General features: G+C 58.9%; 48 protein-coding genes (2 of these 48 cut by a window edge). 37 read left to right on the forward strand and 11 right to left on the reverse strand.

What is annotated here, in order from left to right:
* Together AC1DF8_RS28605 and AC1DF8_RS28610 are read right to left on the reverse strand one after the other, a co-directional pair.
* Positions 1–475: the 5' portion of a glycosyltransferase family 2 protein gene (locus AC1DF8_RS28605; protein ID WP_478155877.1), read on the reverse strand. It extends 845 nt beyond the left edge of the window; 475 of the gene's 1,320 nt are visible here — the first part of the coding sequence; the start codon lies at positions 473–475; the stop codon falls past the left edge of the window.
* Between the two features lie 3 nt (positions 476–478).
* Entirely contained in the window at positions 479–1,405 is a 927-nt protein-coding gene (locus tag AC1DF8_RS28610; protein ID WP_112971530.1) for a lysylphosphatidylglycerol synthase transmembrane domain-containing protein, read from the reverse strand.
* Between the two features lie 470 nt (positions 1,406–1,875).
* On the opposite strand from AC1DF8_RS28610, the gene AC1DF8_RS28615 reads away from it, so the two are divergent.
* The 16 genes from AC1DF8_RS28615 to AC1DF8_RS28690 are packed head-to-tail and all read left to right on the forward strand — an operon-like array spanning position 1,876 to position 17,696.
* Entirely contained in the window at positions 1,876–2,856 is a 981-nt protein-coding gene (locus tag AC1DF8_RS28615) for a GDP-L-fucose synthase family protein (protein ID WP_112971579.1), read from the forward strand.
* Positions 2,857–3,975, forward strand: a complete 1,119-nt coding sequence (gene gmd / locus AC1DF8_RS28620; protein ID WP_478155880.1) for a GDP-mannose 4,6-dehydratase — start codon at positions 2,857–2,859, stop codon at positions 3,973–3,975.
* 32 nt (positions 3,976–4,007) lie between these two features.
* Positions 4,008–5,072 (forward strand): Gfo/Idh/MocA family protein, encoded by a 1,065-nt coding sequence (locus tag AC1DF8_RS28625; RefSeq protein ID WP_478155882.1) that lies wholly within the window; start codon positions 4,008–4,010, stop codon positions 5,070–5,072.
* Positions 5,069–5,560, forward strand: coding sequence for an acyltransferase (locus tag AC1DF8_RS28630; protein WP_478155884.1), 492 nt, complete (start codon positions 5,069–5,071; stop codon positions 5,558–5,560). Before AC1DF8_RS28625 ends, AC1DF8_RS28630 begins: the two co-directional genes overlap by 4 nt.
* Before the next feature lie 47 nt (positions 5,561–5,607).
* The gene (locus AC1DF8_RS28635) at positions 5,608–6,711 is read left to right on the forward strand and encodes a DegT/DnrJ/EryC1/StrS family aminotransferase (RefSeq protein WP_478155886.1); all 1,104 of its coding nucleotides are present in this window, start codon (positions 5,608–5,610) and stop codon (positions 6,709–6,711) included.
* Positions 6,708–8,306 (forward strand): lipopolysaccharide biosynthesis protein, encoded by a 1,599-nt coding sequence (locus tag AC1DF8_RS28640; RefSeq protein WP_478155888.1) that lies wholly within the window; start codon positions 6,708–6,710, stop codon positions 8,304–8,306. The genes AC1DF8_RS28635 and AC1DF8_RS28640 overlap by 4 nt, the downstream gene beginning before the upstream one ends.
* The gene (gene hisH, locus AC1DF8_RS28645; protein WP_112971535.1) at positions 8,307–8,918 is read left to right on the forward strand and encodes an imidazole glycerol phosphate synthase subunit HisH; all 612 of its coding nucleotides are present in this window, start codon (positions 8,307–8,309) and stop codon (positions 8,916–8,918) included. It abuts the gene before it with no gap.
* On the forward strand, positions 8,918–9,676 hold the full coding sequence (locus AC1DF8_RS28650) for a HisA/HisF-related TIM barrel protein (RefSeq protein WP_478155890.1): 759 nt from the start codon (positions 8,918–8,920) through the stop codon (positions 9,674–9,676). The genes hisH and AC1DF8_RS28650 overlap by 1 nt, the downstream gene beginning before the upstream one ends.
* Complete coding sequence (locus tag AC1DF8_RS28655) at positions 9,669–10,832, forward strand: N-acetyl sugar amidotransferase (RefSeq protein WP_478155968.1); 1,164 nt, start codon at positions 9,669–9,671, stop codon at positions 10,830–10,832. The genes AC1DF8_RS28650 and AC1DF8_RS28655 overlap by 8 nt, the downstream gene beginning before the upstream one ends.
* Before the next feature lie 58 nt (positions 10,833–10,890).
* On the forward strand, positions 10,891–12,183 hold the full coding sequence (locus AC1DF8_RS28660) for an O-antigen polymerase (protein WP_478155892.1): 1,293 nt from the start codon (positions 10,891–10,893) through the stop codon (positions 12,181–12,183).
* A gap of 6 nt (positions 12,184–12,189) precedes the next feature.
* Positions 12,190–13,281, forward strand: a complete 1,092-nt coding sequence (locus tag AC1DF8_RS28665) for a glycosyltransferase family protein (protein ID WP_478155894.1) — start codon at positions 12,190–12,192, stop codon at positions 13,279–13,281.
* Complete coding sequence (locus tag AC1DF8_RS28670; RefSeq protein WP_478155896.1) at positions 13,278–13,859, forward strand: acyltransferase; 582 nt, start codon at positions 13,278–13,280, stop codon at positions 13,857–13,859. Before AC1DF8_RS28665 ends, AC1DF8_RS28670 begins: the two co-directional genes overlap by 4 nt.
* A gap of 8 nt (positions 13,860–13,867) precedes the next feature.
* Complete coding sequence (locus AC1DF8_RS28675; RefSeq protein WP_113147222.1) at positions 13,868–14,722, forward strand: class I SAM-dependent methyltransferase; 855 nt, start codon at positions 13,868–13,870, stop codon at positions 14,720–14,722.
* A 6-nt stretch (positions 14,723–14,728) separates the two neighbouring features.
* Entirely contained in the window at positions 14,729–15,679 is a 951-nt protein-coding gene (locus tag AC1DF8_RS28680) for an SDR family oxidoreductase (protein WP_113147223.1), read from the forward strand.
* Complete coding sequence (locus tag AC1DF8_RS28685; protein ID WP_478155899.1) at positions 15,676–16,848, forward strand: glycosyltransferase family 4 protein; 1,173 nt, start codon at positions 15,676–15,678, stop codon at positions 16,846–16,848. The genes AC1DF8_RS28680 and AC1DF8_RS28685 overlap by 4 nt, the downstream gene beginning before the upstream one ends.
* A 53-nt stretch (positions 16,849–16,901) precedes the next feature.
* The gene (locus AC1DF8_RS28690) at positions 16,902–17,696 is read left to right on the forward strand and encodes a glycosyltransferase family 2 protein (RefSeq protein WP_113147225.1); all 795 of its coding nucleotides are present in this window, start codon (positions 16,902–16,904) and stop codon (positions 17,694–17,696) included.
* Positions 17,697–17,719: 23 nt separating this feature from the next.
* Here AC1DF8_RS28690 and AC1DF8_RS28695 read toward each other — a convergent pair whose 3' ends face one another.
* The 3 genes from AC1DF8_RS28695 to msrA all read right to left on the reverse strand — a co-directional run bounded on the left by AC1DF8_RS28695 (position 17,720) and on the right by msrA (position 20,136).
* Positions 17,720–18,550, reverse strand: a complete 831-nt coding sequence (locus tag AC1DF8_RS28695) for a Wzz/FepE/Etk N-terminal domain-containing protein (RefSeq protein WP_478155901.1) — start codon at positions 18,548–18,550, stop codon at positions 17,720–17,722.
* Between the two features lie 208 nt (positions 18,551–18,758).
* Complete coding sequence (locus AC1DF8_RS28700) at positions 18,759–19,199, reverse strand: response regulator (RefSeq protein ID WP_478155903.1); 441 nt, start codon at positions 19,197–19,199, stop codon at positions 18,759–18,761.
* Between the two features lie 226 nt (positions 19,200–19,425).
* Positions 19,426–20,136: a peptide-methionine (S)-S-oxide reductase MsrA gene (gene msrA, locus AC1DF8_RS28705; RefSeq protein ID WP_478155905.1), complete on the reverse strand. Its 711-nt coding sequence runs from the start codon at positions 20,134–20,136 to the stop codon at positions 19,426–19,428.
* Between the two features lie 202 nt (positions 20,137–20,338).
* On the opposite strand from msrA, the gene AC1DF8_RS28710 reads away from it, so the two are divergent.
* From AC1DF8_RS28710 to cueR, 5 genes are all read left to right on the forward strand, one after another.
* Complete coding sequence (locus AC1DF8_RS28710; RefSeq protein WP_478155907.1) at positions 20,339–25,819, forward strand: alpha-2-macroglobulin family protein; 5,481 nt, start codon at positions 20,339–20,341, stop codon at positions 25,817–25,819.
* A complete protein-coding gene (pbpC, locus tag AC1DF8_RS28715) occupies positions 25,816–27,897 on the forward strand; it encodes a penicillin-binding protein 1C (protein WP_478155909.1) in 2,082 nt (693 codons plus the stop codon). The genes AC1DF8_RS28710 and pbpC overlap by 4 nt, the downstream gene beginning before the upstream one ends.
* A 62-nt stretch (positions 27,898–27,959) precedes the next feature.
* Positions 27,960–30,569, forward strand: coding sequence for a malto-oligosyltrehalose synthase (treY, locus tag AC1DF8_RS28720; RefSeq protein ID WP_478155911.1), 2,610 nt, complete (start codon positions 27,960–27,962; stop codon positions 30,567–30,569).
* A gap of 109 nt (positions 30,570–30,678) precedes the next feature.
* Positions 30,679–33,225 carry a heavy metal translocating P-type ATPase gene (locus tag AC1DF8_RS28725; protein WP_478155913.1) on the forward strand — a complete coding sequence of 849 codons (2,547 nt, stop codon included), beginning with the start codon at positions 30,679–30,681 and terminating at the stop codon, positions 33,223–33,225.
* Between the two features lie 11 nt (positions 33,226–33,236).
* A complete protein-coding gene (cueR, locus tag AC1DF8_RS28730) occupies positions 33,237–33,629 on the forward strand; it encodes a Cu(I)-responsive transcriptional regulator (protein ID WP_112541353.1) in 393 nt (130 codons plus the stop codon).
* A 47-nt stretch (positions 33,630–33,676) separates the two neighbouring features.
* Here cueR and AC1DF8_RS28735 read toward each other — a convergent pair whose 3' ends face one another.
* Together AC1DF8_RS28735 and AC1DF8_RS28740 are read right to left on the reverse strand one after the other, a co-directional pair.
* Positions 33,677–33,982, reverse strand: a complete 306-nt coding sequence (locus AC1DF8_RS28735; protein WP_018114125.1) for a hypothetical protein — start codon at positions 33,980–33,982, stop codon at positions 33,677–33,679.
* Positions 33,983–34,174: 192 nt separating this feature from the next.
* The gene (locus AC1DF8_RS28740; protein WP_112541352.1) at positions 34,175–34,648 is read right to left on the reverse strand and encodes a DUF992 domain-containing protein; all 474 of its coding nucleotides are present in this window, start codon (positions 34,646–34,648) and stop codon (positions 34,175–34,177) included.
* Positions 34,649–35,168: 520 nt separating this feature from the next.
* Between AC1DF8_RS28740 and AC1DF8_RS28745 the strand changes: the two genes are divergently transcribed.
* From AC1DF8_RS28745 to AC1DF8_RS28785, 9 genes are all read left to right on the forward strand, one after another.
* The gene (locus tag AC1DF8_RS28745; protein ID WP_112971552.1) at positions 35,169–36,002 is read left to right on the forward strand and encodes a formate/nitrite transporter family protein; all 834 of its coding nucleotides are present in this window, start codon (positions 35,169–35,171) and stop codon (positions 36,000–36,002) included.
* 8 nt (positions 36,003–36,010) lie between these two features.
* Positions 36,011–37,162 carry an HlyD family secretion protein gene (locus AC1DF8_RS28750; protein WP_478155916.1) on the forward strand — a complete coding sequence of 384 codons (1,152 nt, stop codon included), beginning with the start codon at positions 36,011–36,013 and terminating at the stop codon, positions 37,160–37,162.
* Positions 37,159–38,775, forward strand: coding sequence for an MFS transporter (locus AC1DF8_RS28755; protein WP_478155918.1), 1,617 nt, complete (start codon positions 37,159–37,161; stop codon positions 38,773–38,775). The genes AC1DF8_RS28750 and AC1DF8_RS28755 overlap by 4 nt, the downstream gene beginning before the upstream one ends.
* A gap of 341 nt (positions 38,776–39,116) precedes the next feature.
* Positions 39,117–40,304 (forward strand): efflux RND transporter periplasmic adaptor subunit, encoded by a 1,188-nt coding sequence (locus AC1DF8_RS28760; RefSeq protein WP_478155920.1) that lies wholly within the window; start codon positions 39,117–39,119, stop codon positions 40,302–40,304.
* A 3-nt stretch (positions 40,305–40,307) separates the two neighbouring features.
* Positions 40,308–43,424: an efflux RND transporter permease subunit gene (locus AC1DF8_RS28765; protein WP_478155922.1), complete on the forward strand. Its 3,117-nt coding sequence runs from the start codon at positions 40,308–40,310 to the stop codon at positions 43,422–43,424.
* A gap of 29 nt (positions 43,425–43,453) precedes the next feature.
* Complete coding sequence (locus AC1DF8_RS28770) at positions 43,454–44,731, forward strand: oxalate decarboxylase family bicupin (protein ID WP_112541347.1); 1,278 nt, start codon at positions 43,454–43,456, stop codon at positions 44,729–44,731.
* A gap of 180 nt (positions 44,732–44,911) precedes the next feature.
* A complete protein-coding gene (locus AC1DF8_RS28775; RefSeq protein WP_478155925.1) occupies positions 44,912–45,451 on the forward strand; it encodes a sigma-70 family RNA polymerase sigma factor in 540 nt (179 codons plus the stop codon).
* Positions 45,438–46,205 (forward strand): anti-sigma factor family protein, encoded by a 768-nt coding sequence (locus AC1DF8_RS28780; protein WP_112971558.1) that lies wholly within the window; start codon positions 45,438–45,440, stop codon positions 46,203–46,205. The genes AC1DF8_RS28775 and AC1DF8_RS28780 overlap by 14 nt, the downstream gene beginning before the upstream one ends.
* A gap of 20 nt (positions 46,206–46,225) precedes the next feature.
* Entirely contained in the window at positions 46,226–46,942 is a 717-nt protein-coding gene (locus tag AC1DF8_RS28785; RefSeq protein WP_112541345.1) for a Bax inhibitor-1/YccA family protein, read from the forward strand.
* 152 nt (positions 46,943–47,094) lie between these two features.
* Here the strand turns inward: AC1DF8_RS28785 and AC1DF8_RS28790 are convergent, their stop codons facing one another.
* The 3 genes from AC1DF8_RS28790 to repA all read right to left on the reverse strand — a co-directional run bounded on the left by AC1DF8_RS28790 (position 47,095) and on the right by repA (position 50,604).
* On the reverse strand, positions 47,095–48,225 hold the full coding sequence (locus AC1DF8_RS28790; protein ID WP_478155927.1) for an RHE_PE00001 family protein: 1,131 nt from the start codon (positions 48,223–48,225) through the stop codon (positions 47,095–47,097).
* Positions 48,226–48,421: 196 nt separating this feature from the next.
* Positions 48,422–49,411: a plasmid partitioning protein RepB gene (gene repB, locus AC1DF8_RS28795; protein ID WP_478155929.1), complete on the reverse strand. Its 990-nt coding sequence runs from the start codon at positions 49,409–49,411 to the stop codon at positions 48,422–48,424.
* Positions 49,408–50,604, reverse strand: coding sequence for a plasmid partitioning protein RepA (gene repA, locus AC1DF8_RS28800; protein WP_112971561.1), 1,197 nt, complete (start codon positions 50,602–50,604; stop codon positions 49,408–49,410). Before repA ends, repB begins: the two co-directional genes overlap by 4 nt.
* Before the next feature lie 200 nt (positions 50,605–50,804).
* Between repA and cobF the strand changes: the two genes are divergently transcribed.
* The 5 genes from cobF to AC1DF8_RS28825 all read left to right on the forward strand — a co-directional run bounded on the left by cobF (position 50,805) and on the right by AC1DF8_RS28825 (position 55,126).
* A complete protein-coding gene (gene cobF, locus AC1DF8_RS28805) occupies positions 50,805–51,569 on the forward strand; it encodes a precorrin-6A synthase (deacetylating) (RefSeq protein WP_478155932.1) in 765 nt (254 codons plus the stop codon).
* A 77-nt stretch (positions 51,570–51,646) separates the two neighbouring features.
* The gene (gene cobG, locus AC1DF8_RS28810; RefSeq protein ID WP_478155934.1) at positions 51,647–53,008 is read left to right on the forward strand and encodes a precorrin-3B synthase; all 1,362 of its coding nucleotides are present in this window, start codon (positions 51,647–51,649) and stop codon (positions 53,006–53,008) included.
* A 2-nt stretch (positions 53,009–53,010) separates the two neighbouring features.
* Positions 53,011–53,643, forward strand: a complete 633-nt coding sequence (locus AC1DF8_RS28815) for a precorrin-8X methylmutase (RefSeq protein WP_112541339.1) — start codon at positions 53,011–53,013, stop codon at positions 53,641–53,643.
* Positions 53,640–54,365, forward strand: coding sequence for a precorrin-2 C(20)-methyltransferase (locus AC1DF8_RS28820; protein ID WP_113203053.1), 726 nt, complete (start codon positions 53,640–53,642; stop codon positions 54,363–54,365). The genes AC1DF8_RS28815 and AC1DF8_RS28820 overlap by 4 nt, the downstream gene beginning before the upstream one ends.
* Positions 54,362–55,126: a precorrin-3B C(17)-methyltransferase gene (locus AC1DF8_RS28825; RefSeq protein WP_478155936.1), complete on the forward strand. Its 765-nt coding sequence runs from the start codon at positions 54,362–54,364 to the stop codon at positions 55,124–55,126. Before AC1DF8_RS28820 ends, AC1DF8_RS28825 begins: the two co-directional genes overlap by 4 nt.
* Here the strand turns inward: AC1DF8_RS28825 and AC1DF8_RS28830 are convergent.
* On the reverse strand, positions 55,090–55,860 hold the full coding sequence (locus tag AC1DF8_RS28830; protein WP_478155938.1) for a cobalt-precorrin-6A reductase: 771 nt from the start codon (positions 55,858–55,860) through the stop codon (positions 55,090–55,092). The two genes, AC1DF8_RS28825 and AC1DF8_RS28830, sit on opposite strands and share 37 nt — an antisense overlap.
* Between AC1DF8_RS28830 and cbiE the strand changes: the two genes are divergently transcribed.
* On the forward strand, positions 55,859–57,088 hold the full coding sequence (gene cbiE, locus AC1DF8_RS28835; RefSeq protein WP_478155940.1) for a precorrin-6y C5,15-methyltransferase (decarboxylating) subunit CbiE: 1,230 nt from the start codon (positions 55,859–55,861) through the stop codon (positions 57,086–57,088). The genes AC1DF8_RS28830 and cbiE overlap by 2 nt on opposite strands.
* A 4-nt stretch (positions 57,089–57,092) precedes the next feature.
* Positions 57,093–57,671, forward strand: partial view of a precorrin-4 C(11)-methyltransferase gene (cobM, locus tag AC1DF8_RS28840; protein ID WP_478155942.1) — the 5' portion only. Its footprint extends 180 nt past the window's final position; 579 of the gene's 759 nt are visible here — the first part of the coding sequence; the start codon lies at positions 57,093–57,095; its stop codon lies beyond the right edge, outside the window.

The following is a 57,671-nucleotide window of genomic DNA, read 5'->3' on the forward strand; positions in this document are numbered from 1 at the left end:
ACGGGACTAGAATACGCTGATCTAAGCGGATCAGTTCAAAATCCTCAAGGTCAAGAAGATTGTGAATATCTTCATGCGCCAACCAATTGGCCTCGGGAAGCTTACCTCGCAAGTTGAACCTTGATGCAAGCGCCGCAAAAGGCCGCCACAAGCTACTGTAATATGTCACTATCAGCCTTGTATCAGGCCTGCAAAGCTGCCTCACAGCGGCAAAAAGCGCTTGGATGTCTCGTTCATAGTGGATTAGTCCACTTACAACCAGGAAGTCGGGCGGGTTCCTCCCCACTTCCTCGATTGAAAGAGCATCGGCACCATCAAAACCCTCTTCATGACGCCCATTGCGAAAGGCGATTTTTCCTTGCGGAAAACTCCCAATCAATTGAGGATTGGCAGGATCTATCTCCACAACAGAATTCTGTGGCAGGACAAACAGGGAAACGTATCGCCTCAGAAGGTGATAGAAATACTTTTTCATCTTCTACTCAGTCACTAAACGCCCGAGCCGCCACTGGCAACCAATCACCAGCGCGGGAACTGCGTAAATCACCAGGAACAGGAAATGGATCGCGGTTGCCAATACAATTCCCTCGGAAGAAGATCTTCCAAGCAATATGAATGCAGAGACAACCGAAGCATGGTATGTCCCGACACCTGAAGGAGCGGCGGGTATCATCAAACCTAACGACCCGGCGAACAACACGACAAGCGATTCATCGTAGGATAGGGATATGCCTACAATTCGGCCGACCAATATGTACGCCCAAGAGTACAACAGCACCCACATCAACAAGGTCAATAAACTCGGCAGTGCAACAGCGGAGACTGAAAGACCACGCGCCAAATCCAAGAGCACACGCTCCACCCCCTTCTCGGCGACTGAGGTGAGCTTTAAGAGACGGAGCACTCTGCCGGCAACAGCCGACAATTGTTTTGAAGAAAAGCGCAAACCGATTGCAACCAACAACGCCCCAGCCAACCCAACCGCAGAGAAATAGAGAATGTAACCGTTAGAAAACAAGGTGCGATTTAATACCGCCGCCAGCAAACCAACGAGAAAAATCGTAAGAAAATCCACAAATTTTTCGACAACGAGCCGACTAAAAACTCCTGCATAGGGAATCTCTGCTCGCTGGCCGCTATAATATACCCTTAGCAAATCTCCCCCACGCGCGGGGAGCAGCATATTGCCGCCGAGGCCGATTATCGACGCAGTGAACGAAGCCATCATACCAAGCTCAAAATCGAGAAGAAGTTGCCAGCGCAGGGCATAGACAAATGCTATTGCGCCTGTGAGCAGCAGAAAAAGCGCAAGCCTCTCCGGTGAGATACCAAATTCCATCACCCGAAATGCATCTCGCCATTCAATATGATTGGCCAAAACGAAGATGAAAATTAAACTCACCATCCCTGCAGCGGTCGCTCGGAGAATCTTAGAGTTTCGGATGTAAGGTCGCCTTTCAGTTCGTTTTCAAGCACAGCGTTGCCATCGGGAGTCCTTGGAACTTCCGATGGCGTTTCACTACTAGCAGAATAACCAAATGCTGCAACCACGAGATTATTATCCACAGGGCTATTCGGTCGACCACACTCGTCGCAACTGGGCTACAGCCGTTTCTTCAAAGCGTGAAAATGCCTTTTCCGCATGGGCCGTCCGGCAACCAACGACGGAGTGCTGCGAGGCTCAATCTAAGCACCTGCGCCAGTTGAGGTATAACGGAGGACTCGCGGACGGCCGGCTTCAGTCGGTCGATCAAGATTGACTTTTACAATCGGAACCCGCAATCAGGCGCAAGGTAACAGTCCGCAAGATGCCAAATCTGCGGCATGAGAGGCGATGCGTACTCCAAGGAAGGCTTAACCATCCGCGAGCAAACCATGCGTAAATTTTCGAAAATATTCGTGGCGGGACATAGAGGCATGGTCGGCTCAGCTATTATGCGGCACCTGCTAGCCAGCGGCTGCCCTGCGGATCGGATCGTCACGGCGCCGCATCGAGAGCTAAACCTCATTGAGCAAGCCGACGTTCGCCACTTCTTTGAAAGGGAGCGACCTGATGAGGTCTATCTTGCTGCAGCAAAGGTTGGCGGCATCTACGCAAACAACACTTATCCGGCAGACTTTATTTATAACAATTTGATGATCGAGCTAAATGTCGTCGAGGCAGCGTTCCGAAGTGGCGTAAAAAAGCTAATGCTCCTAGGCTCGAGCTGCATTTATCCAAAGCTTGCTGATCAACCGATCAAAGAAAATGCGCTTTTGACGGGGCCGCTCGAGCCGACCAATGAGCCCTATGCCATTGCAAAGATTGCCGGGATAAAACTTTGCGAGAGTTACAACCGGCAGTATGGCGCCAGCCATCAGGTCGATTACCGGGCCGTAATGCCAAGCAATCTCTACGGGGTCGGCGATTCCTATCACCCACAGAATTCCCATGTCATTCCCGCGTTGATACGACGCTTCCACGAGGCCAAAGTCGAGGGGGCATCAAGCGTAACGCTGTGGGGCAGCGGTACGCCGCTACGTGAGTTCCTCTATGTGGACGACATGGCTGCGGCGAGTGTGCACATCATGAATCTGCCCTATGAAGACTACAAAAGCCTGATGCCTCAAGCTCAGAGCCATATCAATGTGGGATATGGGAGTGATGTCACGATCCTTGAGGTTGCGACCATGATCGGCAAGATTGTCGGCTTCACTGGCGCCATTGAATTCGATAAAACCAAGCCGGATGGCACTCCTCGAAAACTGATGAACAGCGAGGTTGCTAGAAATCTTGGCTGGTCGCCAATCGTTGACCTCGAGCAGGGCCTCAAACTGGCCTACGCAGATTTCCTATCCCGAGAGAAAGTCGCATAAATGAGCAAAGTCGCTTTAATCACCGGCGTAACAGGCCAGGACGGTTCCTACCTCGCGGAATTCCTTCTTGCGAAGGGATACGAAGTGCACGGGATCAAGCGGCGCATGAGTTCGTTCAACACGCAGCGTATCGATCACATCTACGAAGATCCGCATAGCGAGAACACGCGGTTCCAACTGCATTACGGCGACCTGACGGATACGAGCAATCTGATTCGTATCATTCAGGAGACTCAACCAGATGAGATCTACAATCTTGGTGCTCAGAGCCATGTGGCCGTGAGCTTCGAGAGCCCCGAATACACTGGCGATACCGACGCCTTGGGTACGTTGCGGCTTTTGGAAGCGATCAGAATACTCGGCCTCGAAAAGAAGACGCGCTTTTATCAGGCCAGCAGCAGCGAACTCTACGGATTGGTCCAGGAAACGCCGCAGAAAGAGACCACCCCTTTTTACCCACGCAGTCCTTATGCGGTGGCAAAGCTGTATGCCTATTGGATTACGGTCAACTATCGTGAATCCTACGGCATGTATGCATGCAACGGCATCCTGTTCAATCATGAAAGCCCCCGTCGCGGTGAGACATTCGTGACGAGGAAGATTACCCGCGGCATGGCGAACATAGCTCAAGGGCTCGAGAAATGCCTTTACATGGGCAACCTTGACGCATTGCGCGACTGGGGACATGCGAAAGATTACGTGAGGATGCAGTGGTTGATGCTTCAGCAGGAGCGTCCTCAGGATTTTGTCATTGCAACCGGCAAACAGTACAGCGTACGGCAGTTTATCGAATGGGCCGCGCAAGATCTGGGCATCAAGCTCAGATTCGAAGGGAGTGGCTTGAATGAGCGGGGCATCGTAGAATCTGTCTCCGGAGAGCGAGCACCCGTGCTCAAGCCAGGCGATGTCATCGTTAAGATTGATCCACGTTATTTCCGCCCAGCTGAGGTCGAGACTCTCCTGGGAGATCCCAGCAAGGCCCGCGAAGTTTTGGGATGGGTCCCCGAAATTTCCGCCAGAGAAATGTGCTCGGAAATGGTTGGGCACGATCTGGTAGAAGCCCAAAGGCATGCCCTGCTCAGGAAGCATGGGTTTGACGTCAGGGTCAGCGCTGAATAACAACCGACGACAAGGCTGTTGAGGAACTACTCGTGATAAATTTTGCTATTGTCGGTTGCGGACGAATTGCGAAGAGACATTCAGAGCTGCTTGGCCTTTCTCAGATTAAAGGAGCAAGATTGGCCGCAGTTTGTGATGTCGTCCTCGAAAAGGCGAAAGAATTTGGCGAACGCTTCGGCGTTCCGTATCATCAGTCATTTGACGAGATGATGCAGAACGAGCAGATCGACGTTGTTTCCGTGCTGACTCCGAGTGGCATGCACGCAGAACACGTGATCGCGTTGGCCAAGTATAAGCGACATATCGTCGTCGAAAAACCAATGGCACTCACGCTGACGGATGCGGAGGCGATGATTAAGGCATGCGATGACAATGGGGTTCGCCTTTTTGTCGTCAAGCAGAACCGCTTTAACGTCCCCGTTGTAAAAGCGCGCGAGGCACTGGATGCAGGTCGTTTTGGCAAACTCGTCCTTGGCACGGTCCGGGTCCGGTGGTGCCGTGATCAAAGTTATTACGATCAAGACAGCTGGCGCGGTACCTGGGCTTATGACGGAGGCGTCCTGGCCAATCAGGCGAGCCATCACATAGATATGTTGACCTGGTTCATGGGCGAAGTCGAAAGCGTACACGCCCGCGCCACCACAGCACTCGTCAACATCGAGGCTGAAGATACGGCTGTTGCCACCCTAAAATTCCGCAATGGTGCACTTGGGATCATTGAGGCGACGTCTGCAACACGCCCGAAGGATATCGAGGGTTCGATCTCGATCCTCGGTGCCGGAGGCTCGGTCGAAATTGCAGGTTTTGCAGTCAACAAGATTCGGACCTGGCAATTCAGCGACAATCATGTCGCCGACGCCGAGGTCATGGATAAGTATTCGGTCAATCCGCCGAATGTGTACGGCTTCGGTCATCAAGCTTACTATGAACATGTCGTCGATTGCCTAGCGAATAACAGCAAGGCCCTTGTCGACGGGCACGAGGGCCGACAGAGCCTGGAACTCATTATGGCGCTCTATGAATCCATCGCATCCCAGAAAGAGGTCTCCCTGCCCCTGGAGGTCAAATACTCCAAATTGGGAAGTCGATCCTCGTGACGGATCGTTCGCCGACACTCTGGAAGGCGCAAATCCGGGATGTAGTCTGCGGCGATCGCGTGAAGATCGTGGAGCCCGCGAACGTCTATGAATGTACCCTGTCCGATGACTGTTTCGTCGGCCCTTTCGTCGAGATCCAGAAGGGTGTTCAGATCGGCGCCCGCACGAAGGTACAGTCGCATAGTTTCATTTGCGAGCTCGTTGAGATCGGCCAGGATTGTTTCATCGGCCACGGTGTGATGTTCATCAACGACCTTTTCTCCAGCGGCGGGCCGGCGAGAGGAAACCGGACACTCTGGAAGGAGACACGCATCGGAAATCGAGTATCCATCGGGTCGAATGCCACAATCCTGCCAGTAAACATCTGTGACGACGTGGTTATTGGCGCCGGGACGGTAGTGACCCGTGATATCGACGTTTCGGGCGTCTATGCCGGAAATCCGGCGCGGTTTATGCGCCCCTTGAATACCGACCCTGCTCAGAATTGAAACAACGCGAACGCGTCAACATCAATAGAAGTGTCGAGAGCAACATCATGAAAGTCCCCTTTGCCGATCTTCATCTGCAATATCTGTCGATAAAAGATGAGATCGATGCGGCTATTGCCGCGGTCATCAAATCCTCAGCTTTCATTCGAGGGCCATTCGTTCAGAAGTTCGAGGACGAATTTGCGGCCGCGGTTGGCGCGCCCTATTGTGTTTCCTGCGCAAATGGGACGGACTCACTTTACATCGCCATGCATGCGCTCGACGTAAAGCCCGGCGACGAAATCATCACGACCGCACATTCCTGGATCTCCACCAGCGAGACCATTAGCCAGGCTGGTGGCAAGGTCGTCTTTTGTGACACGGATGCCGCGACCTTCACGATCGATGCCAGCAAGCTCGAAGAAAAGATTACCTCGCGCACCGTCGGTATCATTCCTGTCCACCTCTATGGGCAGCCTGCCGACATGAATGCGATAATGGCCATCGCTCGCAAGCACGGCCTTTGGGTAATCGAAGATTGCGCCCAAGCGCATCTGGCACAGGTCGACGGGCAGATGATCGGCAGCTTCGGGGATGCCGCCTCCTATTCATTTTATCCGGGAAAAAACCTTGGCGCCATGGGCGATGCCGGTGCCATCACCTGCAAGGACAAATCGCTTGCCGACAAAATGGCGATGTTTGCCCGTCACGGCGGCCTCACAAAAGGTGATCATCGGATCGAGGGGATCAACAGCCGGCTCGACGGGCTGCAGGCTGCCATTCTGTCGGTCAAGCTTCCCCGCCTCGCCGAATGGACCGCAAAACGGCAGAAGGTTGCAGCGCGCTATGCCGCGGCCCTCGGCAATGTCGGCGGACTGGAACTGCCTGAAACAGCACCCGGCAGGACGCATGTCTACCACCTTTTCGTCGTCAAGCACGAGCGCCGCGACGCTCTTGCCACTCACTTGAATGAACATGGCATACAGACAGTCATAAACTATCCGGTTGCGCTGCCCTTTCTCGCCGCTTACGAACATCTGGGCCATGGTTCGGAAGACTTCCCCAATGCCTTCCACAATCAATCCCGAATCCTCTCAATCCCGTTATTCCCCGAAATGACCGAAGATCAGCTTGCCTACGTGGCTGATGCGATCAGGGGATTTGCTGCGTGACCAAGTCGCAAGCCGGTGGCCGGGGAGAGGCACGCTCGAGCCTCCTCGGCAACTCCGGCTGGAATATGGCGGCCTTCGTATTCACGCTTATCGCGAATTTGGCCACGGTCCCTTTTGTCGTTCGCTGGATTGGATTGCATGATTTTGGCAATGCGGGCATCGTCATTGCGGTTACCGCGCCGCTCACCCTTATCGGCACGGTCCTTGGCCAAGCAACTGTCCGCGAGACTTCCACCAGGACCGGACGCGGAGACTATAGCGCCGCATTTCACGTTGCAGCCATTGCATTGAAGGTCTGTCTGATCGCTTCGGCGATCGGATGTGCTGCTCTCGTGCTGATCGGCCCGTGGATCATGAGAAGCCTTACAAGCGACGAGGCTTCGAACTCCCACAATTTGGCAATTCCATTCCTGATCGCCGCAACCGGTATTTTTGCCCAGCAGTTTTCGCTCGTGCTCCAAGCCATTTCCGTTGGACGGCAAAATTTCAAAAATGTCGCCAAGGCGTCTGCCTGGAGTTCGTTTGTAACGATTTTTGTCACCTTGGGATGCACCTGGTATTTGCCGACGCTGAACGGCTATCTATCCGGTTTCTCCGGAAGCCTTGTTCTGTCTGCAGTCGGATGGCTCCTCGTCACACGTCAGATCCTGCGCCGCCACGAACACCCGGGCCTGAGGGCCGGAGACGAGCTGAACGCTTTGCTGCATTTCGGAAAATGGCAGGGGCTATCGCAACTGGCAGGTATTTTCGGCAATCAGATGGACAGATATGTGCTTGCCTCTCTAGCTCCGGCTGCCTTGGTCGGACAGTACAATATCTGCAACCGCGTTCAGGAGGCCGGCTACATTGCAACAATACGGGCGTGCGAGGTGCTTTTTCCGCGCTTCGGCAGCATGTCCGCGAGCAGTGAATCCGAACGATTTGATTTCTTCCTAAGCTCTTCATGGGTTAATGCAGCGTTCGGCGCAATCATGCTGTCGCCGATTGCAATTCTCTCACGACCCCTGCTCACTCTTTGGGTCGGCAAGGAAACGGCAGAGGCTGCTGGTTATCTGTTGCAGATCCTCATTCTTGGAGGCTTGATCGGCTGTAGCTACAACGTGTTTTTTTACTATGCTGCAAGCATGGGAAAAAATGCCGTCGTGACTTTGGTATCGCTGGCATATTCCATAATGACGGTCATCTTTTCGATTGTTTTCATAGGATATTTCGGCCCTATCGCGGCGGGTAGCGGCCTGCTTGCGGCAACCATCATTCGCTCCGGTCTTACGCTGGCGGTAATCCGCTACCGCTTCTTCACCGCGTTCAATGCCGAGCAGATGTTTGCAAGTACCATTGGACCGACCGCTGTTGGTGCCCTGCTTTCAGTCGCCTTCTATCAGATGAAGTTCCAGTGGATCGACAACTGGTTCTTGCTTGCCCTCGCCTATATCCTGTTCTTCGGCATCGTAGGAATGGCGATTGTGCTTACCGCCATGTCGTCAAAAACCGGACGTATTATCTTGTGGAGGATTTGCAGGTCCGTTAGAAGCACAATCATAGATCGGCATTTGCCTCGGTTGCATGGCCTTACAAAGCACAAGAGAGGGCTTTGAGTGATCACTGTAGTGGACTACGGTGTCGGCAATATTGGTGCGATCATCAATATGGCGGACTATCTCGGGATCGATGCCGAAGCAAGCGGCGATCCGGAAAAGATCAGGAATGCCTCCAAGCTCATTCTTCCAGGCGTCGGCGCGTTCGACAAAGCCATGTTGACCCTGCAAAACAGGGGACTTATCGACCCGCTTAATGAAGCAGCATTGAAGCGACAAATTCCCGTTCTTGGCATTTGCCTTGGGATGCAACTGCTGGCTCGTCGAAGCGATGAAGGTGTTCAGTCCGGCCTAGGATGGATCGCGGCCGATGTGCTCCGGATCACCTTGCCGCCAGAATCCCCTCTCAAGGTGCCCCATATAGGCTGGCTTGAGGTGAAGCCGGCCCGCATGAGCGCTCTTTTCGATCCAGCAGTGCATAACGAGCGCTTCTATTTTGATCATGGCTACTACGTACAATGCGACAGCCCTCAGGACGTTGCGGCCACGATTGACTACGGTGTCGAACTCTGCTGTGCGGTCAACTCTGGAAACGTAAGCGGCGTACAGTTTCATCCGGAAAAGAGCCACCGCTTCGGCATGCGCGTGCTTGAGGCTTTCGGAAAGATCTGATGAGAAAAAGGCTGATACCTGTTCTGCTGGTCGATGAAAAGCATCGGCTCGTCAAAACTGAAGAGTTCGGGGAGCGGACCTACATTGGCGATCCCTTCAATGTTGTGCGGCTTTTCAACGAGAAAGAGGTCGACGAGATATGCATTCTCGATATCGATGCCTCCAGGCAGGGTCGCGGGCCAGATATCGGTTTCATGCGCGAATTGGCAACCGAATGTTTCATGCCGCTGGCCTACGGCGGTGGCATCAGCCAGCTACAAGAATGTGAAGAACTTAATCGCTTCGGCGTTGAAAAATTCGTCATTGGAAGCAGAGCCGCCAATCCGCAATTATTGAAGGCGATTGCCGCGGATATGGGCAGTCAGGCACTGGTTGCCTGCGTCGATGTCAAAGGCCGAGGTTCGGCAGCAAGATGCGTGCAGCCGAACTCCGAGGCACCGCGGGATCCGGTAGAGTTCTGCCTCCGGCTTCAGGATGTGGGCGTCGGTGAAATTATCCTTCAATCCGTCACACTCGACGGAAAACGATCAGGTTATGATCTCGAACTTATAAACTTGGTTACAAGCAGATTGAGTGTCCCAGTCGTCGCGCTCGGCGGTGCAGGGAATTATGATCACCTGGCCGAAGGTTTGCGGGCGGGCGCTTCGGCAGCTGCATCTGGAAGCACCTTCACCTTTGTTGGCCGGTTGCGTGCGGTTCTGGTAAATTATCCCGATCCAGAAATGCTTGAAGGAATGGAGCGTGACGCCCATGCGTAAAGCGCAAAGGATATGTTCTTTCTGTATTATGGATGACTCCAATCCTGCGATCGAGTTCGACACCAACGGACAATGCAATTGCTGTCGTGATGCCGTGGCCAGAAAATCGCACGAATGGTGGCCCGGACCCGAGGGCGAAGTACGAATGCAGCGACTTGTCGCCATGCTGAAGCAGGAAGGCAAAGATAAGCCCTATGATGCAATGGTGGGGCTTAGCGGCGGCATCGATAGTGCCTTCCTCGCACACCTTGCGGGCCGGAAGCACGGCCTGCGCTTGCTCGCTGTTCATGTCGATGGAGGTTGGAATTCCGAGCCTGCGGTCCACAACATAGAAAGACTGGTGCGGAAACTCGATCTCGACCTTTATACCTATGTTGTCGAGTGGCAGGAGATGCGGGACCTTCAAGTTTCATTCCTGAAAGCGTCCGTACTCAATCAGGACATCCCGCAGGATCACGCGTTTTTTTCGACACTCTACAGAACCGCTGCAAAATTCGGCATTCGGCATTTCCTAAGCGGCGTCAACTTCGCTTCTGAATCTGTTGTTCCTCCCGGCTTCGGCTATCCATCCATCGATGGAACACATGCGCGCGCGATCCACAACCGTTTCGGCTCCATAGCCCTATCGACCTATCCATTTATGAGCTTTCCGGAATACATCTGGATGACGCGGCTACGGAAACAGCTGACGATTCACCGCCCGCTGAATTATTTCGACTATGATAAGGAGCAGGCCCAGGAGGACCTAAGACGAGAATATGGCTGGCGCGATTACGGCGGCAAACATAGCGAGTCTCGTTTCACAAAATTTTATCAGGACATTTATCTGCCTGCGAAGTTTAACTTCGATAAGAGGAGGCTTCACCTTTCGAGCCTGATCGTAGCTGGACAGATGACTCGCGATGATGCCCTGGCAGAGATTTCAAAGCCGATAATTCTCGAAAGAGATGCACGTAGAGAGACGAGGTTCGTAGCCAAAAAGCTAAAGTTGACCGAACAACAACTTCAGTCCTACATCATAGCGCCACCGGTCCCTCATGCCAATTATCCCAACGGCATGATGCTACATAAGATACTCATGCGGTTGCGTAGCGTTGCCAGAAAGCTGGCGCCAGTCAGCCGTCGCGCGATCGCAAAGGTAGCCAATGTGGACTAGCCTCGTCTTTTCGATAGCGATCCTCCTCACGACGGTATTCTACCTCCGGCGCATCGGAGTGAATTTTACCCTCTCCTCCTTGTTACTGGGTCTGATGCTCGTTCTGCACGGGCCGCTTTATCTTTATTACACGCGCGTGTGGGGGCCAAAGACCAAATTTTTCGAAAAGATACTCTCAGCGGCTCCTTACGAGGACGTCATAGCAACTCTGGATCTCGCTCTCGCGCTATCGTTCTGTTGTGTATGTGTTGGAATAGCGCTCTCTGATAGAGTTTTTGGTATCAATTACCGGCAAATGCGCGACGCAGTTGGCAATTGGAGCCGTCAACCTGTAAGGGTGTCAACGGGCTTTTCCGAGAGACTAGAGATTATAGCGGCGATTGGCGTTGTAGTTCTGGCGTTTTTCGTCTTCGTTGAGAACAATATACCGCATGTTATGACTTACTTCTTGTCGGACGCGGGTGAGGTCGAGAAGATAGCGATGCGCCGTGAATATGGGGGCAGCCGCTTTTATCTTTTGAACCTCTTTAATTCCAACCTGTTCCCGTTTATCGCGTTTTGCTGTTTCATCGCATTGAGAGAGCGATCCATCAGGCTCCGACCGGTCGCGTTCGCTTTCATTGCGGTCGTGCTTTTCGAAAAAGCTGCAACATTGAGCAAGGCGCCTTTGGCGATATTTATCTTGCAGCTGATAGTGGTCGAGTACCTCCGCCGGTCACTCCAAGTGCGTTTCGGCATGGCTATAAGTTTTATCGCCATTTGCGTTGTGTTGTTCGGAGCGATGACGGCCATCGCCGTGCGAGAAGTCAGCGGCGTGGGCGAAACACTCGATTTCCTCTTCTACCGCATCTTCATGATCGTCAATGAAAGTCTTCTGGAATATTTCGCAGCAATTCCAAGCGTGCTTCCGCATAGCTGGGGTAGCCAGTTCAGTTGGTTGGTTAACTTCCTGCAATCGGAGCCGTCCCCACCCACTTATCTGCTCGTTGGTGCAGTTCACCGTGGAGTGATGGGCTCGACCTCAACCGCGATGTTCGTTGCCGACGCCTGGGCCGATTTTTCTTGGGCCGGCGTCCTGATCTTCTCGGTTCTTGCGGGCTTTCTCGTGCGGTGGCTCGACATCGAGCTGATAGTTAAGCGGGGCAAAACGGCGGCCGCGATTGCTGGTTTAGCACTCGGCCATTATAGCGTCTTCATCATGCTTTCTACCGCATTGCAGACAGGAATGGTCACAGGTGGATTGGTCTTGGTCGTCCCATTGACTGTAGGAATGTCCTGCGCCTTCAAATGGCGGCCTATCGACGGACGTCACGGCAACATACACAACGTAGCTCGTCTGGAGCAGGTGTAAGACGAAATGCGCATTTTCCAGAACTCCGGGGTCTATGCATCCTATCTGCCTCGACTCAATCGCCTTGCCAATCAAGAAACGCAGTTCCTGAAGCGATTGCAGGTCTTCGTTGACGACTCCTATGGGGCATGCCACATCCTCAAGCCCCCGGCTGAGGTGGCGTCTGATATCTTTTTCACGAACGGCGACGATGAAAAGCTTCAAAAATATTGGGCAGCCGAGAATGGTCTTCCAAGCTCGGCCAGCATGGAAGAGATCCTACTTAGTCAGATAGAACATCACCGAACCGAGATCTTTTACAACATGGATCCGATGCGGTACGGCAACGAGTTTTTACAAAAACTGCCGGGCAGTGTTCGTAAATCCATCATGTGGAGGGCGGCTCCATCTGGTAGCGTTGATTTCGGAGCCTATGATCTTATCGTTTGCAACTTTCCACTCATTTTAGAAAGTTACCGCAAGCACGGGTGGCACGCAGAGTATTTTGCGCCGGCACATGATCCCGCAATGGATGACTACGCCGCCAACGGCAACCGGACGGTAGATGTCTTGTTTGTTGGAGGTTACAGCCGCCATCATCGCAAGCGCGCCGAAATCCTTGAGGCGGTCTCTGAGCTTGGCAAGGAATTTCGGGTTGTATATCACCTCGACCGGTCCCGCCTCACCCGCCTTGCGGAAAGCCCGATAGGCTGGTTCCTGCCTCTGCGTCAGCACAAACGGCCGAAGAGCATTCGAGCAGTTTCCCAGCCAGCTGTTTTTGGACGCGACCTGTACAGCGCGATCTCGCAGGCAAAAATCGTGTTGAACGGTGCCGTCGACATGGCCGGTCCAGACCGGGGTAATATGCGCTGCTGGGAAGCACTTGGTTGTGGCGCGGCTATGGTATCCGACGCCGGCAACTACCCACAGGGCATGGTGGATGGCGAAAACATGTTAACCTATGATAGTGCTCAAGCTGCGGTGTCAATCATACGCGACTTGCTCGCTGACCGACATCACCTGCAAGCAATTGCAGCCAAGGGCCACGGTATGATCAGGACCCTCTACAACAAAGATGCTCAATGGCAGCAGTTCAATCGACTGGTCGAGATCGCATGAGGCTCAATCCATCGGCAATAGTTAATATGCTGGTCAGTATTCTGGTGCGGAACAGAAGTCGGTTCGTCGTGGGGCCGCGGAGCAAGGTTCGCTGGCTGGCCTTGCGTTCCATTCGAGGTGGTACCGTCCAGATTGGTCAAGACTGCATTATAAACTGCATTGTCAGTTTCGACGATCCCAATGGACGCGTTTCGATTGGCGATCGATGTTACGTGGGATCAAGTCACCTAGTTTGCCATTCAGGCATCGAAATTGGAAATGATACCATCATCTCCTGGGGGGTAACGATAGTAGACCACGACTCCCACTCGCTGGACTGGAACCTTCGAAAAAACGATGTTCGCGATTGGGGTATAGGTCGCAAGGACTGGTCTGGAGTCGCGATTAAGCCAGTTGTGATCCAAGATAAGGTGTGGATCGGCTTCGGCGCCAGTATCTTGAAGGGCGTGACAGTTGGCGAAGGCGCGGTTATTGGTGCCCAAGCCGTTGTAACGCGTGATGTAGAACCCTATACGGTTGTCGCAGGTAACCCGGCTCGGATTGTTCGCCACATAGCGCCGGAAGCAGCCGTAACTTAGGATTGGTGATGACATCGCAGCATCTCGATACATGGGAGCAAGCCGTTCAATGGCTTCGGGAACAACCCGACCAGCAGAAGCTTGTTGTCGATGCCTACTACGACGACCCTCTTTCGAAAGCTGCCGACCGCTATTGGCGGAGCGACGAGTGGGGCGCCATTCGCAAGTTTCTTCCTGATCAGCGAAGCTGTGCAGTCGATATCGGCGCAGGGAGAGGTATCGCGAGCTATGCTCTGGCTAAGGAAGGCTTCAAGGTTACCGCTCTTGAGCCCGACAAGAGCAACCTCGTAGGATCGGGAGCGATCAAACATCTTGCAGAGGAGACGAAGCTGCCGATTCAGGCGGTGGAAGAGTTCTCTGAAAAATTGCCGTTCCCTGACCAGGCGTTTGACGTCGTGTTTGCAAGAGCTGTCTTGCACCATACATCGGATTTGGCCGCCGCCTGCCGGGAATTCTTTCGTGTTTTGAAGCCCGGCGGTCGCCTCATTGCCGTACGAGAGCATGTAATTTCCTCGCAACGCGATCTCCCAGTGTTTCTAGATCAACATCCTCTTCATAAATTGTATGGCGGAGAGAATGCGTTCCTTTTGAAGGACTACGAAAACGCGATCGTTTCCGCCGGCTTCGGTATGGACAGGGTCCTGGCACCCCTTGAAAGCGAGATTAATTTTGCGCCCTACAGCAGGAATGAACTAAAAGAAGAGATGGCAGCACGCCTCGGTGCTAAACTACCATTCGTCGGAGGAGTCGCTTCCGTAGCCTTGCGTTTCGGCCCGATCTGGGGCGTTCTCTCGCGGATCGCACAGGCATTCGACAACCGACCCGGACGGCTATACTCCTTCATTGCCACGAGGCCTAGATAACGAAGAATGGCTCGAATACTCATCACCGGCGCCCACGGTTTTATCGGGAGATATCTGGCGCGGCATCTCTCGGAGAACGGGCATGTCGTGCTTGGTCTTGGCCATGGTATCTGGCCTCCTTTGCACGCGGAACGGTGGGGACTGACACTGTGGCAGAATGGTGAAATTGATGGCCCCAATCTTCGACTGATCCAACGACAGGCCGGCACTCCGGACATCGTGTATCATCTTGGGGGCGGTTCGTCGGTCGGCGTCGCGATTGCAAATCCCCGCGAAGATTTTCACCGCACCGTCAATTCGACAGCGGAACTTCTTGAGTGGCTACGGCTGGAAGCACCGGACTGCCGACTGGTGGCTATTTCAAGCGCCGCTGTTTATGGCGCCAATCACGAAGGCCCGATCGCGGAAACGACGATCAAAAATCCGTTTTCTCCCTATGGTCATCACAAAAGCATAATGGAATCTCTATGTCAGTCCTATTGCGATACTTATGGACTGAAGATCGCGATTGCCCGTCTGTTTTCGGTTTACGGACAAGGTCTGCGAAAGCAATTGCTGTGGGATGTGTGCTCACAGCTTGAGAGAAATCCGGATCGCCTCAATCTTGGGGGCGGGGGCGCCGAACTTAGAGACTGGATCGAAGTCGCGGACGTCGTGCGCGCGCTATCGTTGATTGAAGCGCAAGCGGACTCGTCTCTCCGGGTCGTCAATGTCGGCACCGGCACTGGCACAAACGTTCGCTCTATTGTCGAAATGGTTGTGGAGGCATGGTTCGAGAAGGCGTCCTCGCGCCCCAATATCACTTTTTCCGGTGAGGCGAGGAAGGGCGACCCCCAGAGCCTGGTCGCGGATTCGACACAGCTCAAATCCCTTGGCTTTGAATTGCGCAGCGATCTAAAGGACGGGCTTTCCGCGTATATTAGCTGGTTTCGGTCGGAAGCTGGCACGGCAAGATGATCAATATCGGCTTCACCATGATCAGCGGTCGCGATTGGACCGGCGGCTACAATTATTTGCTGAACCTCGTCACGCTTTTAGCCCGTTATCGGAAAGACGAGATTTGTCCCATCGTTTTCTTCGGAACCGATGTTGAGGAAGGCGAGGTAGCGCCATTTGCGAGCCTGGATGGCGTAAGGGTTGTACGCCATCCACTGTTCAACAGATCCCGAAGCTTTCGGTCGTTATTGCTTAGTGTTGCAACCGGCGCGGACAGAAGCATCCGCGCGGTGTTTAATAAACACCAGATCGATGTCGTTTTTGAAGTGGCGCAATTTTTTGGCTTCAGGCTCGGCTTACCTGCCATTGCGTGGTTTCCGGATTTCCAACATCGCTACCTGGACCATCTCTTCAGCAGGTTTGGCTACTGGAAACGCGACATTGGATTTCGGCTTCAGATTGCAGCTCGTCGCTCGATCATGCTGAGTAGCGAAGATTCGAGACGGTCTTGCGAACAATTCTATCCGGCAGCTCGAGGGCGCACCCATGTCGTTCGCTTTGCCGTGCCGCCGAAGGGCAAGATTGAATACAGCGAAGCGCGAGCCGTAGCAGACAAGTACCTGCTACCCGAGCACTACGTCTTCCTGCCCAATCAATTCTGGAAGCACAAGAACCACCTCCTCGTGCTTGAGGCGCTGAAAATCCTGCGCGAACGGGGCGTCGAGCTGACGATCGCGGCGAGTGGGAATCAATCCGATCCACGCGATCCGACATATTTTCCGAGTGTGAAGGCAGCGATCACGGAAGCTGGTCTTGACCAGAATTTCCGTCTGCTCGGACTGATCCCCTATCGCGACCTTGCACCACTCGGCACTGCGAGTATGGGACTGCTAAATCCATCGCTGTTCGAGGGATGGAGCACCACAGTCGAAGAGGCTCTATCGTGGGGCGTGCCTTTGATCCTATCGGATCTCGATGTGAATAGAGAGCAGGCTGGCGAAGCAGCAACCTATTTCAACCGGTACGATGCACATTCACTCGCAGATGCCTTGGCTTCTGTTCGCCCGCGTACGGATTCAGCGATCGCAATCAGCGGGGACCTGGCTCAGGCCATGTCCAACGAACGAGTTCTGCGCTTCGTTTCTGACTTCACCTCGCTTGTTCGCTATGCTCGCAATCAAGTGCAATAACAGAGCGACGACCGGGGTCCGTGTCGTGTTCGGTCGACCACCAGAGAACACTAATGAGTGAGCCGAAGATTTCCGTCATTACCGTCGTCTTCAACAATGAAGCGACGATCGCAGATACCCTTCAATCTGTTGCCGCCCAGGATTACTCCAATCTGGAATATATCGTTATAGACGGTCTCTCGAAGGACCGGACGCTTGACAGGATTAAAGAGCGCAAGGAGATTATCAGCAAACTGATCTCCGAAAAGGACACTGGCATTTACGATGCAATGAATAAGGGCATCGCGCTGGCGACGGGCGAGATCATCGGCTTCATCAACGGGGACGATTTCTACCTACCCGGGACCTTGGCTAAAGTGGCCAAAACGTTCAAAGAAGACCCAAATCTCGAAGCGTGTTACGGGGATCTTTGTTATGTGAAGCAAAACGATCCTCAAACTGTCGTTCGCCACTGGCGATCGTCGCCCTTTGTCCCTACCGCATTCGAAAGAGGCTGGGCTCCTCCCCATCCGACTTTCTTCGTCCGTCGCGATGTCTATGAGCGATTTGGTTCATTCGATCTGGAGTATCGGATCGCCGCCGATGTCGAGTTGATGATGCGATTCCTGGAGCGCCATCGAATCCGCGTAAAATACGTCCCGGGCGTTATGGTCATGATGCGCATGGGAGGTACGACCAACCGCAGCGTCACAAATGTGATCAACCAGAACAAAGAAATACTTCGTGCGCTTCGCAGCCACGGTCTGAAGGCAGATTTGTTTCGGTTTATGGGCAGGAAATTTCTTTCACGAGGGCTGCAGTTCGCTCGTGGAAAGTTCAATACTCCGCCGGAGTCCAAGGCGGAGTAACTTGTTTAAGTAAGCCCACCCGATTATTTTTGATTTAGAATGTCCCGGTCGCGTCCACGCCGTGAAACATACAGGGTTCTGATAATTGCGGCGATGACGCCGAGAGCAAAGCCGCCGATCAAACCGACGAGAATTTGCTTCAAGCTGTTTGCAGATACCGGCGAGTGCGAAGCGTAAATTGGGGATAAAAGCGTCGCAGGCTGGTTCAATTGCAGCCGCGAATTCAGATTCATAATTTTCTCGCGAAGAAAATTGGAATCATCCCGCGTAGCCAAATAAATCGCCTTCTGCCAGTCCGAACCTTGCGATGACTCTACCAATTTCAAATTGTCTGCAAGTTGATTTTCGCTGGCAGCAATTTCCGCCTTGATGCTGTCGTTGCTCTGCGAGGCCAAGGACGATTGCTGCTCTTGGATTTGCTGCACAACCGCCGTCACACAACGCTCCGCAAATTCCGACGTGGGTGCACTGAAAGATACCGATATCACGTCATCGGGCGTTGTCGGAGCTGTAATCCTCACGCTTCGTGCCAATTGCTCGCGTGTCGCAGTACCTCCCTCAAAACAGCTGGAGGCGAGCTTCAAGTCGAAAGCAGCTGGTGAACGCATCCGGAACAAGAAGCGATCCCGCGGTTCGATTGGAACTGTCACTATGGCTCCGTCGGGCCCAGGCCTGCTGACCTTCGCAAGAACAAGCTGTGCCGATGCCTCGTAAACCGCTGGTGCTTTGCCTGTAAAAACAGTTGCCCCTATGAGGCCGATGATCGTGAATGCACCAATCACGAGAGCATTTCTCTTGAGGAAGGAAGCCAAAACGAAGAGATTTATTTCTTCATCAAACCGCTTCTCGTACATGATGGCTCCCGATAACGTTCACAAACCAGAACCCGAACGGAGTACAACTCGTTCGGAACGCATGATCCGCTTCAAGCGTATCCTCGCGCTTAAGTCAATGTTCAAAACATCTGATCGCGCGCCGGTAGCGCTTGTTCTCAACATCGCACAACAAAATTTAAGGCAGCCTATAAAATTGCTAGCGTTGCTCGCCATTGGCCAGATCGGATCACGCAAACACCATCATCTGCTGCGGCACCACTGCCAGCATGCCCGCACGGCGGGCAGTGACATATCTAAGAAGCTGTTCCACCACTGTCGGCATGACGGGTTTTTGCACGACACCGAGCGCGCCGTGCACATCATCTACAACGGCCTCGGGATTGGCGGTCATGAAGACGACGGAGATCCCGTGGTCTTCTGCCAGCTGCCGGCCGATCTCAGGGCCGGTTGCGCCATCCGAGAGGTTGACGTCGACAAAGGCGATATCGGCGAGCGGTGCGAGCCTGAGAGCTCCTTCGCGATCCGATGCGAGGCCTGCGACATGCACGCCCATGTCCTCGATCGTTGTTTCGAGATCGAGGGCTATCAGCAGTTCGTCTTCGACAATCAGCACTCGCTGTTCCATGAGATGTTCCCGTTGCCAGCTACGCATGACATTCGTGGCCATGACAGATCCCCTTTACGCTTTACCGAGGAGACTCCGCTTCGTGAAAGGCAGATTGCTTCCACGAGGCTCGCAGCTTAAACGGGCGATGCGACGATATGTTCCGGCATGAAACGCAGTATTTCTCAATTAAACTTTTGTTAATATTGATAAATTCTTAAAATGCCGAGAAGTTATAGTAAAGGCGGCGACCTTAGCCGCCTTTTGAAATTTCGGTTTGAGGGACCTCTCAACCCTTGGCCTTCAGCACCAGAACCGGGTCCTGGCTGTAATCAGCCGGGAATATCTGCTTCAGGTTTTCGATCTTCGGTAGGTCGTTATAGACGATATAGGGGTAGGTCGGGTTCAGCGTCAGGAAATCCTGGTGATACTGCTCGGCCGGATAGAAGCCAGTATAGTCGGTGATCCTGGTGACGATCGGCTGTTTGAAGACATGCGCCTTGTCGAGCTGGGCGATATAGGCTTCGGCGACCTTGCGCTGTTGCGGGTCGGAGATGAACAGCGCCGAGCGGTATTGGGTGCCCTGGTCCGGTCCCTGGAAATTGAGCTGCGTCGGGTTGTGCGCGACCGAAAAGAAGACCTGCAGGAGCTTGCCGTAGCTCACCTCTTTCGGATCGAAGGTTACTTTGACGGATTCGGCGTGGCCCGTCGTACCGGTGCTCACCGTTTCGTACTGGGCGGTTGCGGCTTCGCCGCCGGCATAGCCGGACACGGCGCTTTTGACGCCCTTTACGTGCTGGAAAACGCCCTGGACGCCCCAGAAGCAGCCGCCGGCGAAGACGGCCGTTTCAGTGCCGGACTTGCCCGCCTCGTCGACGGCAGGCGCTGGAATGACGACGGCATCTTCCGCCGCCTGGGTGGCGACGGAACCGAGGCCGAGCGAAAGGGCTGCCGTTGCGAAAAGCGCGGCAAGAACCTTGGCTGATGTGGAAACGGACATGGGGCTACCTCCGGGAACAAACCGGAGAAATCCTTGCCGATCGACGAAAAAGCCGCAAATCACAAGCTGTTCACTCACGCCGATGTGACGATTGCACGAAAGCCAATGCGCGAAACCTGAACAGGCCGGAAGGTGAGTTGACAATTCCCTGGGGAGTGGGGACAGTGCCGCCCGGCTCAGAGCCAGCATCCGGGGGGAACCAATGTCTGTGCGCTCGTTCTTCGCTTTTTCCGTCATCGTTGTATCTATGATTTTTGCGGGCCTGTCGGCTTCTGCAGCCGACGCCAAGCGCGACATCGTTACCGTCAAGGACGCGGATTATTTCGGCTTTGACCTGCGCACGGAACAGAACCTCTCGCTCGATCAGTGTAAGGCCGCCTGTATCGGCGACAAGAGCTGCAAGGCCTTCACCTATAATCCGAAGGTGAAGTGGTGCTTCCTGAAATCCGACTTCAAGACGATGAACGCGGCCCCCGGCGCGATTGCCGGCCGGATCGTGGAGACGACCGCTGCGGCCGCGCCGCAGGAACCGGACATTGGTGCGGCCCCTCGCCTGCCTTTCCTTTCCGATGACCTTGTCCAGCAAGCGCGCAATTTTCGCAACGATCTTGCGCTCGCCGACGATCAACAGGGCCAGGGCGTCGACAGCCTGACGGCAGGCGCCCGCCTGGACCTCACCGGCGGCAATCTTTCCGATGCGCTGAAGGCCTTCCACGGTGCCCTGTCGATCACCCCCGACGACGGTGATCTCTGGATTGAGACGGCGCGCGCGGCCACCTCGCTCGGCGCCGCCGATAGCGGCATCTTCGGTCAGGCGGTGATAGATGCGCTGAACGGCTATCAGCTGACGCGCACCACCGGCAAGCGTGCGGATGCATTGGCCGTGCTTGCCAAGGCGCTGGAAAAGAACGCCAATTACCGCGATGCGTTGAATAGCTACAAGGCGAGCCTTGCGCTCGCCAGCGCCAGGGACGTGCAGGCAGACTACCTGCAGCTCAAGCAGACACAGGGCTTCCGGATCACCGAACATACCGTCGATGCCGACAGCGCCACGCCGCGCGCCTGCGTCACCTTCTCCGAAGCGCTGGTCAAGACCGTCGACTATACGCCTTTCGTAACCCTGAACGGCGAAGCACCCAAGGCGCTGGAGGCCAAGGACAAGCAGATCTGCGTCGAGGGCCTGACCCATGGCGAGACCTACAAGATCGGCTTCCGCACCGGCCTGCCCTCCTCCGTCGACGAGGTTCTTGAAGCGCCTGTGACAATCGACCTCTATATCAAGGATCGTAGCCAGATGGTGCGCTTTACCGGTGACAGCTTCGTGCTGCCGTCGACGGCGCGCCGCGGCATCCCGATCGTCTCCGTCAATTTGGCCTCTGCCAATCTGAAGCTCTACCGCATCGGTGATCGCGGCATCGCACCGCTCCTGACCGCCTCGCAATTCCTGACGCAGCTGGACGGTTACAGCGCCCAGAATATTGCCGACCAGAGCGGCGAGCTCGTCTGGCAGGGATCGATCGAGATCGCCAACGAACTCAACAAGGACGTCGTTACCTCCTTCCCGGTCGATGAGGCGCTGCCGGAGCGCAAGCCCGGCATCTATGTGATGGTCGCGACCCCGCCGACCGGTCCGGTTCAGGACTGGGATTCGCAGGCAACGCAATGGTTCCTCGTCTCCGATATCGGCATTACCACCTATGCCGGCACCGACGGGCTGAACGTCTTTGCCCGCTCGCTCGCCTCCGCCAAGCCGATGGCCGGCGTCGAATTGCAGCTGCTCGCCAAGAACAATGAAGTGCTCGGCACCGCCACGACCGATCAGAACGGCCGCGCCACCTTCACGGCAGGTCTGATCCGCGGCACTGCCGCACTCACGCCTGCCGTCATCAGCGCCAAGAACGGCACGTCCGATTATGTCTTCCTCGACATGACACGCGCGGGTTTCGATCTTTCCGATCGTGGCGTCACCGGCCGCGCGTCGCCGGGTGCAATCGACGTATTGCCCTTTACCGAGCGCGGCATCTACCGCGCCGGCGAGACAGTGCATGCGGCCGCCCTTGCCCGCGATACGGACGGCAATGCGATCGAAAACCTGCCGCTCACCTTCATCTTCTCGCGGCCGGATGGCGTGGAAGACCGGCGCATCGTCAGCCAGACGAGCAATCTCGGCGGCTATGTGGTCGACCTGCAAACGCAGGAAAACGCCATGCGCGGTACCTGGACGATGAATGTCTATACCGATCCGAAGGGCTCGCCGATCGCCACCAAGACCTTTCTGGTCGACGATTTCGTGCCCGATCGCACCGACCTGGAGATCAAGACCGAGTCCAGGGAGATCGGAACCGATACGGCAGCCACGATCACGATGTCGGGTAAATATCTTTACGGCGCACCAGCCGCCGGCCTGACCATCGAAGGTGACGTCGTCGTCAAGCCGACGCGCGAGAATGCTGCCTATCCCGGCTACCAGTTCGGCCTGGCCGACGAGGAAGCGAGCGAGGATTCGCGCCAGACGATCGACGGCCTGCCGGAGCTCGACGAGAATGGCGAGGCCTCGACGGATCTGACGATTGGCGAGCTGCCGGCCACGACGCAGCTCCTCAATGCCACCATCTACCTGCGCATGCAGGAGCCGGGTGGGCGGGCCATCGAGCGTTCGCTCGAGATTCCGGTCAAGACGGATCAGGCAGCGATCGGCATCAAGCCGGAATTCGATGGCGACCTGCCGGAGAATGCGCTGGCGAATTTCACTGTGATCGGCCTTGATACGCAGGGCCAGAAGCAGGAAATGAAAGGGCTGCGCTGGAAATTCTACAAGCTTAGGCGCGATTACCAGTGGTACCGCGAAGGCACAGCCTGGAAATACGAACCCACCTATACGCCCGAAGAGGTCGCCTCGGGCTCGGTGGATGCAACGGCTGCCAATGGCGGCAAGATCCAGGCACCTGTCAACTGGGGTCGCTACCGGCTCGAGGTGGAAAGCCCGAACGCTGACGGCCCGACCTCCAGCGTCGAGTTCGATGCCGGCTGGTTCGTCGCCTCGACATCGACGGAAACGCCCGATGGCCTTGAGATCGCTCTCGACAAGGACAGTTATAAGGTCGGCGAGACGGCCAAGCTGAAAGTCACGTCGCGTTATGGCGGCGAGCTTATGATCACGGCCGGCACGGAAAAGCTTATTGCCGTTGAAAACGCCACGATGAGCGAAACCGGTGGCGAGGTCGATATTCCCGTTACCGCAGACTGGGGGGCCGGCGCCTATGTGACCGCCACCCTCTTTCGCCCGGGCGATTCCCTCGACACGCATATGCCGGCGCGCTCGATCGGCATCAAATGGCTGAAGGTCGATCCGGCCAATCGCGCGCTGCAGGTCAAGATCGACACGCCGGAAAAGATGCTGCCGCGCGGACCGCTCGATATCGGCCTGCAGGTGACAGGTGCCGGCGCGAACGAGGAGGCCTATGTCACGGTTGCCGCCGTCGATGTCGGCATCCTCAATCTGACGCGCTATGAACCGCCGAACCCTGAGGACTGGTATTTTGGCCAGCGCCAGCTCGGCCTCGAAATCCGCGACCTCTACGGCCGGCTGATCGACGGATCGCTGGGCGCGACCGGCAAGCTGCGTACCGGCGGTGATGGCGGTGCCATCGCGCTGCAGGCAAGCCCGCCCACACAGAAGCTCGTCGCCTTCTTCTCAGGTCCGGTCAGGCTCGATGCCGAAGGTAAGGCGAAGGTCAGCTTCGATATTCCCCAGTTCAACGGCACTGCGCGTGTCATGGCAGTCGCCTGGACGAAGACCGGTGTCGGCCATAACGCCAGGGACGTCATCATCCGCGATCCCGTTGTCGTCACGGCAAGCCTGCCGAAATTCCTGGCACCAGGGGACAAGGCCAATCTGCGCCTCGACATTGCCAATACCGATGCACCGGCAGGTGATTACAAGCTGACGCTGACCGGCAACAAGGCGCTTAGTATCGACGGCCCTGCCGAGCAGACCCTGAAGCTTGGCGCCGGCGCCAAGTCCGACCTGACGCTGACACTGGTCGGCGGCGAGCCAGGCGACGGCCACGTTGCGATCAACCTGTCCAATGATCAGGGCCTGTCGCTCGACCAGGTGGTGGATGTGCCGGTGCGGCCATCCTCGCTGCCGGTGACCGAACGACGCGTCATTGCGCTTGCACCCGGCAAGAGCCTGACGATCGACAAGAACCTGCTGGCTGACAGCGTGCTTCCGGGCGCTTCTATCGCAGTCAACGTCACGCGCTCGGCCGCCTTCGACATCCCGGCACTGCTGATGACGCTCGACCGCTATCCCTTCGGCTGCGCCGAGCAGACGACGAGCCGCGCACTGCCGCTGCTCTATCTGGCCGAGGTCGCCAAGCAGGCGGGCATGGAGCAAACAGATGACGACATCCACAAGCGTGTGCAGGATGCGATCTACCGCGTGCTTTCATATCAGGCCTATGCGGGAAGTTTCGGCCTGTGGGGGCCGGATTCCGGCGATCTCTGGCTCGATTCCTATGTCACGGACTTCCTGACGCGGGCCCGCGAACAGAAATACGACGTTCCGGATCGCGCCCTGGTGCAGGCGCTCGAAAACCTGCAGAACTCGCTCTCCTACACGACCGACGTGAAAGGTAAGGGCGATGAGATCGCCTATGCTCTCTATGTGCTCGCGCGCAACAAGAAGGCCGCCGTCAGCGACCTTCGCTACTATGCCGACACAATGATCAACGACTTCCCGACGCCGCTTGCCAAGGCCCATATCGCTGCGGCGCTGGCGCTCTACGGCGATGCAACGCGCTCGAAGAATATCTTCGTCGATGCGCTGCAGATGTCGAAACAGTCGATGGTGACCCGCGTGAATTTCTCGCGCACCGATTATGGCTCGGTGCTGCGCGATGGCGCGGCGATCCTGGCGCTCGCCGCCGAAAGCCGCCCCGTCCCGCCGGTCATTCCGGAACTCGCCAAGGCAGTCGCGCGGGAATGGGATCGCAGCAAATATACGAGCACCCAGGAACAGGCCTGGATGCTTCTGGCAGCGCGTGCCCTCCAGAACGGCGACGACGATTTGAAGGTCAACGTCAACGGGGCCGAGCGGACCGGCGCTTATATGGCGAAGATGACCGGCGATGCGCTGATCGACCATCCCCTGACATTGACGAGCGCGACGAGTGACACGGTCTCGGCCGTCATCACCACGGTTGCCGCCCCCGTCAAGCCGCTGCCGGCGGGCGGCACCGGCTTTACCATCGAGCGGACCTATTACACGCTGGATGGCGAGGAGGCCAATGTCAGCGAAGCGCAGCAAAACGAGCGTTATGTCGTCGTCCTGCATGTGACCGAGCAGAACGACTGGGCCTCTCGCATCGTCATCACCGATCTCCTGCCGGCCGGCTTCGAGATCGACAATCCAAGCCTCGTCGACAGCGCCCAGATGACGAATTTCGACTGGGTCGGCGAGATATCGGCCGCCCATACGGAATTCCGCTACGACCGTTTCGTCGCCGCCTTCAACCGCGACGAAAATTCAGCACGTGATTTCAACGTCGCCTACGTCGTGCGCGCCGTGACACCCGGCGTCTACGATCATCCGGCGGCGACTGTCGAGAACATGTACCGTCCCGATATGTCTGCCCGCACGGCGACCGGCAAGATGGAGGTCGTTGCGGCTCAACAATGAGGCGGTGGCAAAAGTTTGCGATCGGGACTGCGGCCGGCATCATCATTGCCGGTGCAGGCCTCTTCGCGCTCGAAGCCGCCGACCGCGCCTATCCGCCGCCGCTCGATGAGGCAGAGGCGGTCTCGCCCGAAGTGCTGGATGCGGACGGGCAATTGCTGCGTGCCTTCGCAACATCAGAGGGGCGCTGGCGGCTGAAGACGGACGTTTCCGACGTCGATCCACAATTCGTCCGCATGCTGGTCGCTTATGAGGATCAGCGCTTCTACGAGCATGCCGGCATCGATGTCTGGGCACTCGGGCGTGCGGCGCTGCAATTCGTCAGCAATGGCCGCATCGTTTCCGGCGCTTCAACGCTCTCCATGCAGGTGGCAAGGCTGATTGAGCCCCGCGAGAGCCGGTCGTTTTCGGCAAAGCTCCTGCAAATCGCGCGCGCAGTGCAGATCGAGCGGCGGCTTTCGAAAGAACAGATCCTCGATCTCTATCTGACCCATGCGCCCTATGGCGGCAATCTGGAAGGTGTGCGCGCTGCAAGCCTTGCCTATTTCGGCAAGGAGCCGAAGCGGCTGACCGTAGCAGAAGCGGCGCTGCTCGTTGCATTGCCGCAATTGCCGGAGAAGCGCCGGCCGGATAGAAACCTGAAGGCGGCTGAAGCGGCGCGCAAGCGGGTGCTCGACCGTATCGCCGTGGCCGAAGTGGTCGGCGATGGCGAGGCCGAGCGCGCCGAGGGTGTTGCCATTCCTGCCCGCAGGCTGCAGCTTCCGACGCTTGCTGCCCATGTCGCGGAAGCGGCACTGCGCAAGGATCCGAAAGCGATCCATCACCAGACGACGCTGAGGAAGCAGGTCCAGACCGGCCTCGAATCCGTCGCCCGTGCCGCAACGATGAAGCTTGGGCCGAAACTGTCGCTCGCCATGGTGATGGCGGATGCCGAAACCGGTGAGATCGTCGGAGAGGTGGGGTCGGCCGATTATTTCGATGCAAGCCGCTCCGGCTGGATCGACATGACACGTGTCAACAGGTCGCCCGGCTCGACGCTCAAACCCTTTATCTATGGCCTTGCGTTCGAGCAGGGGCTGGTGAGCCAGGAAACCATCATCGAGGATCGGCCGGCCGATTTCTTTGGCTACCGGCCGCGCAATTTCGACATGAGCTACCAGGGCGATGTCACCGTGCGCGAGGCCCTGCAGCTCTCCCTTAACGTGCCGGCCGTCAAGCTGCTCGATGCGGTCGGTCCGTCTCGCCTCATGGTGCGTTTCCGACGCGCCGACGTTCGTCCGGTCTTGCCGCCGAACGAGACGCCCGGTCTGGCGATCGGCCTTGGCGGCCTTGGCATCACACTGAAGGATCTCGTGCAGCTCTATACTGCCCTTGCCAATCGCGGCCAGCCGGTCAGGATCGGAGACGGCGTGACGAACGCCCCGGGCAAGATCGACGGCGAGCCGCTGCTGGAGCCGGTTGCTGTCTGGAATGTCGCCGACATACTTTCGGGAGTCATCCCGCCGGCCGGCGCACCCCAGCGCGGCATCGCTTACAAGACGGGCACGAGCTACGGCTATCGCGATGCTTGGTCGGTCGGTTACGATGGACGCTACGTGCTTGGCGTCTGGGTCGGACGGCCTGATAACAGCGCCGTACCCGGTTTGACGGGTTATGGTACGGCCGCACCCATCCTCTTCGAAGCTTTGGCTAAATCCGGTATCGCCACGACACCGCTGCCGCGCCCGCCGGCAGGCGCCTTGCGCATTGCCCAGACCGATCTGCCGATCAGCCAGCGGCGTTTTGCCGTCAATGCCAACGGGCTGCTGGTCACGTCCGGCCGCGAGCCGTCACCGCAGATCGTCTATCCGCCAGAAGGCGCCCATGTCGATCTTGGGGCAAAGGCGGGCGATCTTACGCCGCTGATGCTAAAGCTGCAGGGCGGCCGCGCGCCTTTTCGCTGGCTTGCCAACGGCAAACCGCTGCCCGATCTTTCGCGTCGGCGCACGCAGAGTTGGATGCCTGACGGCGGCGGTTATTCCAAGCTGACGGTGATTGATTCCATGGGCCGGGCAGCAAGCGTCGGTGTCTTTGTGGACTAATCGGAACAAAAGCGCTTCGCAACCGTTGGAAGAGGTCCCCTCCAAACGGCAAAAATGACCCCATGACGCTTCCCTCCGCGACCTACCGGGTCCAGTTCCGCAACGGCATGACCTTCGATCGCGCCTGCGGGCTTGTCCCGTATCTGAAGTCGCTCGGCATCAGCCACCTCTATGCCTCACCGGTCTTCACGGCCACCAGCGGATCGACGCATGGCTACGACGTGACCGACACCAACGAAATCGATCCGGACCTTGGAGGAAGGGCGGGCTTCGATCGCCTGACGGAGACGCTGTCAGAGGCAGGCATGGGACTGATCCTCGACATCGTGCCGAACCATATGGCCGCCTCCCTCGATAATGCCTGGTGGCGGAGCGTCCTGGAGTTCGGCAAGCATAGCCCGTTTGCTGGCTATTTCGACATAGACTGGAGCGAACGGCTGACCTTGCCCCAACTCGGCAATGGCTTCGATGAGAGTGTCGCTGCGGACGAACTGGCGATCACCGTCGACGAGACCTATGGCAATCTGGCGATCAGCTATTATGGCACCTGCTTTCCCCTGAGCATGGAAAGCTATCCACTGCTCGCGGCGGAACTGGATGATCCCGATCTCGCCCGGATGGCGGAACTGACGGTCTCGGTCGATGGCAATGACCTTCATCGCAGCCTGCGCGATATGATCTTCGAAGTCGGCAATCTTACCAACCTGAGCGGAAAGCTCGGAGAGCTTTCGAAAGACCATGCGTTCATGACGCGGCTGCACGGAATACAGCACTGGCGCCTTCAGCGCTGGCAGGAGGCTTCGGAGCATCTGAGTTATCGGCGGTTTTTTGAGGTGACCGGACTGGTCGGCCTGCGGGTGGAGGACATCAATGTCTTCGAAGAGACCCACCGGCTGGTTCTCGATCTCGTGCGTCAGGGCCAGGTCCAGGGCCTGCGCATCGACCATATCGACGGGCTGGCGGAACCGACAGCCTATCTCGACCGCCTGCGGGAAGCAGTCGGCGTGGACACCTATATCGTCGTCGAAAAGATCCTGGGCCCAGGTGAGGAATTGCCCACAGACTGGCCGGTGCAGGGAACGACCGGCTACGAGTTCATCGCCGCCTTGAGCGGGCTTTTCGTCGACAGCAATGGTTTACAGAGGCTGGACGAAGCCTATCGCAGCCTGGCGGATGGCCATGGCGATTTTGAAATCGGGCGGCAAACAGCAAAGCGGCTGATGGTCGAGCAGAATTTCGCCGGCGAGACGGCCCGACTTGCGCGCATTGCAGCCGGCCTCTTCCCCGAACTGTCTGGGGATGAATTAACCGAGGCGATCCGCGCGCTTCTGATCGCCTTTTCGGTCTACCGCACCTATGGGGCTAATGGCCCACTCGATGCGAGGGATGCGGATCTCCTGAAAAAAGCCGAGATGGCGGCCGCAGGGCATCTGGACTATGCGCAACCGCTGCAAAGCATCGTAGCCATCCTTAGAGGCGCGGTCGACAATGAGGCGGCCCGCGAATTCCGTCTCCGGTTCCAGCAGCTCTCCGGCCCCGTCATGGCAAAGGCAATGGAGGATACGCTTTTCTATCGCTACAACCGGCTGCTGGCGGTAAACGAGGTTGGCGGCGAGCCGGATCATATGCTTGGCGGTGTCGAAGCGTTTCACCAACTCATGCACGAGCGCGCTCGCTCCCAGCCCGCAGGGCTTTCGGCGACATCGACGCATGACACAAAGCGCGGCGAGGATGCTCGGGCGCGGCTTTATGCTGTGAGCGAAGGCGCCGGCGTCTTTGCCAACGCTGTCGAACATTGGCGCAGGCTGAACGAAAGCCATTGCATTGCGCTGCCGGATGGCGAAGCGCCCGAACCCAATCTGGAGTGGATGCTCTATCAGGCACTTGCCGGCGCCTGGCCCGAGGATTTCGACCGCCATCATGCCGATGCGCTGCGCGAACGGTTCACCGCCTTTGCGGAAAAGGCCATTCGCGAAACCAAGCTGCGCACCGACTGGACTGCGCCGAACAAAGAGTATGAGGAGGCGGTCCATACCTATGCAGCCGGGCTCCTCTCACCCGACAACGATGTCTTCACCGAGGATTTCGCTCGCGTTCTGCAACCCTTCATCGAAGCCGGCTATATGAACAGCCTGTCGCAGACGCTGATCAAGCTGACGGCGCCGGGTATCCCGGATATCTATCAGGGGGCGGAAGGTTTCGACTTCAGTTTCGTCGATCCCGATAACAGGCGCCTGCCGGATTTCGAGAGATTGGGCGGCTGGCTTGCCGAGGGTGGTGCGCTCGCGCGGCTGCAGGCCGCGGCATTGAAACAGCGCATCATCCAGATCGGCCTGGGGCTTCGGATGGAACGCGCCCGGCTTTTCACGGAAGGCGATTACCTGCCTCTTACAGTCAACGGTATCAGGAGCGATCATGTCGTCGCCTTTGCCCGCCTGCATCTTGAGAACTTCGCCATCACAGTCGTCCCGCGCCTGATGTTCGGCTGGCTTGATCCCGGCGTGCTCTTTGCCGGACCCGAATTCTGGGAGGATACGGCCGTTCTTGTGCCCTCGCCCCTCCACGGCCTCAAGGCTGATCTCCTGACCGGCAAGATGCTGGAGCCAGGGACGACGATCTCGCTTGCCGCGCTTCTCGGGGACCAGCCGGCAGCATTGATCGTTCCCGCCTGACGGCAATCTTGAAAAATCTGAGCGGGCGAAAAAAAGAGATTGACCTTCCAGTTGCTGGAAGGTTCATAAGGCTGTCCGGATGCCACACAGGCACGAAAGGTACAGCATTATGGACAGCAAGCACGATCATCATCACGACCACGATCATCATGGGCATGGGCACGACCATCACGCCGACGGTGCGCAATGCAGTTGCGGCCACGATGAAAAGGCTGAAGACGTGGTGGTGCGCGATGCCGTCTGCGGCATGACGGTCGATCCGAAAGCCGGGAAACCTTCGCTCGATTATCAGGGTCACACCTATCACTTCTGCAGCGATGGCTGCCGCAGGAAGTTCGAGGCGGCACCGCAGGATTATCTGACCGCCAGGGACCCGGTCTGCGGCATGACCGTAGACCGCTCGACCGCGAAACATTTCCTGAAGCACGAGGGCGAGAAGTTCTATTTCTGCTCGGCCGGCTGCAAGGCGAAGTTCGAGGCCGATCCCGAAACCTATCGCCATGGCAAAAAGCCTGCGGCAGCCGCCATGCCGAAGGGTACGCTCTATACCTGCCCGATGCACCCCGAGGTCGTCAGTGACCGTCCTGGCGACTGCCCGAAATGTGGCATGGCGCTGGAGCCGATGGGCATTCCACCTGAAGACGAAGGTCCGAATCCGGAACTCCTGGATTTTATCAGGCGTCTATGGGTCAGTGCTGTCCTTTCAGTTCCTCTCCTGATCCTTGCCATGGGGCCGATGCTTGGCCTCTCGTGGCCGCGTGAAGCGCTTGGCGAGCCGCTGGCGAGCTATATCGAACTGCTGTTGGCAACACCCGTTGTCCTCTGGGCAGCCCTTCCATTCTTCCGCAGGGCATGGGCGTCGATCGTCAACCGCAGCCCCAATATGTGGACGCTGATCGGCCTCGGTGTTGGCACGGCCTACCTCTACAGCGTCGTGGCGACATTGGTGCCGGGGCTCTTCCCGCACAGTTTTAGCGGTCACGGCGGCTCCATCCCGGTTTATTTCGAGGCGGCCGCGGTCATCGTGGCCCTCGTCTTCGTCGGCCAGGTGCTGGAGTTGAAGGCGCGAGAACGCACCGGCTCAGCGATCCGCGCCCTGCTCGATCTTGCGCCGAAAACCGCGCGCCGCATCGATGCCGATGGCAGCGAGAGCGACGTGCCTGTCGATGAGATCAGGACCGGCGACCGGCTGCGCGTACGTCCCGGCGAACGCGTTCCGGTCGATGGCTCCGTCACCGAGGGGCAATCAACCGTCGATGAATCGATGATCACGGGCGAACCGCTACCGGTCGAAAAGACCAAGGGCGACGCACTAACCGGCGGCACGATGAACAAGAACGGCGCATTGATCATGACGGCCGAAAAGGTCGGTGCCGACACGACATTGTCGCGCATCGTCGACATGGTGGCGAAGGCGCAGCGTTCGCGCGCGCCGATCCAGGGCGCCGTCGACCGTGTTTCGGCGATCTTCGTGCCGGCCGTCGTGGCCGCCGCGATCGCAGCTTTCCTCGTCTGGTCCTTTGTCGGGCCGGAGCCGCGGCTGGCCAATGCGCTGCTCGCCGCCGTTGCCGTCCTGATCATCGCCTGCCCCTGCGCACTTGGGCTCGCAACACCGATGTCGATCATGATCGCCACTGGACGCGGTGCGCAGGAAGGCGTCCTGATCAAGGATGCCGAAGCGCTGGAGAGGTTTTCCAAGGTCGATACGTTGATCGTCGACAAGACGGGCACGTTGACCGAGGGCAAGCCTAAGCTGACCGATGTCGTTGTATCCGAAGGTGTCGAGGAAGATCATCTGTTGGCGCTCGCAGCAAGCCTCGAGCGTGGCTCCGAACATCCGCTCGCCGAGGCAATTGTTTCAGGCGCGGAGGAACGCGGTCTCACTTTCAACGATGTCACAGGCTTCGAGGCGAAGACCGGAAAGGGCGTGCACGGTACGGTGGGTGGCAGGTCAGTCGCACTTGGCAATGCCGCCATGCTCGCTGATCTCGGCATCGATCCAGCAGCGCTTTCGAACCAGACCGAAGCGCTGCGCGGCGAAGGCAAGACTGTCATGTTCGTCACCCTCGACGGTGCTTTGGCCGGCCTCGTCGCAGTCGCCGACCGCATCAAACCGACGACCGCAGCCGCAATCAAGGCGCTGCATGACAGTGGCCTGAAGATCATCATGGCGACCGGCGACAACAGGCGTACTGCCCTTGCAGTGGCGAAAAGCCTTGGGATCGACGAGGTTCGCGCCGACGTTCTGCCCGAGGACAAGAAAGCGCTGGTCGACGAACTGAGAGCAAGGGGCGCCGTCATTGCCATGGCCGGAGACGGGGTCAATGACGCGCCGGCGCTGGCAGCCGCCGATGTCGGGATCGCCATGGGCACCGGTGCCGACGTTGCGATGGAAAGCGCAGGCATTACCTTGGTGAAGGGGGATCTCAACGGGATCGTGCGCGCAAGGCGGCTGGCTGAGGCGACAATGCGCAACATCCGCCAGAACCTCGGCTTTGCCTTCGGCTATAACGCGCTCGGCATTCCTGTGGCGGCTGGCGTTCTCTATCCGATTTTCGGCCTGCTGCTCTCGCCGATGATCGCCGCCGCCGCCATGAGCCTGTCCTCGGTCTCCGTCATCGGCAATGCACTGAGGCTGAGGGTGGAAAAACTGTAAGGAGACAATCGATGAATATTGGCGAAGCCTCGGAACGCTCCGGCCTGCCTTCCAAGACCATCCGCTATTACGAGGATATCGGCCTGATCCGCCCCGACCGGGGCGGAAACGGCTACCGCGACTACGATGTCTCGGATGTACACAAGCTGCGCTTCCTGCAGCGTTCGCGCGGCCTCGGCTTCTCGGTGGAAGAATGCCGCCAGCTCCTGGCGCTCTATGAGGATAAGGGCCGCGCGAGTTCCGACGTCAAGGGTATTGCAGAGGCAAAGCTTTCGGAAATCGACCGGAAGATCCGCGAGCTGACAGAATTGCGACGCACGCTCGAACATCTCGTTCATGCCTGCCACGGCAATGACCGTCCGGACTGTCCGATCCTCGAAGAACTCTCCGATAGCGCCGCCTGACGGCGCGGTGCGCCCTAGGTCCGCTAGGATTTCTCGTCTTCGCCATATCAGGAAAGCGGCGGCTGGTCCTTGCCAGCCGTGGGGCGCCGGTCTTGCTCCTCCGCTTCCTCGTCCTGCTCATCTTCGATGGTGGTGTCGTCCAGCCGGTGCTTGATCGCCAGCGCATAGATGACGTCGAGGATATTGCGATCCTTCAGATGGGGATCGGTCAGCGCCAGCAATGAGGCGCGAACGATCTTCTTGCTGGAGGCCTTCGGGCAGCGCTTGCGGACAAAATCATAAAGCGCATCACCCACTAGGCCTTCCATGGCGCCGTCCACGAGAGCCTCGTAGACCCGCTTCTTCTCTTTCATATTCCATGTCCCGTACAAATCAGCGGGCACATAGTCTGTCATGGAATTGTCATAAACAACCGCCGACATGATGTGTGGACAATTGATCAGCTGTGCAATCGTGGATAAGTGCTATTTTTTGCTTTGTACTTCTTACCCGGGAAAGCTTGGGGCCAGCTTGGCGGGATTACTCCACCAGGCCGGCCCGGCAGCCTATTCAGCCGCGAGCTGCAGTTTCAGGGCCGTGACGCCGACCGCCAGATTGACCCCGACATCGCCTTGAAGCGAAACGGGCTGCAGCGATACAGTCTTGCTCGTTCCACCGACCAGCACGTTGGCGCCGCCGCCGACACCCACACTGGCATCGGCCGTGACACCGGCATAATTGCCCTGGAGGCCGGCCACGGGTTCGCGCGTGGCATTGAAGACGAGCCAGACCATCCGGCCCTTTTCGACAGTGCCGACATCGAGACCGAAATCGGTGATCGTGCCCACATAATGCTGGCTGGAGTCATCGGAAGCGGTTGGCGTAAAAGTGCAGTCGAGATCCTGCTTGGAGCCGACGATGACACCGATGCCCTTGGAAACGTCGCAATCCAGCTTGCCGACATCGGCCTGGGCGGCGTTTGCAACGACAGGGGCGGCCAGCATTCCGGCTGCCAGGAGGGAAAGAAGCGTGATTTTCATGATAGGTCCTGTCCGAGGTTTGAGCTTCGTCATCTGCGGCGCAGTTTGAATGGGAGCTGCTACCGCCGATGCCGTCGACGACAGCGCGCCGATCGAGTGCAAAACTAAGTGCGTCGCCGGACGGGGGAAAATTGCCCGCTGGTCTAGGCGGGCCAATACGTAAGTTTAGTTCCGCAGCCTCCGGTATCGGCGTATCTTCCTCTCATCGCCTGAAGCCTCCTCCCCCCACAGGCGATGAAATCTCGGTTACGGCTTCCCGGTGTCCCTCCCCTCCGCCTGAAGCCACGGATTGCCCGAGGATCCGCAAATGGCCGCCTTCCGCAAACCGGAGGCGGCCTCTTTTTTTGCATTGCGCGATTGCCATCGCGATTGAAGCAGCATGTAAGAATGAAAATGCAAGTCCGGGCTTGGCCGGAAGCAGCCTAGACGTAGGTATGATTCAGCAACGCCGCATGCGCGACTAACCTTTCGACCATCCGGGAACGAAGCCGGTTCGATCATCAAGACGCGAGGTGCCGTCATGTATCAGGATTCGATTGATCACTTTGCCCAGTCGGGCGAAGAGAAAGCCGAAGAAGTCCGCAACCACTTTCCTGCCTTTCTGATCGGGGCGGCCATGGCCGGCGCCTATATCGGTTTCGGCGATATCATCATGTTCACCGCCGGCGCGCATGCCGATCCCGCCTGGGCGCATCTCGTGATGGGCATCGTCTTTTCCTCCGCCCTGACTATTGTCGTCTTTGCCGGGAGCGAGCTCTTTACTGGAACGGCCATGTACATGCCGCTCGCGGTGCTGACGCGGCGCAGCCGCATCTCGGATTTGCTGCTGGTTTGGATAGGTGCCTGGATCGGCAACCTGATCGGCGCCGTGGTGCTTGCGGGTCTCTTTCATCTCGCTGGCGGCGGCGTGCTTCTGGGCGACGGGAGCCAGGCGTTCTTTTCGACTGTCTCGGCCAAGATGTCAGCCGGATCGCTAGAGCTTCTCGCACGCGGCATTCTCTGCAACTGGCTTGTTTGCCTTGCCATCTGGATGGCGGGACGTACGGAAAACGCTGCTGCCAAGATCATGCTGATCTTCTGGCCGATCACGATTTTCGTGGCCGCCGGCTACGAACACAGCGTCGCCAATATGTTCACTTTCTCAATGGCGCTCATGGGCGACCATCCCGCAAACATCACGCTTGCTGCCGCCATTCACAATCTCGTCTGGGTCACGCTCGGCAACCTTATCGGCGGCGGCGTTTTCATGGCCCTTGGCTACTGGCTGCAGGTCCATGGCACGGGTCACGTCTCCTTCATCCCGGCCCCGGTTCGCGTTCGGGCAAGGACTTCCACTGACCGTAGCAAAAAGTGACGGCTGCCATGGCCAAGCAGATCACCATCACCAGTCTTAGTCCGTCCGAGCCCGCCCGCTCGCCTCCGCCACCGGAAGCTCCCGTTCCTCCGGCTGCGCCCTCCCCGGCAGCCGCAGGTTCGTTGAGACGGCTTGCCATCCCCCTCCTCGCCATCGCGCTCGTGGGTGGGGGAGTGGCTATCGTGACCATCGACTGGAACCGCTGGGTGGCAGGTGCATCGCATCAATCGACTGACGATGCCGTGGTCAGCGCCGACGTCTCGACGCTGAGCGCCCAGATCAGCGGCATCGTCCAGAGCACCCCGGTCACGGACTATCAGAAGGTGACGAAGGGCCAGCTGCTCGCCGAAATCGACCCGCGGGAATTTGATGCTGCGGTCGCGGTCTCGAAGGCCAATCTTGCAGCTGCCAATGCATCGCTTGCCAATCTCGCAAACCAGATCGAACTGCAGAAGGCCGTCGTGCAGGTCGCTGAAGCGCAGAACGCATCAGCTCTTGCCCAGCAGACCCAGACAGAACAGGAGTTCCACCGTCAGACCAGCCTCGGCGGTGCGACCTCGCAACAGCTGCTGCAGCAGGCCCAGGCAGCCTATCTGCAGGCCCAGGCTTCGGTCAGATCGACGGCGGCCTCGATCGCGCAGCAAAAGGCACAGTTGAATGTTCTGAACGGGCAATCTCCGCTGCTGCAGGCTCAGGTAGATGCCGCCCAGGCTTCGCTCGACACAGCCCTGATCCACCAGGGCTATGCCCGCATCTACGCGCCTTTCGATGGCGTCATCGGCCGCAAACTCGTCCATGAAGGCGATTTCGTCGCAGCCGGCACCAGCCTCGTGTCTGAAGTTCCGCTTCCAAGCGTCTATATCACCGCAAATTTCAAGGAGACGCAGCTCTCACGGATCACACCAGGCCGATCTGCAGACGTTACCATCGACACGTTCCCGGGTCAGTTGCTGCATGGCAAGGTCATCGGCCTGTCGCCAGCAAGCGGCTCGATCTTTGCACTGCTGCCGCCCGACAATGCGACCGGAAACTACACCAAGGTCGTCCAGCGCGTCCCGGTCAAGATCGTCTTCGATCCCGGCCAGCCGCTGGTTGATAAGCTGAAGCCCGGAATGTCGGCCGTCGTGACCGTCGATACCAAGCCGGACCTGGAACAATGAGTGCGGCTCCGCGCGCCTTTGGTCCACTGACCAGCGGCACGACGACCAGCCATCCGTTTCTCATCGTCACGGCCCTGTTGCTCGCCTCTTTCGTCGTCGGCTTCGACACGCGTGTCTTTGCCGTGGGCCTGCCCGACCTTCGCGGCGCCTACTCGCTTGGCTTCGACGAAGCCTCATGGCTCAGCACCGTCGCCAACGCACCGCAGATCCTCATTTCATCGGCCGTCGCCTGGCTCGTTACCGTATTCGGCGTGCGACGGGTCATGATCCCGACGACCCTGGTCTATGCCTGCATTTCGCTCGTTATTCCCATGGTCCATGACGGCGCGATGCTCTTTGTGCTGCATGCGGCAAGAGCCCTCTTGCTTGGCGTCTTCATCCCGGCCACCATCATGGTGATCTTTCGCAATCTCGACATGAGGTACTGGCTGATCGGCCTTTCGATCTACGCGCTTCGCGTTCCGCTGTCGCAGAATCTCGGCTTCGTGCTCGTCGGCATCTATGACGACTATCTCGGCTGGCAGTGGGCCTATTGGCAGGATGTGATCGTCACACCGATCATCGCCCTTCTCCTCATCATCGGCGCCCCCAGGGAAGAGATCAATTTAAGTCTGCTCAAGGACGCCGACTGGGGCGGCATGATGCTGCTCGGATGCTCGATGACGATGATTTATGTCGGTCTCGATCAGGGTAACCGGCTGGACTGGTTCAATTCCGGCGTTGTCACATCGCTGCTGGCAGGCGGTACCATTCTCTTCATCGGCTTCCTCATCAACGAGAGCGTCGTTGCCAATCCCTGGGCGCATGCGAGCGTGATTCTGTCGCGCAATATCGGTATCGGCTACGCGATCATCATCGCCTTCACCTTTGCCAGTTCCGGCGCTTCGATTGCTATTCCGGGCTTTCTGCAAACGGTCGTCGGATTGCGGCCGATCGCCATCTCTGAACTCTACATTTTCGGCGCGGTCATCCCGGTCTTTCTATTCATTGCATTAGCGATCTTCCTGCTGCGCCGGATCGACGCGCGCCTCTGCATCATGATGGGACTGAGCACGATGGCGCTCGGCTCGCTGCTGGGATCAAATCTCTCCACCGCATGGGCGCCCCTTAACTTCCTGCCGGTCGTGCTCCTCCATACGGCGGGGCAATCCTTCGCCTTCTTCGCAACGGTCGTCTACCTGATTGCCAATTCCGACCCGAAACGCTCGACGGCGGTATCCGCTTATATCCAGGTGATCCGGCTCGGTAGCGTCGAGCTGGCGCTAAGTCTTTTGAACACCTGGCTTCGACAGCGCGAGCAGTATCATTCCAACATCCTGACCGGGCCGATCTCGGGATCGTCGATCAATCTTCACGGTGTCCTGGCAAAGCTGGAGACGCTGTTCGGGACGAGCCATCGCGGCAGTCTCCAAGCCCTCTCGGCAGTTGCGGCTGATATCCGTGCGCAGGCAAACGTGCTTGCCTATGCCGATATGTTCGTCCTGTCTTTCTGTTCCGCGATCGCCGGCCTTGCCCTTGTGGCCTGCATGGGCGCCATGCCCTTCGGACCGCTGCATCCCGATTTCCGCAAGAACCCGCCGGCGGCCGGTGCAAATCCGGTCACAGCCCGCTGACCGGGTAGCACCCAATCTGGCTTTGAAAAGGTGCAGAGAACCGGTTCGAATGCCTTTCACGCCGGTTCTTCTGCGTGCCGCCGCCACCCGGATGCGGGAGCGTATACCTAAGGGGAACGGCAACTAGACCTGCGTATAGATGCGCCAATGCTCGCCCGGACGTAGCCTTCTCGCATTGAATTGATCCGGCAGGACACAGAAGCGCCGGTGGGGTTGCGGATAATCGGCAGCCTGACACCTGGCCTGGGCATCAGCCCTTCAATTCAGGAAACAGATTAATAGGCCGCCAAACGCCGGTGGCCGTTGCAGCGTCGTTCGACCTTTAGCCCATGGAGCCGGCAGTGACATCCATCCGCATCGTGAGTGAACCCCGTCGTCGCCGGAAACCGGCGATCCTCGCTGCCATCGCCGTTCTCGCCGTTGCGGGTGGATCGGCCGCAGCCTTCTGGTTTGCAGGAACGGAGCCGACCATTGCCGCCCCGGAGCCTAGCGCGCCGGCCGTGCCGGTCGAGGTCGCCACACCTACCGTTACCAACGTACCTGTCTATCTTGACGGTCTCGGCACGGTGCAGGCGAACTATACAGTCAACATCACGACGCGTGTCGACGGAGAGCTCCAGAGCGTGATGTTCGTCGAGGGACAGGCCGTCAAGAAGGGCGACGTGCTTGCCATCATCGACCCTCGCCCTTTCCAGGCAGCCGACGATCAGGCTGCCGCAAAGATCAAACAGGACCAGGCCGATCTCGCCAATGCCCAATATCTGCTAATCAAAGACCAGCAACTGTCCCACCCGCAGATCGTCACGCAGGAAACCGTCGAGCAGCAGCAAAGCATGGTGGCAAGTGCGCAGGCACAGCTTGCGCAGGATCAGGCCGCCAAGGAGGCTGCTGACGTGTCGCTCTCTTATACCGAGATCCGCTCACCGATCGACGGCCGCACGGGTATACGTCGGGTCGATCCCGGCAACCAAGTCCAGACGACCGATACGACACCGATCGTCACCGTCACCCAGACGCAGCCGATCACTGTCATTTCCACGCTGCGTGAGGACGATCTCGACGCAGTGCGCAACGCGCTGAAGGCCGGACCGGTCGAGGTGACGGCGATGTCGATGGACCAGTCGCAGCAGCTTGCGTCAGGCACGCTCGCGCTCATCGACAACGAAATCGATCAGACAACCGGTACGATCCGCATCAAATCGATTTTTGAGAACAAGGATGATGCGCTTTGGCCTGGTCAATTCGTGACGCTGAGGGTCAAGCAGCAGACGCTTCAGAAGGCCGTGACCATTCCCTCCGCAGCACTTGAGCGGGGAGAGGACGGCTTCTTCGTCTACGTTATCGATGCTGCCGGCACGGCTGCCGTGCGCAAGGTCACCCCCGGGCCGATCGAGAGCGGCCACGCCGTCATCGAAAAGGGCCTTACCGGCAACGAACAGGTCGTCACGTCGGGCCAGTATCGGCTGGATGTCGGCACTCATGTCAGCATTCAACAGGCGGCCGCCACGCAAGCCGCCAGCAAGGAATAGGTCATGTCGATCTCCTCCTGGTTCATCGAGCGGCCGATCGCCGCCTCGCTAATGATGGCAGGCCTTTTCGGCATCGGTATCGTCGCCTACCCTCTCCTGCCGGTGGCACCCCTGCCGCAAGTCGATTTTCCGACGATCCAGGTCTCGACACAGCTCCCCGGCGCCGATCCGAAGACGATGGCATCGGCGGTAACCCAGCCGCTGGAGCGGCAGTTCGGCCAGATCCCCGGCGTCACCCAGATGACCTCGACGAGCACGCTCGGCTCGAGCGCGATCACTCTGCAATTCGATCTGTCGCGCGACGTCGATAGCGCCGCCCAGGACGTGCAGACCGCAATCAACGCGGCCGGAGGGCAATTGCCGACGGACCTGCCTTCGCCCCCAACCTATCGCAAGGTCAATCCCGCCGATCCGCCGGTCATGGTTCTTGCGCTCACTTCGGATACGCTGCCGCTGACGCAAGTCGACGATTTTGCCGAAAGCGTGCTCGCGCAGCATGTCAGCCAGATCGACGGCGTTTCGCAGGTTCTGATCTTCGGACAGCAGAAGCCGGCCGTACGGCTGCAGATCGATCCCGGCAAGATCGCCGAGATGGGACTTTCCCTTGAGGATATCCGCAGCGCCGTGATCGGCATCACCAGCAACTCACCGAAAGGCAGTGTGCAGGGTGGAGAACACACTTACACGATCTATGACAATGACCAGCTCCTGAAGGCCGCCCCCTGGAACGATTCGATCGTCGCTTATCGCAACGGCGCTCCGGTCCGCATCAGCGATATCGGCCAGGCGATCGACGGACCGGAGAACGATCAGCTGGCGGCCTGGGCCGATGGCAAGAGGGCGATCCTCCTGCCGATCTTTAAGCTCCCGGGCGCCAATATCATCGATACGGTTGGTGCGATCCGCGCTGCCCTGCCGCAGCTTCAAGCGATCGCACCGGCCGCCCTCCACCTCTCCATCCTCAGCGATCGGACGACTACCATCCGCGCCTCGGTGGCGGATGTCGAAACGACGCTTGTCATTACCATTGCCCTTGTGGTCATGGTGATCTTCATCTTCCTGCGAAATGTCTGGGTGACGGTGATCCCGAGTGTCACCGTGCCGCTGGCGCTCCTGGCCACATTGGCGCTGATGTATGTCGCTGGCTTCAGCCTCGATAATCTCTCGCTGATGGGCCTGAGTATCGCCGTCGGTTTCGTCGTCGACGATGCGATCGTGATGGTCGAGAACATCCATCGCCATATGGAGATGGACAAAACGCCGAAACAGGCGGCAATCGACGGTGCACGCGAAATCGGCTTCACCATCATTTCGATCAGTATCTCGCTCGTCGCCGTTTTCATTCCGCTGCTCCTGATGGGCGGCATTGTCGGCCGGCTATTCCGGGAGTTCGCAATCACCGTGACGATGACGATCGTCGTCTCGGCAATCGTCTCGCTGACCATCACACCGATGATGAGCTCACGCTTCCTGAAGCCGGAAAAAGACGCCAACCATGGTAGGCTCTATGCAATGAGCGAGAAGGCGTTCGACGGGCTTCTTGCCGCCTACCGCTACACGCTCGATATAGCGCTGCGCCATCACCGGCTGACCATGACAGTCTTCATCGCTTCGCTTGCGGCAACCGGCTTCCTGTTCGTCAATATTCCCAAGGGCTTCTTCCCAATCCAGGACACCGGCCTGATCACCGGCACACTCGAAGCCGCACAGGATATTTCCTTCGCTGAAATGTCGCGCCTCCAGATCGAGGCTGGCAATATCGTTTCCAGCGATCCCGGGGTTGCGACCGTCGGCATGGCCGTCGGCAGCGGATCTGGCCAGACCGTCAATAACGGCCGCATGTTCATCACGCTAAAGCCTGAAGACCAGCGCGATGCCTCGGCAAGCGAAATCATCAACCGGCTTCGTCCTAAACTCGCGCAGATGCAGGGTGCAGAACTCTTCCTGCAGCCGGCGCAGGATATCAACGTCGGCGGACGGGCCTCGGCCACGCAGTTCCAATATACGCTGCAGGACGGTAATGCCGACGAGCTCGACGACTGGGCAGCCAAGCTGCTTGCCACATTCAAGACGCTGCCGGAGCTGACCGATGTCGCCACCGACCAGCAGAATAGCGGCGCTACCGTGACGCTTACGATCGACCGTGACCAGGCATCGCGCTTCGGCATTGCGCCGCAAATGATCGACGATACGCTTAACGATGCTTTCGGCCAGCGCCAGGTCACCCAGTATTTCACCGATCTGAACAGCTACCATGTGGTTCTCGAGCTTGCGCCGCAGTTCCAGAAGTCGCCGCTGGCGATCAACGGTCTCTATATCAAATCGCCGCTGACCGGCGAGCAGGTTCCCTTGAGCGAGCTCGTCAAGCAGACGACGGAGCCGACAGCCGTGCTTGCCGTCAACCACCAGAGCCAGTTTCCGGCCGTTACACTCTCCTTTAACCTTGCAAAGGGGACCGCACTCAGCCAGGCGGTTGCCGCGATCAACAAGGCTGAGGCCGATCTCGGCAAGCCGGCAACCGTCATCGGCACGTTCCAGGGCAATGCTCAGGCCTATCAGAGCTCGCTCTCAAGCGAACCGCTGCTGGTGCTTGCAGCGATTGCCGTGATCTATCTGATCCTCGGCGTACTCTACGAGAGCTATTTCCACCCGCTGACGATCCTGTCGACGCTCCCCTCCGCGGGCCTCGGTGCTCTCGTCATGCTCTGGGCCTTCGGCTTCGACTTTACCGTGATCGCGCTGATCGGCGTGATCCTGCTGATCGGCATCGTCAAGAAGAACGGCATCATGATCATCGACTTCGCCATCGCCGCCCAGCGCGAGCAGGGACTGTCGCCGGAAGACGCGATCCGTCAGGCCTGTCTCCTGCGCTTCCGCCCGATCATCATGACGACAGCGGCGGCACTTCTTGCCGGCCTGCCGCTGATGCTCGGCCACGGCACTGGTTCGGAACTGCGCCAGCCGCTCGGCTATGCCATGGTCGGCGGCCTGCTCATCAGCCAGGTGATGACGCTCTACACCACTCCGGTCGTCTATCTCTACCTGGAAAAGCTGAGCGAATTCGTCAGCCGCAAACGGCACGCCACCACCGACGCCCCAACCCAAGCCCCGGCGGAATAACCCTCCCAATCGAACGAAAGGAAAAAAACATGGAACCTCTTTCTAGACGCACGGTTCTAGCGCTCGGAGCGATGGGCGGAACGGCACTTGCGGCGGGTGCGGCGCATGCAGCGAGCTTCGGCAATCCCGATCAGCCGGCAGAAGGCGCAATCAACGCCAATCCTGCCGGGCTCTCCGATCCCGGTCCGAAGAACCCCGCCCTTAATGACCAGTTCCCCTCATTCGGCAATCCGCCGGCAACCGATGTTGGCGATATGCAGCTCTTCTGGGGGTCGTTCAACAATGCGCCGAAGCGCATTCAGAACGGCGGCTGGGCACGGCAAGTGACGCAATCCGATTTTGCAATTTCCGAAGCGGTCTCCGGCGTCAACATGCGCCTTGGCCCCGGCGGCATCCGTGAGATGCATTGGCACCGGGCTGCCGAGTGGGCGATCATGACAAACGGCCGCTGCCGGGTGACCGTACTCGATCCGCAGGGGCGGGCCTATGTGCAGGACGTCGAGGCCGGCGATCTCTGGTATTTTCCGGCAGGTTACCCGCACTCGCTGCAGGGTCTCGGGCCTGAAGGCGCCGAATTCGTCCTGGTCTTCGATGAGGGCGAGCAGTCCGAATATGGCACCCTGCTCCTGACCGACTGGCTGGCGCATACCTCGCCGGAACTGCTCGCCAAGAATTTCGGCGTGCCGCAGGACACGTTCAAGAACATCCCGTTGCAGGATCTCTGGATCTTCCAGGGCAAGGAGCCGGGTCCGCTTTCGGCCGACCAGGAGGCCGTGGCTTCCGGCGGCCTGCCACCCTACCCCTTTACCTATCGGCTGACGGCGTCGGCGCCGCTGAAGCAGAATGTCTCGGGCACGATCCAGCTTGCCGACAGCAACATCTTCAAGGTCTCCAAGACGATTGCCGCTGCGATCGAGACGATCAAGCCGGGCGGCGTACGCGAAATGCACTGGCATCCGAATGCCGATGAATGGCAGTACTGGATGAAGGGCGAAGGCCGCATGACGGTGTTCGATGCCGGCCCGCGCAGCCAGACTGCCGATTTCCGGCCCGGCGATATCGGCTATGTCAAAAGGAGCCAGGGCCACATCATCGAAAATACGGGCAAGACTGACCTCCAGTTCGTCGCCGTCTTCAAGGTGGCTGAATATCAGGAAGTCGGCCTCTCCTCGTGGCTCACCCATACGCCGGCAGCCCTCGTTGCCCAGCACCTCAATATCAGCGTGCAGGATATTGCGAAATTCCCTGCCGACCAGCCGGGCATCATGCCCAAAAGCGGACCCCGGGGGATCACGCTCGAAGACTGACCCTAAGGGATCATGTCAAGGCTGATCCTTCGTATCGAGACTGCACGAAACCCACCTCCGCCGTGACAAATGGCGGAGGTTTTTGGCGTTTTCCGTATAGCGGCACGCCCTTTCCGGCAGATTCGAAAAAATTCTGCATCGCCGCGGAATAAAATCCGCGATGCTTTCGTATACTCAATCATGGAACGGAAAGATCGCCCCTTCGATGTCATTGGTCAGCTCGCAGCGCTTCGGCGCTACGCACGCTCGCTGGTGCGCAACTCGGACGAGGCGGAGGATCTGGTGCATGATACGCTGGTCCGGGCTTTCGAGAAGCGCAAGAGCTTCCGCAGCGGCGGAAACCTGCGCACCTGGCTGCTTTCCATCCTGCACAATGCGCATATCGACCGCGTGCGGCAGATACGCTCGCTGACGCGCCGCCATGATGAGGCGGCGGTCGAGGCGGAACAGTCGCTGCCGGCCGCACAGGAACATGCGGTACGCCTGCAGCAGGTGCGCAACGCCTTTTTCGATCTGCCGGAGGAACAGCGCGAAGCGCTGCATCTCGTGGCGATCGAGGACCTGTCCTATCAGGAAGCGGCCAATGCACTCGGCATTCCTGTCGGCACGCTGATGTCGCGCATTTCCCGCGCCCGCGCCCAGTTGCGCGAGTTCGAGGAGAAGACACCGCGCGTTTCGCATCTGAGATTAATTGGAGGGAACGGCAATGAAAGCGATTGATCCAATCATCGATGCCGATCTCGACGCCTATGTAGACGGCGAGCTCGATGTCTCACGGCGCATTCAGGTCGAATCCTACCTCTCAGAGAATCCGGCGATTGCCGCAAAGGTCATGGCCGATCTCAGCATGAAAGGTGAATTGCGTCTTGCGCTGGCAGGCGAAAGCGCCTTCGGACGCGCCGAGACACGCGATGCGGCCCGCCGGCTGGAACGTGGCCTTTCTTATGGCCGTATCCTGCACTCCATGCAGCGCATCGCCGCCGTCGGCGTACTGCTTGCCGCCGGCTGGGTGGCTCATAATTCCTTCGGCGCCTTCACGGCAACGGAAGTCAATGCTTCGGTTCCGGCTCCGGCCTATGTCGAGGATGCGGTGCGCGCCTATCGCACGGCCGCCCTTCGCGAAACCATCCCGTCGCAGAGCGTTCGAACCTACAGCGCCGAGGATATCCGTGCTGCGACCGCAATCGTCATGCCCGAGCTACCCAAGGACTGGAAGGTCGCCGATGTGCAGGTCTTCCCGTCGGAATTCGGGCCGAGCGTCGAAATGGCAATCGAGGAAGCCGACGGTAAACGCCTGTCGCTCTTCGCCGTCAGACCAGGCGCCTTCGAGGTGAAGCCGGTCAGCCATATCGCGCTTGAAAAAACAGAAGCCGCCTACTGGCAGATCGGCGAGGTCGCTTATGCGCTGATCGCCGACAACAAAGGCACCAATCTCGATCAGGCGGCCGAACGGCTTGCCCGATCGCTCTACTAGTTTAACCGAGGAGATCAGTCATGAATCCGATCAATCCCCGCTATGGTACCGGCTCCGCCGCCAATACCCAGGTCCTTTTCGATGAAGGCCTCCGCCAGCACATGCTGCGCGTCTACAATTACATGGCGCTCGGCCTGGTCATCACCGGTATCGTCGCCTTCGTTGTCGGCTCTACACCGGCACTCTACGTGCCAATCTTCCAGTCGCCGCTCAAGTGGGTGGTGATGCTGGCGCCGCTCGCCTTCGTCTTCTTTTTCTCGTTCCGTATCCAGACCATGTCATCGAGCACCGCTCAAATGACCTTCTGGGCCTTCTGCGCCGTGATGGGCCTGTCGCTCGCCTCCGTCTTCCTGGTCTTCACCAAGACGAGCATCGCCCAGACCTTCTTCATCACTGCGGCCATGTTCGGCACTATCAGCCTCTACGGCTATACGACGAAGCGTGACCTCTCGAAGATGGGTTCGTTCCTGATGATGGGCCTGTTCGGCATCATCATCGCCTCGATCGTCAATATCTTCCTCGGTTCGTCTGCCTTGCAGTTTGCGATCTCGGTGATCGGTATCGTCGTCTTCGTTGGCCTTACCGCCTACGACACGCAGAACATCAAGGAACAGTATTCAGAAAACTACGATCAGGAATCGAACCAGAAGCTGGCCGTCTTCGGCGCTCTCTCGCTCTACCTGAACTTCGTCAACATCTTCCAGCTTCTGCTCAACTTCACCGGTGAGCGGGAATAGCAGGAATAGGGACCGCGCTTCTGGGGGCAATGGAAGCGCAGAGCGCCCGGTTCGAAATCTGTGACAGGATGGCGGATCGGGTGCTCACTCTTAGGAACCGGCCGGGCTTGATGCCCGGCCGTTTTCATTTGCCCAAATCTTGGATGGTCGGCTCAGAGAATGCCCCAGGCCCGGTAGCGGCCGCGACCGGTGATTTCCCGGGTGCCGATTTCGTTGATCAGGTTGAGTGCGCCGCGCTGCGTCACGCTAAGTTCGCGGGCAACCATGGCGGCCGACACCATCGGCCGCGACAGGATGAAATCGGCAAGCTGCGGCAGGCTGCTGTTCGAGCGTCGGCCGCGGAAGCGTAGCTCCATTTGCGTGCGCGCCAGCGACAGGCGATCGAGCTCCTTGAGGCCGGTGACGGCACTTTCCCGCATTGCATCGAGAAATGCCTGCAGGCGCGTAATTCGGTCGCGCGAACGTCGGCGTTCGTGACGGATCTGTTTCAGCCCCGTGTTGAACGAAAAGAGATGCGAGGTGACCTTGCCTCTCGCACGCAGGCTGCTGGCTATCAGCAGACCACCCAGCCAATGCTGGCGGCGCAGGGGCTCGATGCGCTCCCAGGCGTCGAAGAGGATGGCGGCCGTGAGGCTCGGCGGCAGTTCGTCGGCAAGCGGGATCAGACCACGCCACTCCTGAAGCCGCTCTTCCTCATTCCATTCATCGTCGCCGAACAGGCCGAGCGGATCCTCATCGCGCGGCGAAGGGATGGCCTCCGCCAGCTCATCCACAACGCTCTTGCCCGCGTGGCGATCGAGAAGTCTTTGCGAGCGGGCAAGCAGAGCGTCGAGCTCGGCGATTTCGGCAGCAAGCGGCGCCTCGTCGTCCTCGTCCTCAGGCTCGCTCTCGATGGGCTCTGCGCCGTCCGCGTTGGGCGCCCTCTCCTGCCCTTCCAGCATGCTGGCGGTCAACACGCCGAGGCCCGCCGGGCTCAGGGCCCAGCCCGGATCGGCCGTCTCGATCCTGCGGCGCGTCCGCAGCACGGAATGGGCGATCGTCAGCTCATGGCTCGGCGCGCGGCTATCCATACGAGCGTCGTGCAGAACGAGATCTTCGACATGCACAAGCTCGCCCGCCACCCACAGGGCACCGGCCGCATCGAAGAAGTGGCTGCGCTCGGCAAAGCCCTGCCCCACTGGGGAGCGTGCCACCCGCTCATCGAGCCGCGCCAGCGCATCTTCCGCCCCGGCAATGGCCGGAAGCAGCGTCTGGAGCATTGCGGCATCAATTTCGTAGCGCATTGTTAGGCTTAATGGATTCTCACAAAGGGAAGCGAAATCGGCATTCTCTTCCGTCAGTTATCTCACTGCGCGAAGACACGGACAACATCACCGATACCGTTGCAGCAGTTTTCACCCGGTTTTTCGGATCGAATCGCTGCCCACATCCTGATCAACAGCAAGATCGGAGCACGCGGAAGGCTCCGATTGCTCTGCCTCAGTCGGCTTTCCCCGCCTTATAAGCCTCGTAGAGTTCATCGAGACGACCGGAAATATAGGCACCGAAATCCGGCGCATCACCGGTCTTGAGGGCGATGGTGAAGGATGTGCCGGAACTCTTGATACGACCGGCGATCCTGCCGCCGTTAGCGGGCCGCCATTCGTATTCAGTGCTTTCGGCCTTGACCTCTTCCTTCTTCGAAAGTTCCGCGACAACGAGTTCGAAGCGCCGGTCGCTCTCGACGGCATTGAAGGTGGAAGAGCCGATAAGCTTCGTCAGACGCGCTGCGCCTGCATCCGTCCAGTCCTGGGCTAGTGCCATCCAGCGTCTGCGACCGATGCCCGGAGCGGCACCCACGGCCTGGACGATATCGGCGGGAATGGCCTTTGCCACGGAGATGAGTTTCGACAATTCCGTCTTGTCGGTCGAGAGCGCCTTCATGATGACGGGACGGTCGAACCTCTTCAGTTGGAGATTGAGCGCGAAGACGGCTCGCTCGATATAGGAGAGATTACGCCGCGCAGAATTTTCGATGCCCTGGGCGATGACCAGATCGGTATCGTCGAGCTTGCGGATGACGGCCTGCACCTTGCGGCCGAGCAGCTTGACGGCCTGAAGACGACGATGACCATAGGCGACCTGGTAGCGGCCGTCATGATGCGGGTTTCGCCGCACAAGGATCGGCACTTCCTGGCCGTTTTCCGCAATCGACTGAACCAGCTCGTCTTCCATGTCGAGCGGCTCATCGGCGAGGCGATCACGAATGAAGGAAGAATCGATCAGATCAGGATCGAGTTCAACGATGTGTTCGCCCGATAGCAGCGCCTCTTCCATCGCCCTGCTCTCTTCCTCCATGCGGCCGAGAGTCAGTGCCATGGTACGCACCGGGCCGGCAGCACCACGCACGGATGTCTCCTCGAAGTTGGCCGCGGCCAACTCCTGCGCCGTGTCGGTGAACAAGCCCTTCAGTCGATCTCGTCTGCTCATGTGCGGCCCCATGCTTTATGGATGCTGGCAAGAATCTCGCCATTGGCGGCGTTAACCGATTCCAGTGCCCGGTCATAGGTGGAGCGGCGAACCTGCCCCTTTTCAATTTCGTAAAGGGTCTGCTTGGTCAGTCCCGCATCGGCAATCGCCGTCGATTTCAGGATCGTTGCCGTCAATACGTCATCGCCAAAAAGGCTGCGCAAGAGCGCCACGATCTGCGACTGCGGTCCGTCGAAAGGCTCATGGCGGGTGACGACATATTTGATGAAATCATGCTGCAGGTCGCCGCCGGCCTTCCGCACGACCGAAAGAAGATCCGAGGTCATCAACAGGAACTGCGACATGGACGCGACATCGACCATCTGCGGATGAATGGTGATCAGGAGCGAGGTGGCAGCGCAGACGGCACCGAGCGTCAGGTAGCCAAGCTGCGGCGGGCAATCGATCACGACGATATCGTAATCCTTCTCAACCTCCGCAATCGCATTGCCGACGCGACGGAAAAACAGCTCTTCCGGCTTCTGGCGATCGTTCAGCGCCCGCGGCGTCTCATGCTCGAATTCCATCAGTTCGAGATTGCCGGGCACCAGATCCAGACCATCGAAATAGGTCTTGCGGACAATATCCTTTAGCGGGCGACGATGCGCGTCATAGCGGATCGCACCATAAAGCGTATCGCCATCGGCCAGGTCGAACTCCGGCTGGACGCCGAGCAGGGAGGAGAGCGAAGCCTGCGGATCGAGATCGATCGCCAGGACGCGGTAGCCTTCCAGCGCCAGATGCTGAGCCAGATAAAGCGTGGTCGTCGTCTTGGCCGAGCCACCCTTGAAATTGGTGATGGCAATGGTCTGCAGCTTCTCGCCATCGCGCCGCGATGGCAGGTAGGAAAGAGCATCCTTCGGTTTGATCTTCGCCATGTGCTGGCGCAACTCATTGATCTGGCCGAGCGTGTAGGAACGGCGACCATTCTGCGACACATCGGGTTGCGGACCTTTGCCATCAAGCGACAGTTGGCGAAGATAGCCGTCGGAGACACCGATCATCTGGGCTGCCTCTCCTGACGTGAAAGTCCGGAGCGTCTTTTGCGAAAGCGGTGGGAAAAGCTTGTCACGCAGCAGCTTGAGCTGACGCGAAAGCTGCGTGGCATGCCGCTCGATGCGAATATCTGTAGTCGATACGCTAATGTTGTCCAAAACACTTGCCCCTTCTTAAAGCGCTTTTTCATCAACATAGCGTCAAAAAGCGTATCGAAGATGACATGATTCGGGGCGAGGCGACAATAAAGACGCTGATAACCATGTGGATAGAAAGTTGGCCGCGGCCAACTCAGTCGCCACACTTGCGAAAGATCCGCGTTAGCGGCAGAAACCTCTGGAATCCGAGGGGAGATAACGTGCGGCATATTCATATTATCGGCATCGGCACAGGCAATCCCGAGCATCTTACCATTCAGGCGATCAACGCGATGAACGCTGCCGATGTCGTGTTCATCCCGACGAAGGGTGCGGTGAAGTCCGATCTCGCCGAAGTGCGCCGGGAAATCTGTGAGCGGTATTTGACCGGCAAAGGCGTCCGCATCGTTGAATTCGAGGTACCGAAGCGCGCAACAAAGGACCGGAGTTATGTCCAGAGCGTGGACGACTGGCATGCCGCGATCGCCCATATCTATGAAGGGCTGATCGGCGACTTGTCGGAACACGGGGCCGGTGCCTTCCTCGTCTGGGGCGATCCGAGCCTCTATGACAGCACCATCCGTATTATCGAAAGAGTGCGCGGTGCCGGTGCCTGCTCTTTCGACTATAGCGTCGTTCCCGGCATCACCAGCATCCAGGCGCTCGCAGCCAGCCATCGCATTCCTCTCAATCTCGTCGGCAAGCCTGTCGAAATCACCACCGGCCGGCGACTGACTGAAACGGGGCTGACACATGAAAGCACCGTCGTCATGCTCGATGGCGAGCAGGCCTTTGCGAAGATCGCAGATCCCGATGCCGAGATTTTCTGGGGCGCTTATCTCGGCACGGAGAACGAAGTGATCCGTGCGGGCCGGCTTGGCGATATGGCCGACGACATCCTCCGGCTCCGGGCCGAAGAGCGAGAGCGACACGGCTGGATCATGGACATCTATCTGCTGCGCAAGGGACGCGATTTCGAGGACTGATTGTTCCGGTCGACGAACCGATCTCGCTTTGCTGCGTCAGGCGCGATCATGTAAGAGATGGGCCAAAGGATGGACGAATGCGCAGCGCTGCCGGCAAAATCTTGGACGCAGAGAGGCCTGATGTCGTGGGCATGCAACGCGGCGCCTGCCCGACGCTTGCAACTCCCATGCAAACCGGCGATGGCCTGCTCGTCCGCCTGCGGCCGGCGGGCGGCGCCCTCACGACCTTGCAATTTCGTCAGTTGACTTCGGCAGCGGCGCGACATGGAAACGGTATCGTTGAAATCACCGCCCGCGGCAATCTGCAGATCCGGGGCCTTCACAGCGAGTCCGTCGGGCCGCTGGCTGCAGAAATCAATGCTGCAGGCATCATCCTACCTGATGGCGTGGCGATCGAGATATCGCCACTGCACGGCATCGATGGCAACGAGATCGCCGATGCGGCGGACATGGAAGCAATACTGCGGAGCAAGCTCGGCGACCTTCTCCGCTCTCCACACCTTGCTCCGAAACTCTCAATCCTGATCGATGGGGGCGGTCAGTTTTCATTGTCCGCTCTTATTGCCGATATCCGCATCGTCGCACAGCCCGAAGGGCAATGGCTGGTTTCAATAGCCGGCGATGAAGAGGGCGCAATCCCACTGGCCTTCGGCATCGCGGATGCCGCTGTCGACGCGGTAGGCGATATGCTCCAGATGCTGATTGCACACGGCAGGCGGGCGCGCGCCCGCGACATCGATGCGGCAATGCTGCGCGCGCATTTTCCGCAGATCGATAGCATTCGATCTATCCGTCCTGCGCCAAGGAAATCATCCTTCGTTGGCATCACGAGACTGCGGAATGGCGACGCGGTACTCGGGGTGCGCCTGAACTTCGGCCAGGCAAAGGCCGCCGAACTGATCTCCTTTCTCAGTTCAGCCGAAAGCGTCGGCGCAAGGGAAATCCGGCTGGCTCCGGATCGTGGTTTCGTCCTGATTGGATTGGCCGAGGCGGCAATCCCGGACATTCAAAATGCAGCCGTCGATAATGGCTTGAGCGTCACGGCGAACGAGCCGGCCGAGCAGATCGCTGCCTGCGCGGGGGCGGGGGCCTGTGCCTCGGGCTTCTACGATACCAGAGCTCTCGCAGGCCAGTTGATCGACCAGGTTCCCGATCTCTTTGACGGCTCGCTGAAGCTTCACCTCTCCGGCTGTGCGAAGGGCTGCGCGCACCGGCGCGCCGATCTGGCGATTGTCGGTTCGGCCGAAGGCTACGACCTTGTCGTCAACGGGCTCGCTTCAGACGGACCGGCCGCAAGGATTGCTGGCGGACAGATCGATTTCGCTATAGAGAGGCTCGCCCGACTGATCGAAGACAAGAGAGGCGCCGGCGAGTCGAGTGCCGATTGCCTGAGAAGGCTTGGGCCTATTTGTCTCGCCAAGGCGCTGCAACAGGAATAGCAATGCCAGACTACGATTATATCCGCAGCGGAGACGCGATCTACGAGCGCTCCTTCGCGATCATTCGCAGCGAAGCCGATCTCTCGCGTTTTTCGCCTGAAGAAGCCGACGTCGCCGTGCGCATGATCCATGCATGCGGCCTTGTCGAGGCGGCGCAGAATTTCGTCTTCTCGCCCGATTTCGTTCACGCTGCACGCATCGCCTTGCAGGACGGCGCACCGATCTTCTGCGATGCCGAGATGGTGGCGCATGGCGTGACCCGTGCGCGCCTTCCGGCCAAGAACGACGTGATCTGTACGCTACATGATCCGCGCACCCACGAGCTCGCCCATCAGACGGGCAATACCCGCTCGGCCGCCGCCCTGCATCTGTGGCTTGATCGGCTCGAAGGCAGCGTCGTGGCGATCGGCAACGCGCCCACGGCACTCTTTCACCTTCTCGAACTGTTGGGGGATGGTGCGCCGAAGCCTGCTGCCATCATCGGCATGCCGGTCGGCTTTGTCGGCGCCGCCGAATCCAAGGATGCGCTTGCTGAAAATTCCTATGGCGTTCCCTATGCGATCGTGCGCGGCCGGCTCGGCGGCAGCGCCATGACGGCCGCCGCCATCAATGCACTGTCGAGGGCAGGCCTATGAGCGGCCGTCTGATCGGCGTCGGCACCGGACCCGGCGATCCCGAGCTTCTGACCGTCAAGGCGGTGCGCGCCGTTGAGAGGGCGGACGTCATTGCCTATTTCGCCAAGCAGGGCAGAGGCGGTAACGGAAAGGCGATTGTCGAGCATCTCTTCAAGCCGGGCATCGAACTGTTGCCGCTCTACTATCCTGTCACGACCGAACTCGACAAAGGTGACCCGCTCTACAAGAGCCGCATCACCGAATTCTACAATACCTCGGCCGATGCCGTTGCCCGTCATCTCGAAGCGGGTCGCACGGTCGCGGTGCTGAGCGAAGGCGACCCGCTCTTCTACGGCTCCTATATGCATCTGCATGTGCGCCTGTCGCAGCGGTATCCGACCGAAGTCATTCCCGGCATCAGCGCCATGTCCGGCTGCTGGTCGCTGGCAGGCATGCCGATCGTCCAGGGCGACGACGTGCTCTCCGTGCTGCCGGGCACGATGGGCGAGCAGGAGCTGACGCGCCGTCTTGCCGATACCGAGGCTGCCGTCATCATGAAGGTCGGCCGTAACCTGCCGAAGATCCGGCGCGCGCTGGAAGCAGCCGGCCGTCTCAAGGACGCGCTCTATGTCGAGCGCGGCACCATGGCCAATGCCGCCATGGTGAAGCTTGCCGAACGAGGCGAGGGCGATGCGCCTTATTTCTCGCTGGTGCTGGTGCCCGGCTGGGAGGCCAGCCGATGAGCGGGCGCCTTTTCGTAATCGGCACCGGTCCCGGCAATCCGGAGCAGATGACGCCGGAGGCGATGGCCGCCGTCGAAGCCGCCAGCGATTTCTTCGGCTACGGTCCCTATCTCGACCGTCTGACGCTGCGCGCCGACCAGCGCCGCCATGCTTCCGACAACAGGGAGGAACTCGACCGGGCAGGGGCCGCCCTTACGCTTGCCAACAACGGCGCCGATGTCTGCATCGTCTCCGGCGGCGATCCCGGCGTCTTTGCCATGGCCGCTGCCGTCTGCGAGGCGATCGACAACGGACCGGCGGAATGGCGTGGAGTCGATCTCACCGTCCTGCCCGGCATCACCGCAATGCTTGCGGTTGCCGCCCGTGTCGGCGCACCGCTCGGCCATGATTTCTGCGCCCTGTCGCTCTCGGACAATCTGAAGCCTTGGGCCATCATCGAAAACCGCCTGGCTCTTGCGGCACAAGCCGGTTTCGTCATCGCCCTCTATAATCCGATCAGCAAGGCTCGCCCCTGGCAGCTCGGCACCGCCTTCGAGCTCTTGCGCCGGCATCTGCCGGCCACGACACCGGTCATCTTCGGCCGTGCGGCCGGCCGGCCCGACGAGCGGATCACCGTGCAACTGCTCAAAGGGGCCGATCCTTCCGTTGCCGACATGGCGACCTGTGTCATCATCGGTTCGCAGGAGACGCGGGTGATCCCCCGCGATGGCCAGCCGGACCTGATCTACACGCCGCGCTTCTTGGCCGGGGAGACGAGATGATCGATCGCTTCGAGCGCCGCTTCCACCGTTTCGACCGACGTCATGATGGCAGCAGGCGCGCGCGCGATCACGACGACCTTGAGCCCAAGCAGGCGTGCCGCCTCGATCTTCGCATAGGCCGCCGGGCCGCCGCTGTTCTTTGTAACGACGGCATCGATACGATACTGCCGCATCAGGTCGATTTCGCCTTCGAGCGTGAAGGGACCACGGTCGAGGAGATATTCGACATCGGCAAGGGCAAGCGGCGGATCGACGGGATCGACGCTACGGACCAGATAGAAATGCTGTGGAGCGATTTCGGCATGATGAGCGCCCTGCCGGCCGGTCGCCAGGAAGACGCGGCGCGGGGCCGGCCCAAGTGCGGCAATCGCCGCCGGAATGTCGGCCACGATATGCCAATGATCGCCAGGTTCCGGGACCCATTCAGGACGGCAGAGCGCGAGCGCAGGGATACCGGTGCGTTCGGCGGCAGCCGTGGCATTTGCCGAAATGCGCTCGGCGAAGGGATGGGTGACATCGATCAGGAGATCATAAGCTCCTTCCGTCAGGAAGGTCGCAAGACCCTCTGCCCCGCCGAAACCCCCAACGCGAACGGGAACCGGCTGCTGGGCGGGAGCCTCCGTGCGGCCGGCCAGCGACAGGAGAATGTCGAGGTCTTCCCGCGGGGCAAGCGCGGCGGCCAGCCTGCGCGCCTCGCTGGTGCCGCCGAGGATCAGGATACGGGTCTTCTCCATGTCTGACAGCTCCCCCTCCGTCCCGCGCTGGCTCACTCTTATCGGCATCGGCGACGATGGTCCAGACGGGCTCGGCGAGCAGGCAAAGCGTCTGATCGCCGCCGCACCGGCCGTCTTCGGCGGTGCACGTCATCATGAACTTGCCGGCACACTGATCACGGGCGAACGTTTCGCCTGGCAGAGCCCTTTCGAAAAATCGGTCGAGGCGATCGTCGCGCGGCGTGGTACGCCCGTCGTCGTCCTGGCCTCGGGCGATCCCTTCCTCTACGGCGTCGGCGCAACGCTGTCGCGTCGCATCGCTGCTGACGAAATGCTCACCATCCCGGCCCCCTCCGCCTTCAGTCTGGCGGCAGCACGGCTAGGCTGGCCGCTGCAGAGGACAGCCTGTGTCTCGCTGCACGGACGCCCACTCGATCTCATCCGCCCGCATCTGCATGCCGGCAGGCAAATTCTGGCGCTGACTTCGGACGAGAAGGGCCCGCAGGCGCTCGCCGATCTGCTTGTCGCCAATGGCTTTGCCGAGACGCAACTGACTGTGCTGGAAGCGCTCGGCGGCGGGCGGGAGCGTATCCGCAGCGCTATAGCCTCGGGCTTCGATCTCGACGCGATCGACACGCTGAACGTCTGCGCCCTCGAGGTTGTGGCAGGTCGGGGCGCGCGTATCCTGCCCTATTCCCCCGGTATCGACGACGAACTCTTTGAGCATGACGGACAGATTACCAAGCGGGAGATCCGCGCCGTCACGCTATCGGCGCTATCGCCACGGCACGGTGAACTCCTCTGGGACATCGGCGCCGGCTCAGGATCTGTCGGTATCGAATGGATGCTGGCTGATCCGTCGCTGAAAGCAATCGCGATCGAACAGGCGCCGGAACGCGTTGCCCGCATCGCCCGCAATGCCACTGCCTTCGGCGTGCCGCAGCTTGCCCTTGTCGAAGGCACGGCACCCGCAGCACTCACCGGCTTGCCCGCGCCGGATGCGGTCTTCATCGGCGGCGGCGGCAGCGAGGCCGGCGTCATGGATGCCGCGATCACGGCACTGAAGCGGGGAGGGCGGCTCGTTGCCAATGCCGTCACGCTGGAAATGGAAGCATTGCTGCTCAGAGAATATGGCGCGCGCGGTGGCAGGCTGACGAAAATCGAAATTGCCCGCGCCGCTCCCGTCGGCGGCATGAGCGGCTGGCGACCGGCCATGCCCGTCACGCAGTGGTGCTGGATCAAGGAATAGAAGAATGACAGTTCATTTCATCGGCGCCGGACCGGGTGCAGCAGATCTCATTACCGTGCGCGGACGCGACCTGATCGGCAAATGCCCTGTCTGCCTCTATGCCGGCTCCATCGTCTCGCCCGAGCTTCTGCAATATTGTCCGCCAGGCGCGCGCATCATCGATACCGCGCCGATGTCGCTTGACGAAATCGAGGCCGAATATCTACGCGCCGCCAATGCCGGTCAGGATGTCGCCCGACTGCATTCCGGCGATCTTTCCGTCTGGAGCGCAGTCGCCGAGCAGATCCGCCGGCTGGAGAAGCACGGCATCGCCTATACGATGACGCCGGGCGTTCCGGCCTTTGCAGCGGCGGCCTCAACGCTCGGGCGTGAACTGACGATCCCGGCCGTGGCGCAAAGCCTTGTGCTGACGCGCGTATCGGGCCGCGCCTCACCAATGCCGAACGAAGAAACGCTGGACAAATTCGGCGCGACGGGAGCGACACTGGCAATCCATCTCGCCATCCATGCGCTGGCCGAGGTCGTGACGGAGTTGACGCCGCTCTATGGCGCCGATTGCCCTGTCGCCATCGTGGTGAAAGCC

The organism is Rhizobium sp. 05N49 (assembly GCF_056396805.1).

What these genes read in the sequence shown, in the direction of transcription:
- AC1DF8_RS28610 (WP_112971530.1), bottom strand. Translation starts at nt 1,405, where the DNA reads ATGGTGAGTTTAATTTTCATCTTCGTTTTGGCCAATCATATTGAATGG.
- AC1DF8_RS28615 (WP_112971579.1), top strand. Translation starts at nt 1,876, where the DNA reads ATGCGTAAATTTTCGAAAATATTCGTGGCGGGACATAGAGGCATGGTC.
- gmd (WP_478155880.1), top strand. Translation starts at nt 2,857, where the DNA reads ATGAGCAAAGTCGCTTTAATCACCGGCGTAACAGGCCAGGACGGTTCC.
- AC1DF8_RS28635 (WP_478155886.1), top strand. Translation starts at nt 5,608, where the DNA reads ATGAAAGTCCCCTTTGCCGATCTTCATCTGCAATATCTGTCGATAAAA.
- AC1DF8_RS28650 (WP_478155890.1), top strand. Translation starts at nt 8,918, where the DNA reads ATGAGAAAAAGGCTGATACCTGTTCTGCTGGTCGATGAAAAGCATCGG.
- AC1DF8_RS28655 (WP_478155968.1), top strand. Translation starts at nt 9,669, where the DNA reads ATGCGTAAAGCGCAAAGGATATGTTCTTTCTGTATTATGGATGACTCC.
- AC1DF8_RS28665 (WP_478155894.1), top strand. Translation starts at nt 12,190, where the DNA reads ATGCGCATTTTCCAGAACTCCGGGGTCTATGCATCCTATCTGCCTCGA.
- AC1DF8_RS28670 (WP_478155896.1), top strand. Translation starts at nt 13,278, where the DNA reads ATGAGGCTCAATCCATCGGCAATAGTTAATATGCTGGTCAGTATTCTG.
- AC1DF8_RS28675 (WP_113147222.1), top strand. Translation starts at nt 13,868, where the DNA reads ATGACATCGCAGCATCTCGATACATGGGAGCAAGCCGTTCAATGGCTT.
- AC1DF8_RS28680 (WP_113147223.1), top strand. Translation starts at nt 14,729, where the DNA reads ATGGCTCGAATACTCATCACCGGCGCCCACGGTTTTATCGGGAGATAT.
- AC1DF8_RS28685 (WP_478155899.1), top strand. Translation starts at nt 15,676, where the DNA reads ATGATCAATATCGGCTTCACCATGATCAGCGGTCGCGATTGGACCGGC.
- AC1DF8_RS28690 (WP_113147225.1), top strand. Translation starts at nt 16,902, where the DNA reads ATGAGTGAGCCGAAGATTTCCGTCATTACCGTCGTCTTCAACAATGAA.
- AC1DF8_RS28695 (WP_478155901.1), bottom strand. Translation starts at nt 18,550, where the DNA reads ATGTACGAGAAGCGGTTTGATGAAGAAATAAATCTCTTCGTTTTGGCT.
- AC1DF8_RS28700 (WP_478155903.1), bottom strand. Translation starts at nt 19,199, where the DNA reads ATGGCCACGAATGTCATGCGTAGCTGGCAACGGGAACATCTCATGGAA.
- msrA (WP_478155905.1), bottom strand. Translation starts at nt 20,136, where the DNA reads ATGTCCGTTTCCACATCAGCCAAGGTTCTTGCCGCGCTTTTCGCAACG.
- AC1DF8_RS28710 (WP_478155907.1), top strand. Translation starts at nt 20,339, where the DNA reads ATGTCTGTGCGCTCGTTCTTCGCTTTTTCCGTCATCGTTGTATCTATG.
- pbpC (WP_478155909.1), top strand. Translation starts at nt 25,816, where the DNA reads ATGAGGCGGTGGCAAAAGTTTGCGATCGGGACTGCGGCCGGCATCATC.
- treY (WP_478155911.1), top strand. Translation starts at nt 27,960, where the DNA reads ATGACGCTTCCCTCCGCGACCTACCGGGTCCAGTTCCGCAACGGCATG.
- AC1DF8_RS28725 (WP_478155913.1), top strand. Translation starts at nt 30,679, where the DNA reads ATGGACAGCAAGCACGATCATCATCACGACCACGATCATCATGGGCAT.
- cueR (WP_112541353.1), top strand. Translation starts at nt 33,237, where the DNA reads ATGAATATTGGCGAAGCCTCGGAACGCTCCGGCCTGCCTTCCAAGACC.
- AC1DF8_RS28735 (WP_018114125.1), bottom strand. Translation starts at nt 33,982, where the DNA reads ATGAAAGAGAAGAAGCGGGTCTACGAGGCTCTCGTGGACGGCGCCATG.
- AC1DF8_RS28740 (WP_112541352.1), bottom strand. Translation starts at nt 34,648, where the DNA reads ATGAAAATCACGCTTCTTTCCCTCCTGGCAGCCGGAATGCTGGCCGCC.
- AC1DF8_RS28745 (WP_112971552.1), top strand. Translation starts at nt 35,169, where the DNA reads ATGTATCAGGATTCGATTGATCACTTTGCCCAGTCGGGCGAAGAGAAA.
- AC1DF8_RS28750 (WP_478155916.1), top strand. Translation starts at nt 36,011, where the DNA reads ATGGCCAAGCAGATCACCATCACCAGTCTTAGTCCGTCCGAGCCCGCC.
- AC1DF8_RS28755 (WP_478155918.1), top strand. Translation starts at nt 37,159, where the DNA reads ATGAGTGCGGCTCCGCGCGCCTTTGGTCCACTGACCAGCGGCACGACG.
- AC1DF8_RS28765 (WP_478155922.1), top strand. Translation starts at nt 40,308, where the DNA reads ATGTCGATCTCCTCCTGGTTCATCGAGCGGCCGATCGCCGCCTCGCTA.
- AC1DF8_RS28770 (WP_112541347.1), top strand. Translation starts at nt 43,454, where the DNA reads ATGGAACCTCTTTCTAGACGCACGGTTCTAGCGCTCGGAGCGATGGGC.
- AC1DF8_RS28775 (WP_478155925.1), top strand. Translation starts at nt 44,912, where the DNA reads ATGGAACGGAAAGATCGCCCCTTCGATGTCATTGGTCAGCTCGCAGCG.
- AC1DF8_RS28780 (WP_112971558.1), top strand. Translation starts at nt 45,438, where the DNA reads ATGAAAGCGATTGATCCAATCATCGATGCCGATCTCGACGCCTATGTA.
- AC1DF8_RS28785 (WP_112541345.1), top strand. Translation starts at nt 46,226, where the DNA reads ATGAATCCGATCAATCCCCGCTATGGTACCGGCTCCGCCGCCAATACC.
- AC1DF8_RS28790 (WP_478155927.1), bottom strand. Translation starts at nt 48,225, where the DNA reads ATGCGCTACGAAATTGATGCCGCAATGCTCCAGACGCTGCTTCCGGCC.
- repB (WP_478155929.1), bottom strand. Translation starts at nt 49,411, where the DNA reads ATGAGCAGACGAGATCGACTGAAGGGCTTGTTCACCGACACGGCGCAG.
- cobG (WP_478155934.1), top strand. Translation starts at nt 51,647, where the DNA reads ATGCGCAGCGCTGCCGGCAAAATCTTGGACGCAGAGAGGCCTGATGTC.
- AC1DF8_RS28815 (WP_112541339.1), top strand. Translation starts at nt 53,011, where the DNA reads ATGCCAGACTACGATTATATCCGCAGCGGAGACGCGATCTACGAGCGC.
- AC1DF8_RS28820 (WP_113203053.1), top strand. Translation starts at nt 53,640, where the DNA reads ATGAGCGGCCGTCTGATCGGCGTCGGCACCGGACCCGGCGATCCCGAG.
- AC1DF8_RS28825 (WP_478155936.1), top strand. Translation starts at nt 54,362, where the DNA reads ATGAGCGGGCGCCTTTTCGTAATCGGCACCGGTCCCGGCAATCCGGAG.
- cbiE (WP_478155940.1), top strand. Translation starts at nt 55,859, where the DNA reads ATGTCTGACAGCTCCCCCTCCGTCCCGCGCTGGCTCACTCTTATCGGC.
- AC1DF8_RS28830 (WP_478155938.1), bottom strand. Translation starts at nt 55,860, where the DNA reads ATGGAGAAGACCCGTATCCTGATCCTCGGCGGCACCAGCGAGGCGCGC.